This is a genomic window from Flavobacterium sp. HTF, from assembly GCF_003105115.1.
Classification (GTDB): domain Bacteria; phylum Bacteroidota; class Bacteroidia; order Flavobacteriales; family Flavobacteriaceae; genus Flavobacterium.
Genome location: NZ_QETH01000009.1, coordinates 1 through 57,671 on the forward strand (window position 1 = coordinate 1; position 57,671 = coordinate 57,671).

52 protein-coding genes and 3 tRNA genes (1 of these 55 running past the window's edge) are annotated in these 57,671 nt (G+C 34.2%); 21 read left to right on the plus strand and 34 right to left on the minus strand.

The genetic code is table 11. The features are described 5' to 3' along the window. Positions 1-274: 274 nt before the first annotated feature. Complete coding sequence (locus DCO46_RS04325) at positions 275-1,345, plus strand: outer membrane beta-barrel protein (protein ID WP_116751355.1); 1,071 nt, start codon at positions 275-277, stop codon at positions 1,343-1,345. Positions 1,346-1,704: 359 nt separating this feature from the next. Here DCO46_RS04325 and DCO46_RS04330 read toward each other — a convergent pair whose 3' ends face one another. The 5 genes from DCO46_RS04330 to DCO46_RS04350 form a co-directional block, all read right to left on the minus strand. Continuing rightward, positions 1,705-2,610 carry an N-acetylmuramoyl-L-alanine amidase gene (locus DCO46_RS04330; protein WP_116751356.1) on the minus strand — a complete coding sequence of 302 codons (906 nt, stop codon included), beginning with the start codon at positions 2,608-2,610 and terminating at the stop codon, positions 1,705-1,707. Positions 2,611-2,643: 33 nt separating this feature from the next. Then, the gene (locus DCO46_RS04335) at positions 2,644-3,192 is read right to left on the minus strand and encodes a hypothetical protein (RefSeq protein WP_116751357.1); all 549 of its coding nucleotides are present in this window, start codon (positions 3,190-3,192) and stop codon (positions 2,644-2,646) included. 39 nt (positions 3,193-3,231) lie between these two features. Then, on the minus strand, positions 3,232-4,545 hold the full coding sequence (gene rimO / locus DCO46_RS04340) for a 30S ribosomal protein S12 methylthiotransferase RimO (RefSeq protein WP_116751358.1): 1,314 nt from the start codon (positions 4,543-4,545) through the stop codon (positions 3,232-3,234). A 165-nt stretch (positions 4,546-4,710) separates the two neighbouring features. Further along, positions 4,711-6,213, minus strand: coding sequence for an OmpP1/FadL family transporter (locus tag DCO46_RS04345; RefSeq protein ID WP_116751359.1), 1,503 nt, complete (start codon positions 6,211-6,213; stop codon positions 4,711-4,713). A gap of 50 nt (positions 6,214-6,263) precedes the next feature. After that, positions 6,264-7,286, minus strand: coding sequence for a hypothetical protein (locus tag DCO46_RS04350; protein WP_116751360.1), 1,023 nt, complete (start codon positions 7,284-7,286; stop codon positions 6,264-6,266). A gap of 101 nt (positions 7,287-7,387) precedes the next feature. Here DCO46_RS04350 and proS point away from each other — a divergent pair, with 101 nt between their 5' ends. The 5 genes from proS (at position 7,388) to rpsT (ending at position 9,646) form a co-directional block, all read left to right on the plus strand. Further along, on the plus strand, positions 7,388-8,866 hold the full coding sequence (gene proS, locus DCO46_RS04355) for a proline--tRNA ligase (RefSeq protein ID WP_116751361.1): 1,479 nt from the start codon (positions 7,388-7,390) through the stop codon (positions 8,864-8,866). A gap of 78 nt (positions 8,867-8,944) precedes the next feature. Beyond that, positions 8,945-9,016 (plus strand) — tRNA-Glu (locus tag DCO46_RS04360). A 40-nt stretch (positions 9,017-9,056) separates the two neighbouring features. Further along, positions 9,057-9,128, plus strand: a tRNA-Glu gene (locus tag DCO46_RS04365). Between the two features lie 41 nt (positions 9,129-9,169). Continuing rightward, positions 9,170-9,241: transfer RNA gene (locus tag DCO46_RS04370), tRNA-Glu, on the plus strand. Positions 9,242-9,394: 153 nt separating this feature from the next. Beyond that, positions 9,395-9,646: a 30S ribosomal protein S20 gene (gene rpsT / locus DCO46_RS04375; RefSeq protein ID WP_089052957.1), complete on the plus strand. Its 252-nt coding sequence runs from the start codon at positions 9,395-9,397 to the stop codon at positions 9,644-9,646. Positions 9,647-9,854: 208 nt separating this feature from the next. Here rpsT and DCO46_RS04380 read toward each other — a convergent pair whose 3' ends face one another. Next, the gene (locus DCO46_RS04380; RefSeq protein ID WP_116751362.1) at positions 9,855-10,271 is read right to left on the minus strand and encodes a response regulator; all 417 of its coding nucleotides are present in this window, start codon (positions 10,269-10,271) and stop codon (positions 9,855-9,857) included. Positions 10,272-10,276: 5 nt separating this feature from the next. After that, positions 10,277-11,989 (minus strand): PAS domain-containing protein, encoded by a 1,713-nt coding sequence (locus DCO46_RS04385; protein WP_116751363.1) that lies wholly within the window; start codon positions 11,987-11,989, stop codon positions 10,277-10,279. A gap of 168 nt (positions 11,990-12,157) precedes the next feature. Between DCO46_RS04385 and typA the strand changes: the two genes are divergently transcribed. Continuing rightward, the gene (gene typA / locus DCO46_RS04390; protein WP_116751364.1) at positions 12,158-13,954 is read left to right on the plus strand and encodes a translational GTPase TypA; all 1,797 of its coding nucleotides are present in this window, start codon (positions 12,158-12,160) and stop codon (positions 13,952-13,954) included. 123 nt (positions 13,955-14,077) lie between these two features. Here the strand turns inward: typA and DCO46_RS04395 are convergent, their stop codons facing one another. From DCO46_RS04395 to DCO46_RS04405, 3 genes are read right to left on the minus strand one after another with little or no spacing between them, the layout of a single operon-like run. Next, on the minus strand, positions 14,078-16,423 hold the full coding sequence (locus DCO46_RS04395; protein WP_116751365.1) for a T9SS type B sorting domain-containing protein: 2,346 nt from the start codon (positions 16,421-16,423) through the stop codon (positions 14,078-14,080). 15 nt (positions 16,424-16,438) lie between these two features. Continuing rightward, positions 16,439-17,275: an ABC transporter permease gene (locus tag DCO46_RS04400; RefSeq protein WP_116751366.1), complete on the minus strand. Its 837-nt coding sequence runs from the start codon at positions 17,273-17,275 to the stop codon at positions 16,439-16,441. A gap of 3 nt (positions 17,276-17,278) precedes the next feature. Beyond that, positions 17,279-18,190 (minus strand): ABC transporter ATP-binding protein, encoded by a 912-nt coding sequence (locus DCO46_RS04405; protein WP_116751442.1) that lies wholly within the window; start codon positions 18,188-18,190, stop codon positions 17,279-17,281. A 116-nt stretch (positions 18,191-18,306) separates the two neighbouring features. Between DCO46_RS04405 and DCO46_RS04410 the strand changes: the two genes are divergently transcribed. Together DCO46_RS04410 and DCO46_RS04415 are read left to right on the plus strand one after the other, a co-directional pair. Next, positions 18,307-19,359: a hypothetical protein gene (locus DCO46_RS04410; protein WP_116751367.1), complete on the plus strand. Its 1,053-nt coding sequence runs from the start codon at positions 18,307-18,309 to the stop codon at positions 19,357-19,359. A gap of 16 nt (positions 19,360-19,375) precedes the next feature. Then, a complete protein-coding gene (locus DCO46_RS04415; protein WP_116751443.1) occupies positions 19,376-20,233 on the plus strand; it encodes a hypothetical protein in 858 nt (285 codons plus the stop codon). A gap of 165 nt (positions 20,234-20,398) precedes the next feature. On the opposite strand, the gene DCO46_RS04420 is transcribed toward DCO46_RS04415, so the two are convergent. Beyond that, positions 20,399-24,133 (minus strand): metallophosphoesterase, encoded by a 3,735-nt coding sequence (locus DCO46_RS04420; protein ID WP_116751368.1) that lies wholly within the window; start codon positions 24,131-24,133, stop codon positions 20,399-20,401. Between the two features lie 26 nt (positions 24,134-24,159). On the opposite strand from DCO46_RS04420, the gene DCO46_RS04425 reads away from it, so the two are divergent. Next, positions 24,160-25,338: a Pycsar system effector family protein gene (locus tag DCO46_RS04425; RefSeq protein ID WP_116751369.1), complete on the plus strand. Its 1,179-nt coding sequence runs from the start codon at positions 24,160-24,162 to the stop codon at positions 25,336-25,338. Positions 25,339-25,352: 14 nt separating this feature from the next. On the opposite strand, the gene DCO46_RS04430 is transcribed toward DCO46_RS04425, so the two are convergent. Then, positions 25,353-27,722, minus strand: a complete 2,370-nt coding sequence (locus DCO46_RS04430) for a GAF domain-containing protein (protein WP_116751370.1) — start codon at positions 27,720-27,722, stop codon at positions 25,353-25,355. Between the two features lie 227 nt (positions 27,723-27,949). Here DCO46_RS04430 and DCO46_RS04435 point away from each other — a divergent pair, with 227 nt between their 5' ends. After that, entirely contained in the window at positions 27,950-28,702 is a 753-nt protein-coding gene (locus DCO46_RS04435; protein ID WP_116751371.1) for an SDR family oxidoreductase, read from the plus strand. Between the two features lie 72 nt (positions 28,703-28,774). Continuing rightward, positions 28,775-29,356, plus strand: coding sequence for a TetR/AcrR family transcriptional regulator (locus DCO46_RS04440; RefSeq protein ID WP_116751372.1), 582 nt, complete (start codon positions 28,775-28,777; stop codon positions 29,354-29,356). A 140-nt stretch (positions 29,357-29,496) separates the two neighbouring features. Here DCO46_RS04440 and DCO46_RS04445 read toward each other — a convergent pair whose 3' ends face one another. The 10 genes from DCO46_RS04445 to DCO46_RS04495 all read right to left on the minus strand — a co-directional run bounded on the left by DCO46_RS04445 (position 29,497) and on the right by DCO46_RS04495 (position 36,438). After that, the gene (locus tag DCO46_RS04445; RefSeq protein ID WP_116751373.1) at positions 29,497-29,721 is read right to left on the minus strand and encodes a hypothetical protein; all 225 of its coding nucleotides are present in this window, start codon (positions 29,719-29,721) and stop codon (positions 29,497-29,499) included. 194 nt (positions 29,722-29,915) lie between these two features. After that, positions 29,916-30,974, minus strand: coding sequence for a nucleoid-associated protein (locus DCO46_RS04450; RefSeq protein WP_116751374.1), 1,059 nt, complete (start codon positions 30,972-30,974; stop codon positions 29,916-29,918). 42 nt (positions 30,975-31,016) lie between these two features. Further along, complete coding sequence (locus DCO46_RS04455) at positions 31,017-31,376, minus strand: four helix bundle protein (protein WP_116751375.1); 360 nt, start codon at positions 31,374-31,376, stop codon at positions 31,017-31,019. A 94-nt stretch (positions 31,377-31,470) separates the two neighbouring features. After that, on the minus strand, positions 31,471-32,010 hold the full coding sequence (locus tag DCO46_RS04460; protein ID WP_116751376.1) for an IS1096 element passenger TnpR family protein: 540 nt from the start codon (positions 32,008-32,010) through the stop codon (positions 31,471-31,473). Between the two features lie 211 nt (positions 32,011-32,221). Then, positions 32,222-32,824, minus strand: coding sequence for an HPP family protein (locus tag DCO46_RS04465; RefSeq protein ID WP_116751377.1), 603 nt, complete (start codon positions 32,822-32,824; stop codon positions 32,222-32,224). Positions 32,825-32,896: 72 nt separating this feature from the next. Further along, positions 32,897-34,177: a chloride channel protein gene (locus tag DCO46_RS04470; protein WP_116751378.1), complete on the minus strand. Its 1,281-nt coding sequence runs from the start codon at positions 34,175-34,177 to the stop codon at positions 32,897-32,899. Between the two features lie 359 nt (positions 34,178-34,536). Then, positions 34,537-34,926 carry a VOC family protein gene (locus DCO46_RS04480; RefSeq protein WP_116751380.1) on the minus strand — a complete coding sequence of 130 codons (390 nt, stop codon included), beginning with the start codon at positions 34,924-34,926 and terminating at the stop codon, positions 34,537-34,539. Then, entirely contained in the window at positions 34,926-35,501 is a 576-nt protein-coding gene (locus tag DCO46_RS04485) for a sugar O-acetyltransferase (protein WP_116751381.1), read from the minus strand. The genes DCO46_RS04480 and DCO46_RS04485 overlap by 1 nt, the downstream gene beginning before the upstream one ends. Positions 35,502-35,504: 3 nt before the next feature. Then, positions 35,505-35,963 (minus strand): YciI family protein, encoded by a 459-nt coding sequence (locus DCO46_RS04490; protein WP_116751382.1) that lies wholly within the window; start codon positions 35,961-35,963, stop codon positions 35,505-35,507. Positions 35,964-35,979: 16 nt separating this feature from the next. Next, positions 35,980-36,438, minus strand: a complete 459-nt coding sequence (locus DCO46_RS04495) for a DinB family protein (RefSeq protein ID WP_116751383.1) — start codon at positions 36,436-36,438, stop codon at positions 35,980-35,982. A gap of 139 nt (positions 36,439-36,577) precedes the next feature. Between DCO46_RS04495 and DCO46_RS04500 the strand changes: the two genes are divergently transcribed. From DCO46_RS04500 to DCO46_RS04535, 8 genes are all read left to right on the plus strand, one after another. Next, on the plus strand, positions 36,578-38,743 hold the full coding sequence (locus DCO46_RS04500; protein WP_116751384.1) for a TonB-dependent receptor: 2,166 nt from the start codon (positions 36,578-36,580) through the stop codon (positions 38,741-38,743). A 325-nt stretch (positions 38,744-39,068) separates the two neighbouring features. Beyond that, complete coding sequence (locus DCO46_RS04505; RefSeq protein WP_116751385.1) at positions 39,069-39,476, plus strand: DUF2141 domain-containing protein; 408 nt, start codon at positions 39,069-39,071, stop codon at positions 39,474-39,476. Positions 39,477-39,525: 49 nt separating this feature from the next. Next, positions 39,526-40,149 (plus strand): hypothetical protein, encoded by a 624-nt coding sequence (locus DCO46_RS04510; RefSeq protein WP_116751386.1) that lies wholly within the window; start codon positions 39,526-39,528, stop codon positions 40,147-40,149. Between the two features lie 20 nt (positions 40,150-40,169). Next, positions 40,170-41,528 carry a histidine kinase gene (locus DCO46_RS04515; protein ID WP_116751387.1) on the plus strand — a complete coding sequence of 453 codons (1,359 nt, stop codon included), beginning with the start codon at positions 40,170-40,172 and terminating at the stop codon, positions 41,526-41,528. After that, on the plus strand, positions 41,528-41,833 hold the full coding sequence (locus tag DCO46_RS04520; RefSeq protein WP_116751388.1) for a 2TM domain-containing protein: 306 nt from the start codon (positions 41,528-41,530) through the stop codon (positions 41,831-41,833). The genes DCO46_RS04515 and DCO46_RS04520 overlap by 1 nt, the downstream gene beginning before the upstream one ends. Before the next feature lie 33 nt (positions 41,834-41,866). Further along, positions 41,867-42,184, plus strand: coding sequence for a 2TM domain-containing protein (locus DCO46_RS04525; RefSeq protein ID WP_116751389.1), 318 nt, complete (start codon positions 41,867-41,869; stop codon positions 42,182-42,184). Positions 42,185-42,199: 15 nt separating this feature from the next. Continuing rightward, positions 42,200-42,571, plus strand: a complete 372-nt coding sequence (locus DCO46_RS04530; protein WP_116751390.1) for a 2TM domain-containing protein — start codon at positions 42,200-42,202, stop codon at positions 42,569-42,571. A gap of 23 nt (positions 42,572-42,594) precedes the next feature. Next, positions 42,595-43,362 carry a LytR/AlgR family response regulator transcription factor gene (locus DCO46_RS04535; RefSeq protein ID WP_116751391.1) on the plus strand — a complete coding sequence of 256 codons (768 nt, stop codon included), beginning with the start codon at positions 42,595-42,597 and terminating at the stop codon, positions 43,360-43,362. A gap of 425 nt (positions 43,363-43,787) precedes the next feature. On the opposite strand, the gene DCO46_RS04540 is transcribed toward DCO46_RS04535, so the two are convergent. Continuing rightward, a complete protein-coding gene (locus DCO46_RS04540) occupies positions 43,788-44,813 on the minus strand; it encodes a COX15/CtaA family protein (protein ID WP_116751392.1) in 1,026 nt (341 codons plus the stop codon). Positions 44,814-45,177: 364 nt separating this feature from the next. Next, the gene (locus DCO46_RS04550) at positions 45,178-46,608 is read right to left on the minus strand and encodes a CCA tRNA nucleotidyltransferase (protein WP_165828832.1); all 1,431 of its coding nucleotides are present in this window, start codon (positions 46,606-46,608) and stop codon (positions 45,178-45,180) included. 444 nt (positions 46,609-47,052) lie between these two features. Here DCO46_RS04550 and yaaA point away from each other — a divergent pair, with 444 nt between their 5' ends. Next, a complete protein-coding gene (gene yaaA / locus DCO46_RS04555) occupies positions 47,053-47,811 on the plus strand; it encodes a peroxide stress protein YaaA (protein WP_116751394.1) in 759 nt (252 codons plus the stop codon). 145 nt (positions 47,812-47,956) lie between these two features. On the opposite strand, the gene DCO46_RS04560 is transcribed toward yaaA, so the two are convergent. From DCO46_RS04560 to trpC, 10 genes are all read right to left on the minus strand, one after another. Then, complete coding sequence (locus tag DCO46_RS04560) at positions 47,957-49,546, minus strand: MDR family MFS transporter (RefSeq protein ID WP_116751395.1); 1,590 nt, start codon at positions 49,544-49,546, stop codon at positions 47,957-47,959. 3 nt (positions 49,547-49,549) lie between these two features. After that, the gene (locus tag DCO46_RS04565) at positions 49,550-50,629 is read right to left on the minus strand and encodes an HlyD family secretion protein (protein WP_116751396.1); all 1,080 of its coding nucleotides are present in this window, start codon (positions 50,627-50,629) and stop codon (positions 49,550-49,552) included. A 12-nt stretch (positions 50,630-50,641) separates the two neighbouring features. Further along, positions 50,642-51,964 (minus strand): TolC family protein, encoded by a 1,323-nt coding sequence (locus tag DCO46_RS04570; RefSeq protein ID WP_116751397.1) that lies wholly within the window; start codon positions 51,962-51,964, stop codon positions 50,642-50,644. Further along, positions 51,954-52,583 carry a TetR/AcrR family transcriptional regulator gene (locus DCO46_RS04575; RefSeq protein WP_116751398.1) on the minus strand — a complete coding sequence of 210 codons (630 nt, stop codon included), beginning with the start codon at positions 52,581-52,583 and terminating at the stop codon, positions 51,954-51,956. The genes DCO46_RS04570 and DCO46_RS04575 overlap by 11 nt, the downstream gene beginning before the upstream one ends. Positions 52,584-52,904: 321 nt before the next feature. After that, on the minus strand, positions 52,905-53,666 hold the full coding sequence (trpA, locus tag DCO46_RS04580) for a tryptophan synthase subunit alpha (RefSeq protein WP_116751399.1): 762 nt from the start codon (positions 53,664-53,666) through the stop codon (positions 52,905-52,907). Between the two features lie 123 nt (positions 53,667-53,789). Then, complete coding sequence (locus DCO46_RS04585; RefSeq protein WP_116751400.1) at positions 53,790-54,527, minus strand: carbon-nitrogen hydrolase family protein; 738 nt, start codon at positions 54,525-54,527, stop codon at positions 53,790-53,792. 13 nt (positions 54,528-54,540) lie between these two features. Next, a complete protein-coding gene (locus tag DCO46_RS04590) occupies positions 54,541-54,861 on the minus strand; it encodes a gamma-glutamylcyclotransferase family protein (protein ID WP_116751445.1) in 321 nt (106 codons plus the stop codon). A 129-nt stretch (positions 54,862-54,990) separates the two neighbouring features. Next, positions 54,991-56,172, minus strand: coding sequence for a tryptophan synthase subunit beta (gene trpB / locus DCO46_RS04595; RefSeq protein WP_116751401.1), 1,182 nt, complete (start codon positions 56,170-56,172; stop codon positions 54,991-54,993). A gap of 11 nt (positions 56,173-56,183) precedes the next feature. Next, a complete protein-coding gene (locus DCO46_RS04600) occupies positions 56,184-56,816 on the minus strand; it encodes a phosphoribosylanthranilate isomerase (protein ID WP_116751402.1) in 633 nt (210 codons plus the stop codon). A 147-nt stretch (positions 56,817-56,963) separates the two neighbouring features. Next, positions 56,964-57,671 carry the 3' portion of an indole-3-glycerol phosphate synthase TrpC gene (trpC, locus tag DCO46_RS04605; protein ID WP_116751403.1) on the minus strand. The gene runs 72 nt beyond the window's last position, so only the last 708 of its 780 coding nucleotides appear in the window; its start codon lies off the right edge, out of view; it ends in the stop codon at positions 56,964-56,966.

Genomic DNA, 57,671 nt, shown 5'->3' on the forward strand with positions numbered 1-57,671 from the left:
AATTAGTGTTATTGAATTTTCAAAAATAAAATAGTATAAATGTCAAATAGTGATTATTAAGAAGTTAATTTTTGTAATCCGTAATTCTTGCCTTAAATCTTTAAAAAAGCAGTTTTCAATTCTTCTACTCACACAAAAGTTAATAAATTCGCTAATGAAAATGAAGAGGAAAAAGGGGTGAATTTGAGGTTTTAGAAATGACTTATACTATTAAATAGATATATAAAAGATTAACTAACCAGAATCAATTAATAACTAAAAACCAATTTAAAACATGAAAAAAGTATTTCACATTTTAGCCGCGATGTTAACCAGTTCTTTTGTATTTGCCCAGGAAGATAGTGAAACGACTACAGCCCCAGCAACCACATTCGCAGGATCTGCTGATGCGTATTATAAATATGATTTTTCAAAACAACTGAATGGATTAACGAGCTTTACCAACTCACAAGATTCATTCGAATTAGGAATGGCGTCCATAGAAGCTTCTCATTCATTCAAAAAAGGATCTGTTTTTGTAGACTTAGGTTTCGGAAAAAGAGCAGGAGAATTTTCATATAATGAAACAACAGATAAAGATATTACAGCAAAATTTTTAATTAAACAATTGTATTTCACGTATGATATTACAGACAAGTTTAAAGTAGTTGCCGGTAGTTTCAGTACTCACATAGGGTATGAATTACTAGATGCGGTAGATAATAAAAACTACAGCATGTCATATGCTTTTTCATACGGACCATTTTTTAATACTGGTGTAAAGGCGCAATATACATCAGGAAAATTTACAGCTATGCTTGGTATAACAAACCCGACTGATTTTAAATCAGCTATGGATGCCGGTACTAATCAAAAAACCTATATAGGACAATTGGGATATATAGGTGAAACAGGAAGTGCTTATTTGAATTTCACATCAGGAAGTGCTAATCCGGTATCTGACGAAAATAAAACGCAGTTCGATTTTGTAGCTTCAAAATCAATAAGTGATAGTTTCGGGCTTGGATTTAATGCTACTTATGCTAAATCAAAAAATGATTTTGACAGCGAATTAGATGGTGAATGGTTTTCTGTGGTAGGATATGCTAATTATTCCTTCAAAGAAACTTTAAGTCTGGCTTACAGAATTGAATATTTTGATGCTAAAGATGCTCTAAATCTTGGAACTTTAAACGGATCAAGTGTATTTGCTAATACAGTTTCATTAAATTATAAAGTTGGTAATTTGACAATTATTCCTGAGTTAAGATATGACGCCGCTTCTGAAGATATTTTTGCAGACAGTGATGCTCTTCCGACAGGCGGATCGTTTTTTGCCCTACTTGCTACAACATACTCTTTCTAGAGATAAAGATTGATATTTTTTTTTTTTTTTGGAGCTGTCGGAACACATCAAATGTTCTGGCAGCTTTTTTATTTTTAGAAGTTAAGAGTAAGAGGTAAGAGTTGAGTGTTATAAGTTATAATTTAAGATTTAAGATTTAACGAGGGAAGTCGTCATGAATAATTTGGCAAAGCAAACACAATCTTGTCATTCTGAGGAACGAAGAATGCTCACAAGTAATTCGATAAAGCAAACACAATCTACGAGTAATTTGAAAAAATCAATACCATAATCTATTTCGCCCACCCACGTGATCTGTATAAAAAAAAACGCATTTCTAAAGTTAGAAATGCGTTTTTATATTAATGTTTTGAATAATACTATTGAAGCTGCTTTTTATAAATAGAATAAATAGTATCTATAGTTTTTCTGTCTAAAACAGAAGTGGCATCAGTTTGTATATAATGTAATTTAAAAGCCTGTATCGCTGCTGTTAAGTTCTTGGTGTTATAGCCAATAATACGTAAAGCAGGTTCTATTTTAAAATCAAAAGGAGCTTCTTCTAAAACTTCATCCGGCCATATTCCGAATCCTTTTTCAGCTAATGTCTTCCATGGAAATAACGCGCTTGGATCTTGTTTTCTGCCCGGAGCTATATCAGCATGTCCTAAAAAGTTTTGAGTAGGGATGTTGTAATCTTTTTTCAATTTTGTCAGAAGAGCAACCAAGCTGCTAATTTGCGCTTCCGTAAAAGGTTTAAAACCGTTATTATCCAGTTCAATACCGATAGAACTCGAATTTATATCAGTATTTTTCCCCCACGTAGATGCTCCGGCATGCCACGCTCTCAAATAATCATTAAGCATCTGAACCACTTTTCCGTTTTCCGAAATCACATAATGAGCACTCACCTGTGTTTTTGTTTTTGTAAAAGTATTTATTGTTTGCTGGATAGAATCTTGTGCAGTATGATGAATAACAACAAAGCTTGGTTTTCTCAAATTGAAATTCACGGTACCAACCCATTCTGTGTTAATACCATTTAATAAAGCTGTTGAACCTGTCTTTGATAAAGTATCTTTTACAATTCCTAATTGTCGTGCATACGTTGTGTCAATAACTAACGGACTCACAGAAGGAATTGGCTGGGCTTCTTTACTGGTAATTTGATTTTCTAAGGTTTTAAGCTGTTGGTCGTAAACTTTCTCAGTCTTTTTATAAGGATTGGTAGAGCAGGAAGTTATAATAATTGCCAAAAGCAGATAACAAAAATGTTTTTTAATCATAATCAATTACATTTTGGAATTAAGTTTAGACAATTATTCAGCAACTTTTCCTGTTTCTGTGTCTTCTTTTATTTCCTTATTTTCTTTAGTGTCTTTTTTCTTTTTAGACTTTGATTTAGTTTTTTTGATCTCTTTGAAATTATCCATAAAGTTGGTATATTTTTCAATCTGATCCGGATTAAGGAAAGCTGTAATTTTTTTATTAGTACTTTCTCTTAAAGCTTTCATTTGCTCAATTTTTTCATCCTGGCTGCTGCTTTCGTTTTTCAACAGCACACCTTGTTCTCTCATACTGTCAGCCAAAACATTCGTAATTGCAATAGCCTGAAGTTCATCAAGTTTTACTTCCGGTTTCATTTGCTCAACAATTTTTGCGGCAGTTTCTTCAGCAGGAACTTCTTTAGGTTTACTTGGTGAGCTTTGCGGACCCTGCATCATGCTTCTGTCCATTCCCATTCCGCCGCCTCTTCCGTAACCGCCTCCGCCATAACCATTGTTATATCCGTTTCCGTATTGAGCAGAAACAGTGTTCATGCATAATAAGGTAAAAACCAAAAGAATAAAAGATTGAATAGACTTCATAAAAGTATGTATCAAAAGTTAGCAATATATATTGTAAATTTAAGCAGGTTCTCCGTATAAATCAAATTCTGTTGCTTCAATTATCTTAATGTTAACAAAATCACCTGTTTTTAAATAATATTTTGATGCATCAATCAGGACTTCATTGTCAACATCAGGGCTGTCAAACTCTGTTCTTCCCACAAAATGAGCACCTTCTTTTCTGTCAATAATACATTTGAAAACTTTTCCAACTTTTTCCTGATTCAGGTCCCATGAAATTTGAGATTGTAATTCCATAATTTCATTTGCTCTTGCTTGCTTTACATCATCCGGTACATTATCTTCAAGTAAATAAGCATGAGTATTTTCTTCATGAGAATAAGCAAAACATCCCATACGGTCAAATTTCATTTCCTGAACAAAATCTTTTAAGATTTCAAAATCTTCCTGAGTTTCGCCAGGATAGCCAACAATTAATGTTGTTCTGATCGCCATTCCGGGAACGGCTGCACGGAAATCTTTTAATAACTGTGTTGTTTTAGCCTGAGTTGTTCCGCGACGCATTGATTTCAAAATTGAATCTGAAATATGCTGTAATGGAATGTCAATATAATTACAAATCTTAGGCTCACGTTTCATGATTTCCAAAACATCCATTGGGAAACCTGTAGGGAAAGCATAATGCAAACGAATCCACTCAATACCTTCTACTTTTACCAAAGCTTCCAGTAATTCGCCAAGATTTCTCTTTTTATAAAGATCAAGACCATAATAAGTTAAGTCCTGTGCAATTAAAATTAATTCCTTAACACCATTTTTGGCTAGACCTTGTGCTTCTTTTACTAATTTTTCAATTGGTTGTGAAACATGAGAACCACGCATCAATGGAATCGCGCAGAAACTGCAGGGTCTGTCGCAGCCTTCGGCAATTTTAAGGTAAGCATAATTTTTTGGAGTTGTCGTTAATCGCTCTCCAAGTAGTTCATGTTTATAATCGGCTCCTAAAGCTTTCAACAATTGTGGTAATTCAGTTGTACCAAAATATTGATCTACGTTCGGAATTTCTTTTTCTAAATCTGGTCTGTAACGCTCAGATAAACATCCTGTCACAAAAACTTTATCAACAATTCCTTTGTCTTTTTTATCTGCGTACTCCAAAATCATGTTAACCGACTCTGCTTTGGCATTATCAATAAAACCACAAGTGTTTATTACAATAATGTTTCCTTCTCTTTCTGCAGGAGCCTCGTGTTCAACCTCTTTTCCATTTGCACGAAGCTGTCCCATAAGGACTTCGCTATCATATACATTCTTTGAACACCCAAGAGTGATTACGTTAATTTTGTTCTTTTTTAAAGACTTGGTTCTCATACTTTTATAAATTGGAGTGCAAAATTACACTTTTTTATTCAAACACCGCTTGTTTCCTTTTCTTTTAGATGTTTTTTATGAAGGAAATCTGACTGGTTAGGGTTAAAAAAAATCCGCCAGGTTATAATACCTGACGGAAATTTTCATTCATCTATTTATTCTTAATTACAATTCAAATAATAAGGTCAAAGAAATATTATTCAGTTTCGATGAAATGTTTGCTCCGTCTGTAAATCCGCGTTCAAAAAATCCCTGATTTGATTTTCTTTCTAAATAAGAATAAGCCAAATCTAATTTTGTAGAGCCAAAATTATAACCCAAACCACCTGAATAGCTGTTTAAATCGCCAATTGTAGTTCCATTTTTATAAGGACTTCCTTCAAAACGATATCCGCCACGTAAGCTTAATTGTTTGATTTTGTATTCTGCACCAATTCTCAATTCTCCTGCAGTGGTAAGATTATCGCTCATGTCGCTATTTAATCTTCTGAATACTTCATCATTTGTAGGCTTGAATTTTGTATTGCTATAATCTTTAATCGAGTAGTCAATGCTAATCAAACCGGATTTTCCAAATACATATGCTCCGCTAAAAGTAAATTTCCCCGGAGTTTGTAGCTTATAAGGATCGTAAATATTTATAGTGTCTGGATTTACTGAGTAATTTGTTGGTGGTCCTGTAGAAGCCTCCAGTGTAGTATATAAACTTTGTGAAATTTCATCATACAGCTCGTACCATGTATTTGATTCATAAGCTAAACCAAGACGGAAAGATTCTGTAACTTTAGCGATTGCTCCAAGCTGAAAAGAAAATCCATTTCCGTAAGTATATTGTTCGTTGTTAAAACGCAAACTTGATATAGTGTAACCAGGTAGAAGATCGTTAAAGTTGTCTTCGTAAAAACTGCTGGATCTTCTGTAATCAGTAACGTGAAAATTAAGGTTTGCTCCTAAATAAATACGGTCCTGGTATGAAGTAGCGATGTTAAAGCTTACTTTGCTGTTGTATCCTCTTTCATTAACTTCGTTTTCGTGATAGTAATCGCCTCCGGCAGGAACGTTTGTCGTGTACCCTGTATTATTGTCGTTTTCAGAGTTAGGATTAATTACATGCCCATAATACCCAAAATAGGCTTGCTGCTCATCGTAAAACTGATCTCTGTAGTCAATTCCTGTTACATTGCCTAATGGAATTCCATTGGCATAATCTAAAAAATAAGCATCTATAGAATGTGTTGGGTTTGTTCCAAAAGAAACAGTGTTGTTGTCGAAATTGTTTGTAGTTTCATAAGTTGCTCCAATAGCGATTTTTTTCCAATTGCTATTCGGGCTTCTGTCGTGGAAAACAAAAACACCACCTGCCTGGTTTAAAATAAAAGAATTCTCTTTTTCGCTTGTCTTAGTTCCAAAATAATCAGAGTTGTTTTTGATATTTTGATTGCTTAAAGTTATTCCAACCTGATTGTTAGAAAAGACAGCAGATCCTGCAGGGTTGACGCTTAGTGCAGACAAGTCACCACCCACGGCTCCAAAGGCACCACCCATTGCCCTGAATCTTGCGGTTCCTGTTAAATTGTCCTGTGCATAACGCATAGCATCAGAAACTTCCTGAGAATGTGAGACGCTAAAAGATAGTCCTGTTATAAAAAGGAATAATATTTTTTTCATTTTGATTGAATTTTAGATGATTTAAGGATTGGATTGGCTGAAAAAGAAAATTATCTTCTTCCTCCACCGCCTCCGCCGCCGTAAGATCTTCCTCCGCCGCCACCGCCGCCTGATGATCTCACGCTTCCTCCGCCGCTGTTGCCTGATGAGCGTGATGGGCTAGGAGAGTAGCTTCTTGATGAATTGTTATTTGCGCCGTTATTATAGTTGTAACTTCTGTTTGTGGTCGTGGTAGAGCTATTGCTTGATCTTCTGTTAGAATAATCATAACCGCTGTTTCCTTGTGTAGTGCTTCTTCTGTTAGTAAAGCTTGGATTTGTTGCTCTGCCATTTACAGAAGAACCTCTTCTAAAATCAGTATATTCACTTCTTCTGTTTGTGTTATAGCTGTTTCTGTTTGTATAGCTTCTGTTGGTATAATTTCTGTTTGTGAAATTTCTATCACTGTAGCTTCTGTTTGAGGCATAACTTCTGTTTGAGGTATAATTTCTTCCTCCATAATAAGCCGCAGAACCTCTTCTTCCATAACTGTAAGAATAGTTATTGTATCCATAATAACCACCGCCCCAGTATCCTGGATATCCCCATCCGTAACCAGGTCCCCAGTAGCCGGAATAACCCCATCCATATCCAGGGTATCCCCAATAGCCACCATAACCACCGTATCCATAACCCCATCCGTAATAAGGATATCCAAATCCAAATCCGAATGACCATGTTGGGTCTGAGTAAAGATTTACGGAAACTTCAGAATTGCTGCTTCCCCATGCAGGATAAGCAACTGCTGCTGTTTGTGTACTGTCGTTTTCAGGATAATTACTGTAATTATCTACATCTGTAAAAATTTCAGTTGGCTGATCGTCATCTTGTAAAGATTTAAAGTAATCTTTATATTGATTATTAGTGTTTGAGGTATTTGTTTGTGCGTACGTGTTTGGTCTGCTACCATAAACTCCGTCATTATCATAATATGATGTATTTTGGTAAGAACCACACGATACTGCTAGAAAACTCAGTAATCCAGTAAAGTAAAAAAGACTTGAGTTTCGGCGAAGAGAAATAGAAGTTTTCATATCTGTGGTGTTTTTTATTGTTGCACATTACAAAAATAGTTAGTTTTGTCAAACTATTTAGTTAAAATTATTAAAACAAAATTTGTGCCAAACTATTCAATATGAGTAAGAACCTCACTACAAGATCAGAAGATTATTCAAAGTGGTATAACGAGCTGGTTGTTAAAGCAGATCTAGCTGAAAATTCAGGAGTTAGAGGATGTATGGTTATTAAACCATACGGATATGCGATTTGGGAAAAAATGCAGGCTGAGCTTGACAGAATGTTTAAAGAAACAGGACATCAGAATGCTTACTTTCCTCTATTCGTGCCAAAAAGCATGTTCGAGGCTGAGGAGAAGAATGCAGAAGGATTTGCGAAAGAATGTGCTATTGTGACACATTACAGATTAAAAAATGATCCGGATAAACCTGGAAAATTAATGGTTGACCCGAATGCAAAACTGGAGGAAGAACTTATCGTTCGGCCAACTAGTGAGGCTATCATATGGTCTACATATAAAGGATGGGTGCAATCTTACAGGGATTTACCTCTGTTGATCAATCAATGGGCTAATGTGGTGCGTTGGGAAATGCGTACCCGTTTGTTTTTGAGAACTGCGGAATTTTTATGGCAAGAAGGGCACACGGCGCATGCTACAAAGGCAGAAGCTTTAGAGGAGTCTGAAAAAATGATGAACGTTTATGCCGATTTTGTTGAGAATTTCATGGCTATTCCGGTTGTTAAAGGTATAAAGACTGAGACGGAACGTTTTGCCGGTGCTGATGAAACCTATTGCATTGAAGCATTGATGCAGGACGGAAAAGCGCTTCAGGCTGGAACATCGCACTTCTTAGGTCAAAATTTCGCAAAAGCATTTGATGTAAAGTTTGCTAATGCTGAAGGGAAACAGGAACACGTATGGGGAACTTCATGGGGAGTTTCAACTCGTTTGATGGGGGCTTTGGTAATGACACATTCTGATGATCAGGGATTGGTCCTTCCTCCAAATTTAGCGCCTATACAAGTGGTAATAGTTCCTATTCATAAAACGGATGAGCAATTAGGTGAAATCACAACAGCAGTGAATGAATTAGTAGCGAAACTAAGAAAACTGAAAATTTCGGTTAAATATGATGACAGAACAACTCAGAAACCAGGATTCAAGTTTGCTGAATGGGAATTAAAAGGAGTTCCTGTCCGAATTGCTGTAGGTCCTAAAGATTTAGAAAACGGAACTTTTGAAGTTGCAAGGCGTGATACTTTGACAAAAGAAGTTGTTTCTGGTGAAGGAATCGTAAATTATATAAATGACTTGTTAGAACAGATCCAAAACGATTTATTTAATAAAGCATTAGATTATCGTAATACACATATTACGGAAGTAAATAGTTTTGAGGAGTTTAAAGAAATATTAGATGGAAAAGGTGGTTTTGTATCGGCTCATTGGGACGGTACTGCTGCTACTGAAGAAAAAATAAAAGACTTAACAAAAGCAACAATTCGTTGTATTCCTTTGGATGCAGTAGAAGAGGCGGGAACCTGCGTATTTACTGGGAATCCTTCTGCGAAAAGAGTGTTGTTTGCAAAGGCATATTAATTTTTTTTAATTTTTTTTGCATCAGCTATTGTACATCTTAAAAATAGTTGTATTTTTGCATCCGCATTAGAGAAACACGGTCCGTTCGTCTATCGGTTAGGACGCCAGGTTTTCATCCTGGTAAGGGGGGTTCGATTCCCCCACGGACTACTTTTTTTTCTGCGAATTAAGTTATTTAGCTTGATGTTTTGGTCCGTTCGTCTATCGGTTAGGACGCCAGGTTTTCATCCTGGTAAGGGGGGTTCGATTCCCCCACGGACTACAATTTTGATCATTTAGATTGAAGAGAACTTAGAAGACGCTGGTCTGTTCGTCTAGGGGTTAGGACTCCAGGCTTTCGTCCTGGTAACAGGGGTTCGATTCCCTTACAGACTACAAAAATTAGTTGTGAATAAGTTTTATAAAATAAAAACTGGTGTCTCGGTCTTTATTTTATTAGTTAAAACCAAAGTGATTGTTTTGCAATTGTGGGAGGTTTTTCTTTTTTAACTAGTATTATAACAATTATTACATCTAAAATTAAAAAAAATGGCAAATCATAAGTCAGCATTAAAAAGAATCAGAAGTAACGAAAAAAGAAGAGTTCTTAACAGATATCAGCATAAAACTACTCGTAATGCTATTAAAGCGTTAAGATTAGCTACTGATAAATCTGATGCTACTGCAAAATTATCAACTGTAATTTCTATGATTGATAAATTAGCTAAAAAGAACATCATTCATGATAATAAAGCTTCTAACCTGAAGTCTAAATTAACTAAGCACGTTGCTAAATTGTAATTAACAACAATTGAATAGATATATAAAAGTCCTCTTTTGAGGACTTTTTTTGTTTATAATGGAATTAGATTCCTGTAAAAGAAAAGAAACTTTGTTGTTAAAATAAAAACCAAATTTCAATAAAAAATAAATATTGAAATCTGGTTTTTTTTATATTTGGAATTACCTGAAGCCGGAGTTTTGTTATGATCTCAAAAAGAAAAAACGATTACTTAAGATCTATTTTCTTTTTAAGATATTCAAGCATAGCCTGGGTAATTGGTTTAGAAAGGAAATCTATAATAATTGGATATCTTTTTGCTTTAGCTAAATCATCGGGGTCTATTGTAGAGGATAATACGATTACGCTTGCTGTGTTGAATTCTGAATAGTCAGATGAAGTAAAATGATCCAGAAACTCCCAGCCGCCCATAACAGGCATATTTAGGTCTAGAAAAACCAATTCCGGTTTTTTATTTGCTGTGTTTTTATTGTTGTTGTATTTAAGAGTATTAAAATAATGCAATGCTTCTTCGCCATTTTGCGCCGTAATAATTTCTTTTGAAAATGATGATTTTGAAATTACTTTTTTGCAGAGCATTAACGTGATAGGATCATCGTCAACGCATAAAATTTGCTCAAGCATATTAATTAATTTTTAAATGTTATTGTAAATGTTGTTCCCTTATTGACTTCGCTGTCTATGCTTATTGTTCCGCCCATTGTTTCTACCTGTGATTTTACCAGATACAGCCCCAGTCCTTTACTGTCAGGATAGTTGTGAAACCTTTGATAAAGCCCAAAAACCTTATCACGGTTTCTCTCTAAGTCAATTCCGATTCCATTATCTTTAAAAGTAAGAATTGCTGTGTGGTCAATTTGTTCAGCAGTAATCGAAATTTTTAATTTTCTGTTTTCAGATTTGTACTTGATTGAATTAGTCAGCAAATTAAGCAAGATGCTTTCTATATAGGCTTTATTAATGTTTAAAGACGGAACTCTTTCAAATTTGAGTTTGATAATTGGTTTATGTAATTCTATTTGAAATGATAACTGGCTAAAGACATTTTCAAAAACTTCTTTTAAAGAAACTTCTTCTTTTTGCATTGAAGGGTTGTCTTTGATTATAATCACTTTTACCAAATCATTAATTGTTTCGTTTAGTAAATGTGTTGATTTGCTAAAACCGGTCAGAATTTCTTGCAGTTCCGGATTTTCAATCGGAATATCTTCTATAAGATTGAGCAGTCCAATAAGATTAGATAAAGGAGCGCGCAAATTATGTGATGTTATATAAGAAAACTGCTTTAAGTCTTTATTGTTTTGTGTTAATTCACGAATAAGATGTTCTTTTTCTGTTTCTAGTTTTTTCTCATCAGTAATGTCTCTCTGAATAGAAATCCAGTGCGAAATTACTCCTTCATTATTAAAAATAGGAATCATTGAAAATCGAACCCAGTACTCTTCTTTTTGTTTGGTGTAACTAATCGCTTCTATAAGGCATTCTTCTTCGTTTTTGATTGCTCTTAATAATTTTTTTAATTCCTCTGAGTCAGAATTTGGGCCTTTGTTAAAAATATTAGTTGATTTACCAATAATTTCGTTTGGCTGATAGCCTGACATTTGTGAGAAAGCAGGATTTATATAAACTATTTTAGGAATTCTTCCGTTTGCAGAATTTGCTTCTGTAATTAATATCGAATCTTTAGATTGTGTGATTACGGTTTCTAAAAGTTTCAATCTTTGCTCTTCTTCTTTTTGTTTGGTAATATCCTGAATAGCCCCAATCATTCTTATTGCTCTTCCATTTTCATCTTTCAGCAGAAAACCTCTGTCCAAAACATATTTATACGATCCGTCGGCGCATCTAAAGCGATATTGATCCTGCCATTTTTCTGTTTTTTGCTCAATAAATGAATAAAGTTTGATGGACATTCTAATACTGTCTTCAGGATGAATTTTATCAAACCACCATTTTGACGTATTTCCAACCTCTTCCTGTTTGTATCCAAAAACACTTTCAATTCCTTTATTCCATCCGATGCTGTCTTCTTGTATTTTCCAGTCCCAAATCGTGTCACTTGTCGCTTTGGCTACAATGTCATATTTTTCGTTAGATTCTTTAATGTCTTCATTGGTTTGTCTCAGTTTTTCAAAAACTACAACATTTTTGTTTTCATTTTTTGACAATATGTATCTAAAAATCAATCCTGTAATTGATATAAATGTAATGTCTTTTATGAAAAACAAATAAAAATTTTCTTTGGAAGTGATGAAGATGGTGAGTAACTTATGACAGACTATAGCCATAAATAACGAAATGATAATGTAAATTAGAGTAATTTGGACAGTTTTACTTTTCATTACTCAAATATAGTTAAATTAACCATAATTAAACAATATTTAAAACTGAATTTGATGGTCAAATTTACATTGATTTAATCAACTAATTACTTGTCTATACGCAAACTATCACAGAAACGTTTTTTATATCAAAATAAAGTGTACCTTTGCACCCATTAAAAATCACAGATGGAATCTATTAGAAACATTGCAATTATTGCCCACGTCGATCACGGTAAAACCACTTTGGTTGATAAAATTATGTATCACTGTCAATTATTTCGTGACAACGAAAACACAGGTGATTTAATTCTTGATAATAACGATTTAGAGCGTGAGAGAGGTATTACTATTACTTCTAAGAACGTATCAGTTCAATATAAAGGAACAAAAATCAATATTATTGACACTCCTGGCCACGCGGATTTTGGAGGTGAAGTAGAACGTGTATTGAACATGGCCGATGGTGTATGTTTGCTAGTGGATGCTTTTGAAGGTCCAATGCCACAAACTCGTTTTGTATTACAAAAAGCTATTGATTTAGGTCTTAAGCCATGTGTAGTTATCAATAAAGTTGATAAAGAAAACTGTACTCCTGAAGAAGTTCACGAAAAAGTTTTTGACTTAATGTTTGAATTAGGTGCTGAAGAATGGCAGTTGGATTTCCCAACAGTTTATGGTTCTGCTAAAAATAACTGGATGTCTGATCATTGGGAAAACGTAACTGATAATGTTGAAGCATTATTGGATATGGTTGTTGACAATGTACCTGCTCCTAAAGTTTCTGAAGGAACACCACAAATGTTGATTACTTCTTTAGATTTCTCTGCTTTTACAGGTCGTATCGCTATTGGTCGTCTTGAAAGAGGTGTTCTTAACGAAGGTATGCCAATCTCATTAGTAAAAAGAGATGGTACTGTATCTAAATCGCGTATCAAAGAACTTCATACTTTTGAAGGTCTTGGACGTAAAAAAGTAGCTCAAGTTATTGCCGGAGATATTTGTGCAATCATTGGGGTTGAAGGTTTTGAAATTGGTGATACTATTGCTGATTTTGAAAACCCTGAAGGTCTAAAAACGATTGATATCGACGAACCTACAATGAGTATGTTGTTTACAATTAATGACTCTCCTTTCTTTGGTAAAGAGGGTAAATTTGTAACTTCTCGTCATATTAGAGAAAGATTGACAAAAGAATTAGAGAAAAACTTAGCGATGAAGTTAGGTGAAACTGATTCTGCTGATAAATTCATGGTTTTTGGCCGTGGAGTACTTCACTTATCTGTTCTTATTGAAACAATGAGAAGAGAAGGTTACGAATTGCAAATTGGTCAGCCACAAGTTATCATCAAAGAAATTGACGGTAAAAAATGTGAGCCAATTGAGGAATTGACAATCGATTTACCAGAATCACTTTCAGGTAGAGCGGTAGAGTTTGTTACTATGCGTAAAGGTGAAATGTTGAGTATGGAAACTAAAGGTGACCGTATGATCGTGAAATTTAATATTCCATCTCGTGGAATTATTGGATTGCGTAACCAATTGCTTACTGCAACAGCTGGTGAAGCTATTATGGCACACCGTTTTATTGGATATGAGCCTTACAAAGGAGAAATTGCCGGACGTAACAAAGGTTCATTGATTTCTATGGAAAAAGGAAAAGCTATTCCTTATTCTATCGATAAATTACAGGATCGTGGTAAGTTTTTTGTTGAACCAAATGCCGAAATTTACGAAGGTCAGGTAATTGGAGAAAACTCTCGTGGTGATGATATGTGTGTAAACGTAACGAAAGAGAAAAAACAATCTAACGTTCGTTCTTCCGGAAATGATGAAAAAGCGAGAATTATTCCTCCGATTATTTTCTCATTAGAGGAAGCTTTAGAATACATCCAAAAAGATGAATATGTAGAGGTTACTCCAAAATCTATTCGTTTAAGAAAGATTTATCTAACGGAAACTGATAGAAAAAGATTTAAATTCTAAGTATATTTAAATTTCAATATAAAAATCCCAAATTCCTCCCGAAGCCTCGGAAATGGAGTTTGGGATTTTTTTTGCTTAGATTTTTTACCGGAATTTGAGATTTAAATAGTGGATATTTTTAATTTACCTTTTTAAACTGAAATGACCTTTAACAATTCTTCCATTGTTGAAAATTAAATTAAACCAATAATCGTCAGAAGGCAGTTGTTGTCCATTAAATTGCCCATTCCAGCCAGGACTTTTTTGATTCATTTGTTTTAATAATTTGCCGTAACGGTCAAAAATAGAAATGGTATAATCAGGCAGCATATCTAAATTTCGGATATACCAAACATCATTAAAACCATCTGCATTTGGAGTGAAATACCTCGGATAATCCAAAACATATATTGTAAATGAATTGGATACACCACAACCATTTTTGTCTCTGGCAATGACATTATAAATTCCCGGATTTATATTGGTAAACAGAGGTTCGCCCTGAAAAACAATCCCGTCTATTGAAAATTCATAATTTCCTACTCCGGTATATTTTATCAGGACAGAGTTTTCATTGGCAGAAAAATCTTTTATAACTACTTCTGTGATAAAAGCAGGTTCTGAAAGAATAACATTGAACGTTTTTGTTTTTTCACAACCTTTTGCATCGGTAACCGTTATTGCATAAACTCCCGCGGAAGAAACAGTAATAGTAGTATCTGTAGATCCTGTTGTCCATAAATATTTGGTAAAACCAGAAGCTACTGCTAATTCAATTTGGGTGTCTTTGCATAAAATTTTGGTTTCATCTTCAAAATTTGGTGGATCAAAAGTATTTATAACAAGTGTTATTGGGGTAATTCCATAACAATCCGCTCCATTTGTGGCACGGACATAAATAGTCTGAGAAAAAGCGGTTGTGTTTTTGAAAATATTAGGCAGCGGATTTATTTCTGTCAATGCATCATTTTCAGTTGAATAATAACTTACAATGATACCATTTGGGATTCCGGCTATTTTTGGAGTGATTTCAGAGTCTAAATCAAATTCATTTATTCCATCCTGAATATTATCAGAGTCACATGTTGCTATTGAGTTTTGAGAAGGTAGTGTTGTGCTTGAAGTTTGCAATGTAATTTGGGCAATTTTAAAACAGCCATACTTATTTTCTATTCTGGCAAAAACAATCTGGCCGGTATTCTTGTTGGTATATTTTTGAGGAGTTGAAATTTTATTGGTTTTGGCTTCAGCATCTGCCAAAGATTCGTAATAACCTTGGTTGGTAATTTCTGCAGCATTATTTTTTACTATTGCTGCAACTTTGGTCAAATTAAAAATTGAAATTCCATCGGTATCACCATCACATTGTAATAATGTTGTATTTGTTGATAAAATTTGCTGAGCATATTCAATTCGAATTTCACCTTCAGCAGTGCAGCTGGTTCCGGAAAGTGTAGCCACTACTTTATAGTCTCCGGGAGTCTTTGCAGTATAAAATGAGCCTGTTTCAGAAGGAATTTCTACATAGTTGTCTGATGCATTTTTTTTAAACCATTTAAAACTGTTCACAACAGGATCTAGTTTGGTATCTAAAACTACGTTCTCTCTATAACAAGCCGGATTGTTAGTGGCGATAGTTCTGTCTTCTCCAAAACTGACTTTAGAAAGAAAACTTCCGGCTTCTATAAATACGGCAGAATTGTACTGTCTTGTTAAATCATCGGCTATTACCAGTTTAAGATGGTATTTTTTATTAGGTATTACTTCGGTTTGAGCATTCATTACAATGGTTTGTCCTGCATAGTTTATCGGACTTACTTCAGTATTATAACCATTAAAATAATTTTCATTTGAAGCTTCACACGAATGTGTTTCTCCTTTTACGGTAACAGGATCAATTTTTGGATGAACGGTTGTGGAAGAAACAGGAGTTGTTGTATTGGGTAATACAGCCAGATTTTTATATTCACTGCTGCTGCCAGATTCTTTTATTAAAAAAGCAAAACCATCTGAAAATTCGCAGGGATAATACCACTGGTATTCATTTGAAGCAAAAATATAATTAAAGCTGATTGCATTAGTCAGTGAGACAAAATCAAATTCTAAAACGGTTGCCTGAGTACTTCCGGAATTGCCTAATGCTTTATTTAAATCATTATCGCCGTTCCAGTTACGATTTGATGAGCCAATAGAGGTCGACTCTACAAATGGACCCTCAGCATTTTTAGCTGGTGATGTGCATAAGATTAAACCATTTTTGAAAGGAAAATTTGCCGCTCCTGAACTGAAAGAAGCGTAACTCGCTTTATTGGCTATCGGATTTCCTGAAGCACTGACATTTTCTATGCTAATACAGGAGCTATTAATTAACACATTTTGAACCAATTCTGATGCTGATTTTTTATCGTCAACAGCAATATTTTGCCCGTTCATCTGTGTAAAAGAACAACAGATGAACAGCAGAATTGTAATGTATTTTAAATAATTCATAGTATAGCAAATATACTATAAATCTCTATTTTTTAATAATTTGTAAGAAAAGTAAACAAATAAAAATGTCCAGGCCATAACGATCAGTATAGAAAGATAATGAACACTAAAATCGTAATTTGTATCGACTCCCATTTGTGTTCCGATATTTTTAACTACAGATAATCTTTGAGCAGGGTTAACAATTAGATTTGACATCGCTTCTAAAGGCAGAAATTGCGTAATATAATCGCCAGTATTGCTGTCAGGGAATATTTGAAAAGCCAGGAGCCCTCTGATGATCGCTTCTAAAATGCTCCAAACCAAAAGAAAACCTAAAGCAAATGCGGATCGTTTTACTAAAATTCCTAAGAACAAGCACAAAGAAAAGAACCCTGTTAATTTTACAAAAAAAGCTAAAAGGTAATCTAAATCAGAGAAAATAATACCAAATTCGGTGTATGAGGAGAAGCTCAATCCTAAAAGTAAACTCATGACAAACACAAAAATGGTAGAACAAAAAGCAAAAACTACGACTGTTAGAAATTTAGAAAGTATAAATTCTTTTTTGCTTAAGCCATCAATTAAATTTTGTTTCAAAGTTCCGTAACTGTATTCATTTGCCATCATGGAAACAATAACGATAGCCAGAAAAAATTTCAGCCATGCTGCAACATAGGTATTAAAATGCCATATAAAAGGGAAGTTAAAAATTCCCATATCGGCCAGATGAAACTTGAACGGTCCTATGTCAAATTTTATTGAAGCGATTAAGGCAATAAAAGAAAGTAAAATAAAATAGGTTAAAGTGAGGATACGGCTGGCTTTGTTTTTCCAGATTTTTTGTAGTTCTATAGATATCAGTCTTTTCATGGCTTAATTGTTTTGGATAGTGGCGTTTTTGGTTAGTTCTAAAAATTGTGCTTCTAAACTGTTTTTGCGTTTTACTAAATGGCTTAGTGCAATATTTTTAGAAAACAGATACAGATTCAGTTCAGATGCTGATAATTCAGATTTTAAATGCACCAGAATTTTTCCGTCTTCTTCGACCATTTTATCGACAGACGGATGTTCTTTTAAAGCATTTCTTAAAGCTTCATTATCATTAGACTGAACTTCAAAAAAACCTTCATTTGCAGACATTCCGTCAACAGAGCCAGAATATAAAATTTCCCCTTTTCTCAAAACAATTACATCCGAACATACTTTTTCGACTTCATCCAATAAGTGTGAAGCCAGCAAAATAGTAGTTCCCTGTGAGGCGATTTGTTTTATTATATCTCTAATCTGATGAATTCCCTGTGGGTCTAAACCGTTGGTTGGTTCATCAAGAATTAAAATTTCCGGGTCATTCAAAAGTGCCGAAGCAATCGCCAGACGCTGTTTCATCCCTAAAGAAAAAGTACTGAACTTGCTGTTTTTTCTTTCTGTTAAGCCAACCAAATCAAGCTTTTCGTCTATTTTAGAATACTTGATACTTTTTATTTTGCAAACCAGTTTCAGGTTTTCTTCAGCGGTCATGTACGGGTAGAAATTTGGTCTTTCTATAATGGCGCCCACTTTTTTTAAGGCTTCGTGCGTTTGCAATTGCCCATTAAACCAGCGGTAGTTGCCGGAAGTATGATTGACAACATTGAGGACAATACCTAATGTAGTTGATTTTCCACTTCCGTTAGGACCCAGAATGCCATATACGCGGCCTTTTTTTATTTCAAAAGATACATTTTTTAACGCCTGAATGCGGCCGTATCTTTTATGAAGATTTTCGATTGTAAGAATGGTTTCCAAATTTTTCGGTTTTAGTTTTTTAGTATGACGAATCAAATAGTGTATTGTTACGTTAAATTTTTATTTAGGTGTCTAAAATTATAATTTACTGTAAATTTGTATTAAAGATATTCAAAATGAGCGAACCTTTAATGGTTTTAAAAAAACCATCTTATCCATTAACGCAGCCACTTTTAAGTTATTTAGAGCGATACGAACGAATTTCGAAAGTATCGGTGTTCTATGATGACTTATTGCGGTTTACGGGTTCTATAAATGTCTATGACAAAAATGAAACAGATACTTTATGGATTCGGGTTTACTATAATGAATTTGAAAGAAATGAAATTGATTTAAACCTAAAAAAGATTTATTCGCTGTTGCATTCTGATGGAAATAGTGAAATTATCCAGTTTCTGAATGTAGACGCCATTGATTATTGTACTTTCGGAAATTCGAAACCTTTCCGTATTAAAGTCCGAAACATTCTCAACGACAATTATGTTCATTTTTATATAAAAAAAGCAGATGCTTCAAGAATTTACGGATTAGAATTAGAAGACATTCTTTCGCCCGATAAAATCAATTTTCTGGTTTATAAAAATACGTTGATAGAAGAACACATTATCGGAATTCCGGGTGATGTTTTTATGCATACTTTACTGAATTCCTGTACAGAAACTGAGAAAGCCCAAATTGCAAAAGAGTTTGTTAAATTCAACGAACGCTGTATGATCAGGCTTTTGGGAGATATGAGAGCATATAATTATGTAATTGTTCCAATTCATGATTTTGACCAGGTAGTGTATAAAATACGTCCGATAGATTTTGACCAGCAATGTTATGAAGGGAATTTTAAAGTATATCGTCCTCAGTTTTTTAAGGAAAATTTCCCGATGATTCAATTGATTAAAGAAAAACTGGAAGAACGTTCGATTTTACAGTATAAAGATGAAGAAAGAGCCATTTTGGCAAAACGTATTCATTCGGCCGAAAACAGGATTAAAAAATTATTGAATATAATGTGCCACGATACTATTTCAACACAGGAACACCTGGACCAGTTGAAAATGGAATTGTACCGATATACAAATGATATGAAGTTTAAAAATGCCAAATCAATGGGACACATCATGCATGCGGCATTTGAGTTTATTACCCGTAATTTTAAAAATACCAATTTGGTTTAAATTAAAACAGAATTTTATGAAAAAGCCTTTTTTATTAGCCCTTTCAATTGTTTTATTAGCTTGTCAACAGCAATCCGGTTCTGATTTAAAAGAGCTTTATTCGCTGCCGAAAAAATTAAAAGAAGTTTCCGGAATAACTTATTTTCCAGAGACAAATACGATTTATACTTTGGAAGACAGCGGAAATAAAAATGCTGTTTATGCAATAAATTCAAAGGGAAAACTGGAAAAAACAATTACAATCTCAAATGCGACGAATGTTGACTGGGAAGATATTACCAAAGACAAAAAAGGCAATATTTATATTGGGGATTTTGGAAACAATGATAATGAAAGAAGGGATTTATGTATTTATAAAGTTGCCAAAAATCAATTGAATCAGGAAAATGCAAAAGCAGAGTATAAAATCTCATTTTCGTATCCGGAGCAAACCGAATTTCCTCCCAAGAAAAAAGAAATGTTTTATGATGTTGAAGGGTTTTTTGAGAAAGACGGCTATTTTTATCTTTTTACAAAAAACAGAAGTAAAGGTTTTGACGGAACCGCTTTTATCTACAAAATCAAAAATGCTTCAGGAAACCAGAAAGCAGTCAAAATAGGAGAGTTTAAAACCTGCAATAATTACAATCACTGTGTTTTAACAAGTGCCACGATAAGCCCTGACGGGAGAAAAGTAGCATTATTAAGTCACGACAAGGTTGTTGTGTTTAAAGGTTTTAAAGGAGATTTGTTTCACAAAGGGACACAAACAGAAATAAGCCTGGATCACTTTTCTCAAAAAGAGGCTGTTGTTTTTAAAGACAACAATACACTCTTAATTTCCGATGAAAAAACGAATAAAATAGGAGGAAAGGTTTATGAGTTTAAGTTGTGAGACTAAGGTTCTGAGATACTAAGAGGTTAAGGTTTTCTTCTTAGGTTCAAAGAGGCAGAGGCTCAGAGGTACAAAGGTTTTTAACCAAAAATTCACGAATTATTTACTGTAAAATTCGTGAATTTTTGGCTATTTAAAAAAACTTAGAACCTTAGCATCTCAAAATTAAAAGCTATAGGCCGCTCCAAAAATAACTCTTCCTACTTCATCAGGAGATTTAAAATAAGAAATTCTTGCTGTGATTACATTTATTGCATTCAGCCAAAGTCCACCTCCGTAATCCTGATGCCATTTTCTGGAATTTTCGCCATCAAGCCAGATTCTTCCATAATCAAAACCACCTAAGATTCCGTATGTAAAAGGTACAATAGTCCTTCTGATTTTACCAAGGCTTAAACGCAAATCAGAACTTTGAGAAAAATAAGAATCCCCTAAAAAGCGTTCGTTTCTATAACCTCTCAAATCAGTATCACCACCCAGGGTTGCACCCTGATAAAATTCGTAGTTATTATTTAAAATGGCTTTTCCTTTAATGAAAGTGGCTAAAACCAATTTTCCGTTATGGTCTATTTTATGCGTAAATCCTAAAACGCTTTCAAGCATTGGGAAATTTTGTTTGGTTACATCTAAATTAGTTGTCCAGGTTCCGGCAATCATAAAATAAATTCCTAAGGTTGGTTTAGCAACAAAATCAGAGTTTTTAAACAGGTATTTTACCTTTAATCCGCCATAATTATGACTCTCAAATATATTTGGGTTCACAATTCCGGGAGTGTCAATAAATCTGTTATCCGTTTCTTCAACCGTCATTCTCTGAAAAATAGGTTGTACGCTAAATTCACTGCCATATCTGCCTACATGTCTGATCGCTCCGGAAGCATTAAATTTTCGGATGCGGACACGGTTATAATCCATTCCAACTTCTTGATCATCGTATACCGTTTCATTTCCATAGCCAAAATAATTCATGGCAAAATTTGGAGTCGTATATAACGATTCCACATCTATAACCCATTTACCTAATAACCCGGGGAAATGTGCGGCATAATTAAATTCTAAACCGCCAGTGGCAAAATAATAAAAGGCATTTAAAACATGTCTTTGCGTGTATGGGTTTTGTTTGAAATTATTAACTGTATAATTTAAATTAACACCCACTTTTACGCCATCATCCGGATTAAAGCCAATATTTGGCAGACCTGAAATTACATTGTATTTTGGTCTTTCATAATTATATAAATTAACATCATAATCGTCTGTCAATTGTTTCTGAGTCTTAGAATCTACGTTATAGGTGTTTTCTTTTGATTTAAAATCGTAAACAATAACTTTTCTTCCGTTTTCGATATTATAAGTGTCATTGTTCTGACCACCGATCAAACGAATTTTAATTTTCGATTTTTCTTCACCTTTTACTTCAAAAATGTCATTATCATCTAAACCATAAATCCATAGATTTCGGGTTTTTGCATCTGTTACGTTTTTAGTATACAACAATTCATCGCCTTCTTTTTTCATTCTGAAAACCTGAATTTCGATACCATTTTTGGTATTATGATTCAAAACAAATTTGTCTTTTTTGTCTGTTCCGGCAATCATAATGGTTTTACTTAAAACTTCGGAATAACGTATCGCATATTTCTGAAGATCTTTCTTTCTGTTTTTTAATTTTCGTTTGATTTCATCAATGGTTTCATCCTGAACCTCTTTAGGTAAATTTTTGAAAGCATTGTCAATATCACTGTCAGATAAGTTTTCCTGAATAAATTTTGCCTGTTCAACCCAGTCTTTTTCATCAGCAGTTTTCAAAAATGCCAAATCCATTGGGTAAGGTTCCCTGCTGAGCCATTTTACATTGTCAATTTTATTTTTGAAAGTTCGCATATGACGCAATGCCGGAATATTCATTAGAATAGAAAGCAATGCTCCGTCGTATTTTACAAATGCCTGGTCACGGTCACGCGGAATTGGTTTGTAGATAACTTTACCATCCTCTTTATATTCGGCCCAGCGCCATTGGTCGCTGTGCCTGTCCCAATCACCAAGCAGCATATCAAACAAACGGGCTTTGATATATTCTTTTTCGTCGACACTGTATTTTTCATCTTTATGAAGATTCAGCATCATATCATCTGTTCCAATTATATTGCCTGGTTTTCCAAAATTTTTACCATCAAGATGATTATCTGCCGGTCTTTCTTCTACCATATATAGCTGGTCGCCAAAACTGGCATTAAATTCTCTTAAACCATTTTGTTTTGGTATATAATATAAAACGGGATTGGTATGTCGAAGACCAATTTTATCAGACATACTTCCAATAGCAAAAGAGGAGTATGGATGTGAGGTAGTATAGAAATCAAATAAAAAATCCTCAGCATAGGTATTTTCAAAATCATTGACGATATACTGATCTTTAAAGGCAACAGATTGTAAAAAGACTGTGGCACTTTTTTTCATGGCACGCATTACATATTCCCGGCCTTTAGCATCAGACATTCTTAAAGAAACTGACTGATGCCCACCGCCTTCGCGAATAGGTTTCAGTCCGCCCATCAAAGTGTCTATAGTTGCCGTTCTGGCATTAATTGGCAGACTGTAATATTTTCTGTAATGCTGACCGAATAAGAACTTGTGAAATAAGCTTTTATCAGTCATTTTTTTAGAATAAATCGAAGTTGTTACATTCGAAGGAAATGTATTGGAAATATCTTCAGCCCAATTGATTTCTTTCGCTTTTATAATTTCCTTCTCAAAAAGCAGTTTTTCTTTGTTATTTACATTTCCAAAAAAAGAAACTTTTGCATCTCCGCTTTTAAACAAAGTCAGCGTTGCATAACCATTTCCTCCATACGAGAAATCAAACGGGTTTATAGCACGGGCTGCCTCAGATTTCGATCCGGCTCCACTAATAATCTGCTGGATATTTTCTTTACTGATGTATTGTAAATTATGATCGTGACCCGATACTACAATTACGTTTTTCTGTTTTTGTAAAAGAGTTTTAATTCTTTTAGCATAGATTGTGTATTGTTTGTTTTGGATATCCTGTGGGCTGACGCCGGATGTTTTTCGTAATAAATTAATAAAAGAACCAATTATCGGCAATGGTATTTTTTTCTCTAATGGAAACAATTGTTTTTCCAGCGAAAATTGTCCGCCATGTGTTCCGTTACTTAACAGCGGGTGATGTATAGCTAAAACAACTGTTTTCTCCTGATTTTTGTTTAAGATATTTTCCAGTTCATCAAAAAAACCTTCACGTGTTTTAATTTCGCAGTTATCATTAATTGTCGGATGATTGTCCCAGTCCTCCAGAAACCATTCACTGTCAATAGTTATTAACGTTGCCGTGCTGTCAATCTTTACGTCTTCAATAGGACAGCTTTTTCGGGGTAAAAATGCTTTCTTATCATTTAGCTGTTTGGTAACAAAATCAGCCTGAAGCTCAAGGCCTTTGATACCATTGTACCAATCATGATTTCCCGGAATAAAGACTGTTTTTCCTTTAAAACCTTTTGCCAGTTTTAGCTGATTGTTCAGTTTTGTTTCTGCCAAAGCTTTATCTCCGCTATTTTTATCAGCAGGAAAACCTTTAGGGTAAATATTATCTCCCAAAAACAAAAGAGTAGATTTTTTGTTTGCTTTTTTTAGTTTCTGATGCAATAATTCAAGCGTTTGCTGAGACTGTTCTTCATCGGCATTTCCTGCATCACCTACTAAAAATAAGGTGTGGGCAATTTTTATCGTATCAGTTGCGTTTTCAGTCTCATTACTGCTAACGTTTTTTCCGTATTGTGCCTTATGTGTTGCACAGGCAGTAAGTAAAAATATAAGGGTTATAACCAAAGAATTGGTTTTAATCTTAGTAATAAAATGATTATCCAAAAACAATTTCATAATTTAGTGGTATAAAAATATTCTTTATGAATCTAGTAGAACAATCCGAAGATTTCGTCAGTAATTTACTCAAAGATAAACTTTCTAATTTATATTCTTACCATAATTTTAACCATACTTTTAATGTAGTAAATGCGGTTAAAAAGCTTTGTAGTAAAGAAGATGTCGATGGTGCCGAAAAAGAGATGCTTTTAGTAGCCGCCTGGTTTCATGACGCAGGTTACATAAACGGATTTGAAGATCATGAAAATGAAAGTATAAAAATTGCTTCAAAGTTCTTAAAAGAGAAAGGACAATCTGATGAATTTATATCGCAGGTGGCAAAACTTATTATGGCAACTTCAAAAACGTATGTACCGCAAAATAAGCTGGAAAACATTATAAAAGATGCTGATTTTGTTCATATTACAAGTTTAGAATATGAATCTACCGGTGAATTGCTTCGATATGAGCTAAAAAACACCATGAATATTTCCATGTCTTCCTTAGACTGGGCACAGGAAAATTTGAATTTTTTAGTAAATAAACATCGTTTTTACACCGATTATGCTTTAAGAAAATGGCAGCCTTTAAAAGAAAAAACTATTGCGCTTGTTCAAAAAAGAATCAATAAGGAAGAAATAAAAAAAGCTAAAGATCTGGAAGACGACGAAAAAAAGAAAGACAAAGCCGAAAAGCCGGATCGTGGTATAGATACTTTATTTCGCGTGACATTAGGAAATCATACCCGTCTAAGCGGAATTGCTGACAGTAAAGCCAATATTCTTTTGTCTGTAAATGCCATTATTATTTCTATTGCACTTTCGTCAATCATTCCAAAATTAGACAGCCCAAAAAATGCACATTTAGTAATTCCAACCTTCATCATGCTGATGTCCAGTGTGGTTACTATAATCTTTGCAATCCTTTCAACAAGACCAAAAGTAACTTCGGGTTTTTTTACACGTGATGATGTAGAAGCAAAAAAAGTAAATCTGATGTTTTTTGGAAATTTCTACAAAATGCCACTCGAAGACTATGACTGGGCCATGAACGAAATGATGAAAGACCGTGATTATCTGTATTCTACCATGATCAAAGATTTATATTATCTGGGATTAGTGCTTCAGCGAAAATATAATTTGCTTCGAATTGCCTATAACTTTTTTATGGTCGGCATAATTATAACTGTGATCTCGTTTGTGATTGCTTTTAAAAGTATATAAAGAAAGAGCTCAACTTAGTTGAGCTCATCTAATAAATCCTGATAGGTAATTTTCTTTGCAGTTGCGTTTGCGATATTATTTATCACTTTTACACGAATTGCTCTTAATCCAGAAACACCCTGTAAATCTTCAACTTCAAACTGTTCGATAGAAGGTTCCAGGATTTTCTTATGCTGTAAATATTTGATGTATTTTAAATACTCGGCTTCTTCACTATTTTGAGAATAAACGATTGTGATTTTTTCTTTTTCGGTAATCCTTTCGCGGCTGCCTTTTATATTCGCTTTATCAATACGTTTTTTAACAACTTCATATCTGGCATTATAAGTTCCGTCAACATCAAAACGTTTTTCATCCATTCTAAAACGGATTGAAAGTGCAGAGCTGAATACCAAAATCAGTGATGTCACATCCAATTCATATGGAAGAGATTCTTTAAGCTGATGATGTTCCAGTTCCATTTCACATAAAGTCTGCAATTGCCACAAACGCAGGTTGTGCAGGTACATGATGTCAAAAGGTTTCGTTGGCGCTATTGATGCTCCTATATACAAATTATGTTCAACACCGTCAGTTTTAAAACGCTCGTAATAATGAGGATAAATTTGTTGAGCCTCCACTTGTTTTTTATCCAGAACAGAAGCCAGTTTTTTATTGATAATAGACATAGCATTATCAAATTTCTTTCTTTCCTGATAAAACATTCCAGTTTTTTCGTCCAGGCTTGCAAAGTATTCTTCTTCTAATTTCTGATTTATAGCAGTGTCCTTTGTGTTTTTTAAAATCGGGTGAATTTCTTCTTCAATATAACGTTGAATGTATTGCTCAGTATCTGCTTTTAAAGGCTGATCCAATTCATCACGAAGCGACTCTAATTCAAATTTACGCTGCTCCAAAAGCATTAGGTTACTATTCGGTTTCTGATTTTCGAAAATTTCCAAAATCGTACTCAGCTGATTTTTCAAATCTCTTCTTACCGTATCATTTCTATGCTCAGAAGAACCTTTAATGTCGATTTGCCCGTATAGTGGGAATACATTTTTAAATACAATTTCCTTAAAAATATAATCTTTGGTAGGATTCGTATTTTGAAAATAATTCTGCGATTCTTTTTTAAACTTCCAATAGACGCTTGGGTGAATAGTAGTATACTCACGCTGAATAATCGCTTCAACCTGATTTTGCATATCAGTATTATAGCGGTCAATTGTATCTATAAGGTATGGTAAAACCAAATCCAGTTTTGTTGCATTTACCGTATTTAAAGCTCTTGGAGCTTCTGAAACCAATTCCATAACGCCTAATAAATGCCCGTCTTTAATAACCGGAGCAAAAACACAGCTTTGTATATTTTGTTTTAATAGATGCTCCCCAAGTCTTTTATTTGGTGATTCTTCTGTAAATTTAATTACATTCGAAATTACAAATGGTTCTTTATTGTCCAATAAATTTTCAAAAGAACATCCAAAAAAAGCATTTTTGCACTCAACTTCCTGATCTGTCGAAAGCAGGAAACTCTGCAGCTGATTATCAAATTTAACCGGTCTGATAAACTTTTCTTCCTCAGGGTTATAGATGATGAAACCAACTTTTAAATCAGGAATTTTAAAGATTGATTTAAAAATATTTTCGATAATATCATTTGATGCTACCGTTTTGGTATCCGGTTTTAAAAGATTGCTTTTTAGGTTTGAAATGGCACTTTCGGTTGTTGCATCAAACAAAGAAACAATTCCGAAACCTTTTAAGATCCAGCTTCCTGGAGGAAATTTAGATTTCCAAAGATCAATATCGTTATAATTATCAATTAACTGATCAATATCGTCCTGTGTAAGTGAAACTGAATTTTCAGATGGAGTAATTTCCATGAAATCAGCATTATACATGATACGATAATGTTTCTCAATTCCATTTTCATCCGGAATGTCATAGAAAAAGATTTTATTAAAATCGATATTTTGTTTGTAATAACTGCTCAAAATCAGGCAACAGTTATTAATATAGAACTGGTGATCATCAAAATCACGGATTTCCATATAAAATTCATCGCCGGCATTTCTTAATATTTTCTTGAAACGTTCTGTATAATTAAAAGAGATATTCTGAAATGGAATTGTAATTGCTTTTATTTCGTTGTGAGTCAAAGCTGTAGGGAATAAATCTGCAGCAATATTTTTAATTAAAGCTTCATTCTTCTTTATAAAGGCTAAATCACGAATCCCGGTTCTAAATTCCGGGAATGCTTCGATTTCTTTTAATATAGCTTTTGCGTAGTTTGAGCGGTAATCAACATCTGATAAGGCAATTTGCTCAAAAGATTCAATTAATTTATGAAATGAGATTATCGTTTCGAAAGGACTTTCTTTTGGTACATGACGATCCATCGTGGTATTTTTTAGAGTACAAAATTAAGCATAAATTAAGAATGTCCGACATTTTGCTATTTCTTTCGTTTATGGCTGCATAGTTATTTCCTCTATAAATAAAGGGCCTGCAACGAGGGTTAAATATTTTAACTAAAAATTAACATTAATAATAACGGAACGATCGTTCCGTTATTATATCTTTGTACCATAATAATTGAATAATCAATAACTTAATAACAAATAAAATGAAAAATTTAGAAAACAAAGTTGCAATTGTAACAGGAGGAAACAGTGGAATTGGATATGCAGCAGCAGCTGATTTAGTATCAAAAGGTGCGAAAGTAATCGTAACAGGAAGAAACAAAGAAGCTTTGGCAAAAGCGGAAACAGAATTGAATGTTACCGGAATTGTTGCAGACCAATCTGATTTAAAATCAATTGATAATTTAGTGGCTCAGGTAAAAGAACAATTCGGAAAAGTAGATATTCTATTTTTAAATGCCGGAATCGCAGCTTTTGCTCCTGTAGACTCAGCTTCAGAAGAGCATTATGACAGTATTATGAATGTGAATGTAAAAGGAGTTTATTTTACAGTTCAAAAAGTATTACCAATTTTAAACGACGGTGGCTCTATTATTTTTAATACTTCAGTTAATGCCCAATTAGGAATGCCGGGTTCAAGTGTATACGGAGCAAGTAAAGCAGCCGTTTTATCATTAAACAGAATCTTTGCTGCAGAATTGGCACCAAGAAAAATCAGAGTAAACGCAGTTTCTCCTGGTCCAATTGAAACACCTTTGTATGGAAAAGTAGGTTTAGAAAAAGAAGAAGTAGAAGGTTTAGGAGCTGCTTTGGGAAATAAAATTTTATTGAAACGTTTTGGACAAGCTTCTGAAGTTGCAAAAACAATTACATTCCTTGCTTCAGATGATGCTTCCTTCATTACAGGGACAGAAATCGTTATTGACGGTGGACTTACTGTAAACACAGTTTTATAATTTTTTTGACTAATTCAGGAACGATTGTTCCGTATTTTTAGTACCTTTGTAAATGAATTTAATTTTGAAGCTATGGCTAGAACAAAAGAATTTAATGAAGATCAGGCTTTAGATAAAGCAATTGAAATTTTCTGGCACAAAGGGTATAACGGAACTTCTGCACAGGATTTGGTAACACATTTGGGTTTGAGCCGTTCCAGTTTATACGATACTTTTGGAGATAAGCAAAAACTCTTTGTAAAGTCACTCCAACGATACCAGCAACAGAATGAAAAGAGTCTTAAAGAACTTTTAGAAAATTCTGAAAACATAAGAACGGCCTTAACTGAAATTTTCAAACAGGCCGTTTTAGAAAGTCTTCAGGACAAAATAACAAAAGGTTGTTTTATGGTAAACTCAGCAGTTGAGCTTGCTATGCACGATCCTGAAATTGGAAAAATCGTTCATGACAACCAGAAAGCGGTTGAAGACATTTTTTGTAATGCAGTAAAGAAAGGGCAGGAGTCGGGGCAGATTTCTAAAAACCAGGAAGCCAGATCACTCGCACGTTTTATCTTTAACAATTATTCCGGAATTCGTGTTTTGGCCCGTGCGGGCGAGAAAGACAAACAGGTTTATGATGATATTTTAAAAGCGATTTTCTCTTTATTTTAAAGCGAATTACAGCAATAAAAAAAGGCAATTACTACTGTAACTGCCTTTTTTTGTTTTAAGTGAATTATAGAAATTATAACTCCATAGCTTTTTTATTCTTAAAAAAGTAATCAACTGTACGATTTTATCATTCAGAAGAATTATCTGTTTTCGTCAAGTAGTTTCATTTCATCTATGATTGACAGAATTTTTAATTGTTCTTCCATATCTAATTTTTCAGTGTATAAAAGAGTAATTAGAATAGTATACGAATCCTCTAAATCTGAATTTTCTTCGAGTTTGAGATCATTTGGATTTTGATATTTTTCCAGCAATATTTTTGCAGTCTCAAAAGCCCGTTCCTGTAATGTAAGTAAAGCTGACATTTTTTTTGTGTTAGACATTAGTATTGTAAAATTTAAAGTTTTTGGCTTTACTCATTTACCTTAGTATCAAATCTACTAAATTTTGAATTGCTTTTCATTTTTTGATTTTGTAAAAAAATGGTCATAAAAAAACGGCAATTACTACTGTAGTTGCCGTTTTTTGTTTTTAAGTAAGTAATAGAAATGAAAACTTCTTAGCTCTTTTCTTCTTTGTTGAAGTAAACTAAGTAGTAATACATTTGTTTTTCTTCATCCCAGCCTTTTTCAACAAATTTTTCTGCACTTTCAGGATTGATAAAATCCATTTTAATCTGAATATGAGTATCTAAATTAATCACATTTTTGATCGATTTTCTGGCGTCAGAAACTGCTGCATTGGCAATTGGGAATGAGGTAACATCTTCGATGCTGTATTTTTCTCCTTTATCAACTTTGTAGTTTTTAAATTCAGGAATTAAATCAGGGTTGTCCAATACTTCATTCAGGAAATTTTGTTCTTCAAACTGATCATTTTTTGCGAAATAATTCACAGATCGGTTCATAAACATTACTTCTTCTTTTTTGTCTTCTGCCGGCAAAACAACATCTTTTGCGAAGTTCTGGCAGAATTTTAAGTATTTTTTAGTGATGAAGTTTTCATCTTCAAAAGCATCAACAGATAAAAAGTGCTCTAACCAGTAACGCGCATCATAACGGTTGCTGTCTACAGTCAGAATTTTATATCCTTCTTCTTTTTTATAATTGAAAATCAAACATCCTTTGTCCAGTTTGCTCAGGTTGATTCCTTGTTGCAGGATCATTTCAAGATTGCTGTCTTTTTCTTCAAACTGTAAAAAGTCAGCTTGTAATTCGCTTTTAAAAATTCCGATTGCATCAACTACATTGTTATCAATGCTTAAGTTTGTCAGATACGTTACATAAACCTCCCCGTTTTTAATATGCGGGTGATTTGACTGCTCAAATAAATGCGTTGTGATTTTTTTTGAAATCTCCTGTAAATTAGAAGGATTGGTAAAAATCTCAGTAGCATATTTAAACATGTCATTATAATCCAAATCGACTTCGTGCGCAAACTGATAATAGTTTTCTTCTTTTTCTCTAAAAGGCTTAAAAAAGTACTCTTTTATCAAAGGAACAATTTCATCATTTAAGTTAAATGGCTGCTCTGATAAAAAAATAGCTTCGTTACGGCTTTTGTTTCCTACGCGGTGTATCGCAAGCGTCTCGATGTGGGTGTTGAAAAGGTTTATCATTTTTTAAGGTGCTGAGGTTCTGAGATGCTAAGGTACTAAGGTTTAGTTTCTGTCTTTTATTTTTTTTATAAAAGAAACTAACATCCTTTCTACTTCGCGACTATCCTCATATAAGTTATTAAAATCGTTTTCTTTTAAGTAATATATATTTTTTGCAATTTCTAATTGAGTTTGCATTTCGAATAAAGAGCCAACAGAGATATTTAAAAAGCGTAAAAGATCTTTATCGCTTTCTCTTCCAAATCCTTCTGCAATATTACTAGGGATAGAAACCGAACTACGTCTAATCTGTGAAGTTAATCCGAAGATTTCTTCTTTTGGAAAATTGTTTGTGGAAAAATAAATTTTGGTTGTCAAAGCCATTGATTTCTGCCAGATAAGGAGGCTTCTAAAATTACTCATATTTTAATATTTTTAATTAAAAAATAAAAATAAGAAAAAACTTTCAAAATAAAACCTTAGAATCTTAGAGTCTCAGAACCTTAGCAACTTTAAATTAATTCCAATTCTCCTCAAATCCATAATCTTCGAAGCTGTCGTCTCCTTCGAACATATCAAGATCATCTTCGTCTAAATCATCTTCAAACTCTCCGTAGATATCGTCATGCATATCGGCTTCAAAGGTTTTTTCAGTTGCTTCATCAGGCATTTCGCCGTGCGCGAATAAAGTTTCCGGATAGATTGCTCCGGCAGATGCTTCTTCGATAGCAGCTAATTCAACTAAGAAAGTCCACATGCTGATGAAATCGTAAACATAGATGATTTTAGTATTTTCATTGTCTAAAATACTAGATAATGGATAATCATTCATAGTCCTCATTTCGCCAGAAACATCGCCGGTATCGAAAAGCGGAATTTCATCTTCCTGATTCCAGGTATCGTCACAAGTGTAAAACGAAGCTACTTCTGATCCGTCAAAACCGAAAGCGTTGAAGATCGCATTATGTAAATCTTCCAGAGTATCATCTTCAAGAATTGCAATGTCTCTAAAAATATCTTCTTCGGCGTCTAGAATTACTCTAAATTTATAAACCATAATCTTTGTTTTTATTGAGAGGTCAAAGGTAAAATATAAAAAATGAAATACGAATTATGAATTACGATTTGTTGAAAAGATTTTAATTTTTGATTAACTGTAGTTATTGGGCTTGGCAGTCCTGCAAGGTTTTTTAAAACCTTGCAGGTTTGTATTTATACTTAAAGTTATATCTACAGGGTTAAAAACCTTACAGGAATAGGGAATAGAATTATAATTTCCCGGAAAATCTTTTTCTAATCTTATGATAATGTTTGTGGTAAGTACTGTGACTTGGATAACTTCTGCTTGAAGTCATATTATTAAAAACCAAAGCGGTTAAAAGTAAAATTAAAACTCCCACTAAAACCGGAGAAAGCACATACATGTAACCTAATGATTTTACTTTTTCTGTTCCGATAACGGCAATTAAAGCCGTTGCACCTCCGGGAGGATGAAGTGTCTTGGTAATCTGCATTAAAATTATGGCAATTGAAACGGCCAATGGAGCCGCAATATACATAATGTCAGGAACCAGTTTATGAACTGTTACGCCAACAATAGCAGAAACCAAATGTCCCCCAACCAAATTTCGGGGCTGAGAAAACGGGCTCTGAATAATTCCGTAAACCAAAACGCTTGATGCTCCAAAAGAACCAATTAAATAAACGGCATCACTTCCGGAAAAATGCATAGACTGAACGTAAGCCAGAATTCCGATTCCGATAAAAGACCCTAAAAAGGACCAAAAATGTTCTTTATAGTCGATTAAAGTTTCTTTATAAAGAATGTAACGTGTCTTGCGGTAGCTTCTTTTTATTTTTTCAGTTGGCATAAGTCACTAAAATATCAGTTGTGGTATTTTTTTGCCATAGATTTTAATCATTTCAATCCGTGGCCATATAATTTATTTTGTCAGGCCTGGGGCGTAACTATATACAGTATAAGGATAAATTGTTTTTGCAGTGTACTTGGAAATTAAACAAACCACAAGAATCGGGAAAAATAAAGTATAGTCGTTCGTTAGTCCGCAAACGAGGAAAATTGCTGTAAAAGGAGCATGAATGCTGGCACTCAAAACCGCAGCCATTCCGATGATCATAAAGTTAACCGGAATTACATTTACATGAAAAAAGCTGTTTAAGATTGAAGAGAGTAATAATCCTAAAAAAGCCCCAATAAATAAACTCGGTGCAAAAACACCGCCGTCACCGCCGGATGCCAGGGTTATGGAAGTTACAATTGGTTTTAAAATTAAAATCCCAATAAATGTTAGTGCCAAAGTTAGAGTTAACTGAGCCTGAACGGCATTTCCGAAAATCCCTTTTATAGCATGATAACCTTCACCATATAATTGAGGAAAAATGAATAAAGAAACACTCAGGACAACTGAACCAATAATTATTTTATAATAGTGCGTATCAATTTTACCAAATTGTGATTTAAAAAATAACACACAACGTGTCAGATAAACAGAATTCATTCCTGCCAAAATTCCTAAAAGAATAAAATACGGAATCGCTTTTAAATTCCATGTTGCAATAGAAACCGCAAACAAAGGCTCTTCTTTTAAAATACTCAGTAAAGCAAAAGCGACTGAAACCGAAATTACATTTGAAATAATAAAAGCACGGGTTACTTTTCTGGAAATCACTTCAAAAGCAAATAAAACCCCTGCAATCGGACTGCTGAAAAGGGCTGTAACACCTGCGGCAACACCTGCACAGATCAATTCGGTTTTGTATTGGCGAAAAACATTTTCTTTTTCGTGTGCAACAGAACCTATCGTGGCCGTGGCTACAACTGTAGAAACTTCGATTCCTGTTGAACCTCCGAAAATAACAGTTAATAATCCATTAATAAAGTGAGAAGGGATTTTATAAGAAGGAAGATTTTTGGAATTTTTGCCTGTACTTTCAAAAACCTCCTTAATTCCTTTATTTTCTTTTTTCTTAAAAAGATATTGTCTCAGGAAATAAATTACCGATAATCCGAAAACCGGAAATACGATGTAAAATATGGGATGAACCGATACTTCATGAAAGAAGATTTCTTCGTAATATTCCGTTATTTTTTTTAGTGAAATTCCTAAAAAGGCCGAAAGAAAGCCAATTAAAACAGAAACAATAACTAATTTTCGGAGTTTGATTAATTGATGATTTTTTTTGATTTGCGCCGTTTTGTTCATCAGAAGTGATTTTATAATCGCAGAATTTTATTTGCGATTTCACAAAATTAGACAATCAAATCTGTTTTTTAATAATATTCGTTGCTTATTATATGTTAAAATTATTAAAATAAGAAAATTCTTTCAGTGTGTTTTTGTAAATATTGCGGTGAAAATGAATCTCGCAAAGACGCAGAGTCGCAAAGTTTTTCTCGTTTTATGTCATTTCGACGAAGGAGAAATCTCCGCGAGAATCTTTGCAAAGATTAGCGATTGATTGCGAAGATTTCTCATTCGTCGAATGATAAACTGTATCTTTATTCATTGACTTAAAGAAAAACTTAGCGACTCCGCGTCTTTGCGAGATTTAATCGGACAACTTATCTCTCATAAAACTCAATAGGCAATAAATCCGGATCAGCAATGAATGTAAAACGTTTTTCAGTAGTTTCATCAATTCTGATAGGTTCAGATTCTATGTTTCTAGAGTTTAAGAATTCGATAGTTTCTTCCAGATTAATCACCTCAAAAGCCAAATGGCGTAAACCAACAGCCTCAGGTCTTGAAGGGCGTTGCGGTGGATTTGGAAATGAAAATAATTCGACAACATACAAGCCATTCAAAGCCAAATCTAATTTATACGACTGACGTTCTTCACGATAAATTTCCCTGATAATTGTAAGCCCTAAAATTTGGGTGTAAAAATATTTAGACTTCTCGTAATCAGAACATAAAATGGCGATGTGGTGAATTTTATTTAGGGTAAGCATTACTTTTTTGATTCAGGTTCCTGATTTAATTTACGAATGATTTTTGCCGGATTCCCAACTGCTAATGAATTGTCGGGAATGTCTTTTGTAACTACCGATCCGGCTCCAATAACACAGCCTTTTCCGATGGTTACTCCAGGACAGATAACAGAATTTCCTCCAATCCAGCAATCGTCTCCAATAGTAACCGGATACGCATTTTCCAGTGATTTTCTCAGTTCAGCGTCAAGCGGATGCGATGCAGTATAAATCTGGACATTGGGTGCAATAAAAACATTTGATCCAATATTTACATGTGCACAGTCCAGAACAACACAGTTAACATTAAAATAAACGTTATCTCCGCAGAAAATATTATATCCGTAATCGCAATGAAAAGGAGGTTCTATATAAAACCCGGTTCCCGTATTGGGAATTAATTCCTTTAAAATTTCTTTTGCTTTTTTGGTAACGCGATATTCCTTCACATTCAGGCTATGCAAAAGATTTTTTGCAGCTCGGCGGCCTTTTAGCAATTCCGGATCCATGGCATTGTAGTATTCACCGGAAATCATTTTTTCTTTTTCTGTTTTCATTATTTACATTTTCGTCCTGGCAATTTTCTCGTGTATTTTTACGGTTTCCTGCAAAGCTGCGGTGCAATACCAGGGAGTTAATTCGGCTTCCAGTAATTTTGCCTTAATTGCAGGATCTGTTGCAACAAGTGTTTCAGCTTCGGCTACCGTTTCAACATTAAAAATATAAATGCCACGATAGTTTCTGTCATTTTTCATAAAAGGTCCGGCAACAACTAGTTTGCCTTCTTTTGCCAGTTTGTTGATATTGGCCATATGGCCTTCAAATAATTTACTGGTCTCTTCTTTTGAAGCCGTTGTATTGGTTCCTGATTTTAAAAGGCAAAACACATATTTCTTCATACCATATTCATCGGCATTTAGAGATTTTGCCAGTTTTTCATCAAACTTAATTTCAGCTTCCTGTGCAAAAGCAGTAAAGCTTATTAATAAGAATGCGAATGGAAATATGGCTTTTTTCATAAAATTATTTTTAAGACTAAAGTAGTTTCTTTAAAATAACAATCTGTCCCAAATGATAAACATCATGCTGGATAATCCCGTGTATATGTTCATAATAGGTATGATTATTACTGGCATAAATTTTTGCAAAATCGGCATCATCAAAATTTTCAAAAAACGCGTTCCACAACTCCTGTGATTTTGCAAGACTTTGCAAGGATTGTTCCCATGCGGCTTCAGAAGAATCCAGGACCGGAACAAAATAGTTATGATCAGGAGCATTAACGATTTCCCCCTGAACACGGCTCAAAATGGTTCGTCTCCATTGTATAAGATGGTTTACAATTTCCCAAATCGTATTTAAATTGGGATTGATTTTTTTATAAGCCTGACTGGCAGTTATATTTTCCAGAGTATCCGCCAGGGTTACTTCCAGCCATGGATTTCCATTATAAATGGATTGATATAAATTCGAAATTCTTTTGCTTTCTGACATAATTGTTCATTTTTAATACGCAAAAGCTAAGATACAAATAAGTAATTTACAACTCATCCTCAAAATTCTACAATTGGGTTATTTATTATTTATTTTTGATAATTGTCAGAATACATTTGTCTCAACAAAACCAGATGTTATGAAAACCAAAATTATTTTTACGATTACTTTTTTATTTTTTACTGCAATTATTTTTGCCCAAAATACGATTTCAGGAAAAGTGCTGGATCAGAAAGGGAAACCGGTTCCGGGAGCCAACATTTATATTGACGGAACTTATGATGGAGCAACAAGTTCTGAAACCGGTGAGTTTTCTTTTGAAACGACTGCAACAGGAAATCAGTTTTTGATTGTTAGTTTTTTAATGTACGAAACATTCAGACAGGAAATTGATGTAACGAATTATAAAGACCAGATTGTAAAACTAAGAGAAAGTGTAAACACATTGGACGCTGTTGTGATTACTGCCGGAACATTAGAATCGGGAGACAAAGCAAGGGTTTCTGTTCTTAAACCTTTAGATATTGTCACAACTGCAGGTTCTGCCGGAAATATTATCGCCGCTTTGCAGACTTTGCCGGGAACTCAGACGGTTGGAGAAGACGGGCGTTTGTTCGTTCGTGGAGGTGAGGCCAGCGAAACACAAACTTTTGTTGACGGACTTCGTGTTGCGCAGCCTTATGGCTCCACAACTAATAATTTACCAACCAGAAGCAGGTTTTCGCCATTTTTATTTAGCGGAATTGCTTTTTCAACGGGAGGATATTCTGCAGAATATGGCGAGGCCTTGTCAAGTGTTTTACTTTTAAATACTCAGGATGAACCGGATCAGAACAAAACAGATATTGCTTTAATGACAGTAGGTCTTGGAGTAGGGAATACGCAGAAATGGGAAAAAAGTTCCTTTAGTATTAATACCAATTATATCAATCTGGCACCTTATCAGGCAGTGATTCCTCAAAATGTTGACTGGAACAATCCTTATCAGTCTTTGGGTGGTGAAGCGGTTTATCGTTATCATTTCGCAAACGGTATTTTAAAATTATACGGTGCTTTTGATTCTGAAAAATTCGATTTGAATCAGAAAAATGTAAACTTTGCTGATCCTATCAGGACAGATTTAAACAATAATAATTTTTATCTGAATGGTTCTTATAAAGGTGATTTTGGAACAGGATGGCAAATTACAACCGGAATTAGTTATGGTTACAGCAAAAACAAAATCAAATACGATATCAATAATGTTGACACTGACGAAAATGCGGCACAGCTGAAATTTAAATTAAGAAAAAATATTTCTAATTATTTTAAATTGTCTTTTGGAGCAGATTATTTCATTACCAAATTCAATGAAAATTTTAATGACAATATTTCTATTGATGTTGCAAATGGTTACGATTCTAATATTGCCGCTTTTTATACAGAAGGAGATATTTTGTTCTCCAAAAAACTGGCAATGAAAGTGGGAGTCAGACTTTCTAACAATAATCTGCTTGACGAAACCAATCTGGCACCAAGAGCTTCAATTGCTTACAAAGTTTCTAAAACAAGTCAGTTCTCTTTTGCCTATGGGGATTTTTCTCAGACTCCTGTTGTTGATTATATCAAATATTCAAAATACCATCAGTTTGAAAGTGAAAAAGCGCAGCATTATATCCTGAATTATCAGTTTACAAAACCGGGTCAGACTTTTAGAGCAGAAGCTTATTACAAAGATTACAGTAATTTGGTTCAGTACGATACAAAAGATATTCAGTACAATTCGATTTTCAATAATAATGGTTCGGGTTATGCAAAAGGGCTTGATTTATTTTGGAGAGACAGCAATTTGTACAAAAACTTAGAATACTGGATTTCTTATTCTTATATCGATTCAGAGCGACAATATAAAAATTTTCCAACTATGGCGACACCCAATTTTGTAGCTAATCATAGTTTGTCAATCGTAACAAAATATTTTATTACCGACTGGAAATCACAAATTGGATTCACAAACAGCTACAGTTCAGGACGTCCGTACAATGATCCAAATCAGACGCAATTCATGAACGGAAAAACAAAATCATACAATAGTCTGAGTTTTAACTGGGCTTACTTATTAACAACACAAAAAATTCTTTATTTCTCCGTTTCAAATATTTTAGGAAGCCAAAATGTTTTCGGATACGATTACGCCAAATTACCAGACGCAAACGGAGTATACAACAGACAAGCCGTAACACCAACCGCAGACCGATTTTTCTTCGTTGGTTTCTTCTGGACAATCAGCAAGAATAAAAATGATAATCAGTTGAAGAATTTATAGTCTGAGGGGCTAAGTTGCTAAGGTTCTAAGAGGCTAAGATTTTGAGAAAAGGAAAGAATAAAATTCTTTCCTCAGGCCTAGAAGAAGAAAAACCTAAGAACCTTAGCCTCTTAGAACCTTAGCAACTTTTAAAAAAAAAACAATTCAGTCACCAAATTCGACAACTCAGTATCATTTAATTTTAAAAGAATAAAAACCAACATACTTTTGAAGTATAAATTAACAAACAGAGTTTTAATCATCAATAAAAAAGAACTAAGGAGCTAACCTCAGAACCTCAGAACCTCAGAATCTTAGCATCTCAGAAACTTAAAAAAAAGAAATCATGACCAAAATTATCACCGCAATTATGTTATTTGTCTGCAGCTTAATGTCTGCACAAAAAGTAAACCTTACTGTAGCTGTTACAGGATTAAAAAACAATACGGGAATTGTAAAAGTGGGCTTGTACAATTCAGATGATACGTTTCTTAAAACCACTTACAAAAGCATCGTTTCTGAAATAAAAAACAATCAGGTAACCGTTACCTTTATGGATATTCCGGCAGGGCAATACGGAGTGTCTACTTTTCATGATGAAAACAGTAATGGAATCCTGGATAAAAATATGATGGGGATTCCTTCTGAAGATTATGCCGCTTCAAATAATGCTAAAGGATTTATGGGGCCGCCTTCTTATAAAGATGCTAAATTTACGGTCGACAAAGACTCAAAAATCGAAATTATATACTAATAAGATTTAACTGATAAATTAAAAAAACAACCATTTAAAAAATAACAAAATGAAAAACATTATCACCGCAATCGCATTATTTGTAGTAGCAATAACTTCAGCACAAACACAATTTGAACAAGGTATGGGAAAAGCTTTCGGACTTTGGAAAGAAGGAAAAAATACAGAAGCTTCTGCTTTATTTGAAAGAATTGCATCGGCAGAAAAAAACAGTTGGTTACCCAATTATTATGTGGCTTTAGTGAATACAACTTCTGCTTTTTCAGAAAAAGATAAATCAAAAGTAGAGTTGTTACTGACAAAAGCGCAAGATGCACTGGATGTTGAGTTTATCAAAGATCAGAACAATGCAGAATTATATGTTTTACAATCTTTGGTTTATACAGCCTGGGTAGTGCAGGACCCGATGACCAATGCCCAAAAATATTCAGGAAAGATAATGGAGAATTATGCTAAAGCAAAAGCAATAGATCCAAACAATCCAAGAGCTGTTTTTGGAGAAGCTGATTACCAGTTAGGCGGAGCAAAATGGACAGGGGTGGATACAAAACCATTATGCGCTCAGGTTGATAAAGCTGTCGAACTTTTTGGTACTTTTAAACCAGAAACTCCATTCTCACCAAAATGGGGATTAGAAAGAGCTTTGGAAACACAAAAAGGCTGCAAGAAATAATAGTAAAACTCAGGTTATAAATGAAAGAATATAAAAATACATTTGGAGATTTGAAAAGCGGAACAATCATGTGTTTCAAAATCTCTATGGTCTTTACCGTTATATTTTCGGCTTTTTTAGGAGCAGATTTAACAGTAAAAAATGTAGCACTCACATTCTTCTTAAGTTGTTTATATTCTTTCGGACTGGGGTTTGGAAATGGTTTTTTAAATGTTCTTCTGGACAAAAAATGGGACTGGCTAGAACAAACGAACCTCAGGGTTTATTACGGAATTTTAGTTACTATTTTGTATACGGTTCCGGTTGTCTTAGGGATAAATTATATTGTTTTTGTAGTTGTACAAGGCCGGCCTTTAGATACGTTTTTTAGCGAGCAGATGCTTTTGGTAAACCTTTTCTATATCATTTTATCGTTGGGAGTTTCGACTTTTATGCAGGCCAGAAGTTTTATGATAAAATGGAAACAAGCCTCAAGATTTGAAGTAACACAACAAAAGATTATTGCAGGAACGGCAAATGCAAAATTTGAAAGTTTAAAAAATCAGATCGATCCGCATTTTCTTTTTAACAGTTTAAATGTTTTAAGTTCTCTGATTGAAGAAAATCCGGATAATGCCCAGCGTTTTACCACTTCTTTATCTAAAATTTACCGCTATGTTTTAGAACAAAAAGACAAAGAGCTGGTTTCTGTAGAAGATGAATTGTCGTTTGCCAAAACCTATATGAACCTGCTTAAAATGCGTTTTGAAAACAGTTTGTTTTACGAAATGCAGATAACAGAAATAAACCCGGATGCAAGAGTAGTTCCCTTGTCTTTGCAGCTTTTGCTGGAGAACACGGTAAAACATAATATAGTAAGTGAGCAAAAGCCGCTTCACATCAGGATTTTTATCGATGGAGATTATCTGGCCATTCAGAATGATTTCCAGAAAAAAGAAGTTTTGCAGGATCGCCAGGGAGTTGGTTTGCAAAACATTGTAAACAGATACGGAATCATAACAGACAGAAAAGTCGTAATCGAACAAAACGAACAGACTTTTACCGTTAAAATTCCAATTTTAACCAAACAAATTACAGCTATGGATGCTAATGCAGATTATAATGACGAAAACAGATCTTATTTCAGAGCAAAAAAGAGAGTAGAAGAACTAAAAGGTTTTTACGGAAATGTAATCTCTTATTGCTGTATAATTCCATTTCTAATTTTTATAAATTTAAAGTTCTCTCCTGGTTTTCAGTGGTTTTGGTTTTCAGCTTTGGGCTGGGGATTTGGAGTTGTAATGCATGCTTTTAAAGTTTTTGGTTACAGTTCAGACTGGGAAGAAAGAAAAATCAGAGAAATTTTAGAAAAGGGTAACAACAAAAAGACCTGGAAATAATGGAGAAAAATTACACAGAAGCAGAACGTTATTATCAGGCTCATAAAAGAGTAAAAGAAATTAAGGATTTTTATGCGCACCTGGTTATGTATGTTCTTTTCAATCCAATTGTAATTGTGGTCAATCTTATGACTTCTCCAGAATATTTATGGTGTTTATATAGTGTATTTGGATGGGCAATACCGATTGCTTTGCATGGAATGAAAGTTTTTAATTACGGACCGTTTTTCAATAAAGACTGGGAAGAAAGAAAAATCAGGGAAATCATGGAAAAAGATTCCCACATGAATAAAAATGAATTTTGAACTGAAAGTATTTTAGATAAATAATAAAGCAAAATGAGAGAAATCATGGAAGTAAATTATAATGAAGAAGACAAATATCTCTTGGCAAAAAAGAAAGTTGAAGGGATCAAAGGATTTTATGGAAACTTAATCGTTTTTATCGCAGTAAATTTGGTTTTGATTTTCATCAATTTATACACATCACCTGAATATTTATGGTTTTTTTGGCCATTATTCTGGTGGGGATTAGGAGTCGTTTTTCATGGATTAAAAGTTTTTGAAGTATTTCCGTCTTTTGGGAAAGAGTGGGAAGAAAGAAAAATCAAGGAATTGATGGAAAAAGAAAAAGAGAATAGAAATAAGTGGCAATAATTAAATAAAATAAAGATGGGAAGATATAGAAGACGCATGTATGAAGATTATGCACAGGAATTTAGCACTGATGAAAATTTTAATATAGCATACAAAAAAGTAAAAAGAATTAAAGGATTTTATTCGCATTTAAGAATTTATGTAATTATAAATATTCTGATTATTATTGCAAGTGTAAACGGGGAAATCTTCGGAGATCATATCCGCATTCGCGACGGAGGATTATTGAGCTGGCATACTTATTCGACAGCAGTTTTTTGGGGAATTGGTTTACTGGCACACGCATTTTCTGTATTTGGACGCGATATATTTTTTAGTGATGACTGGGAAGAAAGAAAAATCCAGGAATACATGAAAAAGGAAGAGGCCAAAAATAAATGGGAATAACTTTAAATTTTGCATTTTAATAAATGACTACATTAATTATAGAAGACGAAAAGCCTGCGGCAAGACTGCTTCAGAGAAAGTTAGAGAAACTGAATATTGCAGTAGCAACCATGTTACATTCTGTAGAAGAATCAATTGACTGGTTTTCGAATAACGAACATCCGGATTTAATTTTTCTGGATATTCAGTTGTCTGATGGTTTATCGTTTGAAATTTTTGAAAAAATAGACATTAAAAGCGCCATTATTTTCACAACAGCTTATGACGAATATGCGTTAAAAGCTTTTAAGCTCAATAGTATTGATTATCTTCTAAAACCTATTGATGAAGATGACCTGGATGTTGCAGTGACAAAATTCAAGTCCCGTTTACCAAAACCGGAATCGGCAAACAGCAACCTTCAGCTAGATTTTGAGCAGATCAGAAAAATGCTTTCAAATCCTTTTGAGAAGAATTACAAAAAAAGATTTACTGTCAAAATCGGCCAGCATTTAAAAGTAATTACGACTGATGAAATCGAATGTTTTTTTAGTGAAAACAAAGGAACCTATATTCATACTTTCGACAACAGAAATTATCTGATTGATTCTACTTTAGAAATTCTGGAGCAGGAATTAGACAACAAAGATTTTTTTCGTGTAAGCAGGAAATTTATTATTCCGCTTCAGGCTATTAAAGAGATTCAGGTGTATACCAATTCTCGATTAAAAGTTATTTTACCGTCATACAAAGAAGATGAGGTTATTGTAAGCCGCGAAAAAGTACAGGATTTTAAAACCTGGCTTGGATAAATTAAATATTTATCGTTCCTACGGAACTTTGTGTAATGTTGAATTATCATGTCAACGGATTGAAATCCGTTGCTACAATATATTTTTCATTCCTTCGGAATTTATTAGAATTCGGTTTATTTTATAAAATGATTATATATGAAGTTTCTAATGAAGTTTAATTGGAATCTGCAAATTATCATGTAACGTATTAATTTTTAAAACTATATGAATTTCTACAGTTTTTAATATTTGATGAAACTGGGTAAATTATCTAAAGAAAGAGCCATTGGCTCGGCCCATTTTGTAGGGCCGGATTTTAATCCGGTCAAAAAATAATCCGCACCAATTTTGAGAGCTGTAGGCTCGGTTCATATTTCAGCATAAAATATTTATATAAAAAAAGAGCTTCAATTTGAAGCTCTTTTGTGTTTTTTAGATATTTTTTATTTGCTCAATCTATGCAAGGTATACGTCATGGCGCTCAAAAGGAAAAATGCCATAATCTGGTGAATTAATCCTAAAGCCAATGGCACACTGTATAATAGAGTGAAAACTCCCAATAAAAACTGAATGAAAACAAAAAGTACTAAAGTTTTGATTCCGTTTGCCTGAGTACTCGTAAGTGTATATTTTTTACTTTTAAAGAAAAGAAAAAGAATAATCGCCACAACTACATAAGCAAAAGTCCGGTGTACAAACTGAACACCGCTTTTCCCTTCAATTAAATTTTTAACCAAAGAAGATTGCTCAATAAAAACCGATTCATGAATAAATTCCCCGTCGCTCATTAAAGGCCAGTGATTGTGGATTAATCCGGCATTTAAGCCTGCCACAAATCCACCATAAATAATCTGGATTAACAAAGCTACTAGTGCATAACGCGCGATAGTGCGAAGTGGTAATATTTTGTTGATATTTCTTTCAGGATAAATCAAATCCAGTGCTACCCAAAGCGTATAAGCGAAAGTAATAAACGCAAAAGTCAGGTGAAGTGACAGTCTGAAGTGGCTTACATCAGGATTATCAATTAATCCGCTGCGAACCATAAACCAGCCAAGAAAACCCTGAAAACCTCCCATTGCCAAAAGGACGATACATTTTTTGATAGTATCTGTATCCAGTTTCTTTTTGATTAAAAAGTAAACAAACGGAACAAAGAAAACCAATCCGATAATACGGCCGATGAAACGGTGAAACCATTCCCAGAAATAAATAAATTTATAATCTGATAGCTGAAAATCGTTGTGAATATTAATTTTTTGATACTCCGGGAATTTTTTATACTGCTCAAAAGCCTCATTCCATTTTGCTTCTGTAAGAGGTGGAAATGTATCGGTTACCAAATGCCAGTCGGTCATTGATAAACCTGAATTGGTTAAGCGGGTAATTCCGCCCACGACAACCATTAAAAATAATAAAACACAGCCGGATAGTAACCAAATGATTACTGATTTGTTCTCTTTTTTCATTCTTTTCCGATTAATTCAATTTCGTTTTTGTTTTTTGTTTTGGAAATTCTTTTTAAATAAATTCTTGCGAAATATATATTCACCAGGATACTAGGAGGGAATATTATACAGCCAATAATTATTCTGTATATGATACTTGCATAATCAATATTCCAATTAAATAATTTCAATAATGAAGAACTTGAAAGTAGTACTGCCAAAAGAAATATTATAATGGAAGGAAAAACAAGAGACATTAAAAAGTAAAATAATTTATGGCCTAAATGTTTTTTTTCAATATTTCTGATTCCTTTAAAAAAAATAAAATTGGAATAAAAAATTATTACCAATAGTATAATTATATAAGAAACACCTAGAAAATCCATTACTTCTTAAGTGTTAGATTTAACTTTGCAGCCCTTTTAATAACAAAATCATAAGCCGCCTGATATTCATTTGGAATATCGCCTTCTAAAATGGCTTCTTTTACCGCTTCTTTTAAAACTCCAATTTCTCGTGAAGGTTTTAAATCGAACATTTGCATAATTTCTTCTCCTGAAATTGGCGGCTGAAAAATACGAACATGATCACGTTCTTCAACTTCAACAATCTTTTTGCGTACAATTTCAAAGTTTTTATGGTATTTCTTAAACTTCGACGGATTTTTCGTTGTGATATCAGCCTCACATAAAGTCATTAAATTTTCTACATCTTCACCTGCATCAAAAACCAAACGACGAACAGCGCTGTCAGTTACAATATCCTGTGCCAGAACAATTGGACGCGAACTCATAATCACCATTTTTTGCACAAATTTCATTTTGTGGTTTAATGGCATGTGCAAGCGTTCGAATATTTTTTTAGCCATTTTTCCGCCCAGGAATTCATGCCCGTGAAAAGTCCATCCTTGTTTTTTGTTGAAACGTTTTGTTGGCGCTTTTCCAATGTCGTGCAATAAAGCCGACCAGCGTAACCAAACGTCATCCGTATACGGACAAATATTATCGACCACTTCCAATGTATGGTAGAAGTTGTTTTTATGTGTATGCCCTTCAATTTCTTCCACCTGATTCAACGCTGTTAATTCAGGTAAAATGATGTCCAGAAGTCCGGTTTTGTACAATAGCAAAAAACCAACAGAAGGTTTGTCAGTAGAAAGGATCTTATTTAATTCATCAACTATACGTTCACCTGAAATGATGTTTATACGATCTGCATTTTTTGTGATCGCATTCAGTGAGTTTTCTTCGATTTCAAAATTCAGCTGTGTGGCAAAACGAATAGCACGAAGCATTCGCAAAGGATCATCAGAATAAGTGATATCCGGATCCAAAGGCGTTTTTATCGTTTTGTGTTCTAAATCGGCTAAACCATTAAACGGATCTAAAAGTTCACCAAAATTATTTTCGTTTAAAGATAGAGCTAACGCATTTATAGTAAAATCACGGCGGTTCTGATCGTCCTGAAGAGTTCCGTTTTCAACAATCGGATTTCGGCTGTCGCGGTTATAAGATTCTTTTCGTGCGCCAACAAATTCAATATCAGTATCTTCAAAACGCAACATTGCCGTTCCATAGGTTTTGAAAACCTGAACTTTAGGCTTTTTAGGCAGTAACTCAGATACCTTTAAGGCTAGTTCAATTCCGCTTCCGACAGCAACAATATCAATATCCTTTTTAGAACCACGGTTTAAAAGTAAATCGCGAACGAAACCGCCAATTACATAACTATCAACATTTAGTTCTTTTGATGCCTCCGAAATGATTTCGAAGATTTTATTTTGTAAAGCTGTTTTGTAATTTGTTTGTATAGCCACGAATTCACGAATTTTTGAATAAAAGTCGATTTCAGATTTCTAAGAAATGAAATGCATGCAAATTTACAACATAGAAAATGCCTATTATAATCTATCGCCCACTTTTTTGAACAATTTCACATTTTGATACACTGATTTTTGTGAATTGAGAAAGCGTTGCCACGAATTACACCAATTTCCACGAATTTTCCTGAAATTCTCTACTGGTGATTTGTATTGATTCGTAGCGAAAAATATAATGACAGATTAAAAGAATTAAAAAATCCGTGTAAATCTTTTTAATCTGTATCAAAAAAATCTTCAATTGGTATGAAATAATAATTAGTGGAAATTCATGTAATTAGTGGCGAAAAAAACTATTTATAATACCATCAAACAAATCAATTGCAATAACAGATTTTTAGAAATTCAATTTGTATTTTTGAATCAATTAAAAATGCACAAATGAAAATCGTTATATCGCCTGCAAAGTCATTAAATTTCGAAAAAGAATTACCAACCACTCAACATACAGAACCGTCTTTTCTAAAAGAAGCGCGTCAGGTTCATAAAGTTTTAAAACCTAAAAAACCGGCAGAATTATCTGAATTAATGTCAATTTCTGAAAAGCTTGCTGATTTAAACTGGCAGCGAAATCAGGAATGGAAAACTCCTTTTACACCTGAAAATGCGCGTCCGGCAGTTTATACTTTTGATGGTGATGTCTATACCGGTTTAGATGCTTATACAATTCCGCTGGAAAAATTAGATGCTTTACAAGATAAACTTAGGATTTTATCCGGACTTTACGGCGTTCTAAAACCGTTGGACTTAATGCAGGCGTATCGTCTGGAAATGGGAACCAAATTACCAATTGGTGAACATAAAAATTTGCATGATTTCTGGAAAGCCCCGGTTACAAAAGCCTTAAATAAAGAATTGACAAAAGGTGAATTATTCGTGAATTTAGCCAGTAACGAATACTTTTCGGCAGTTGATGTAAAAGCGTTAAAAGTTCCTGTAATCACACCCGATTTTAAAGATTACAAAGACGGAAAATTAAAAATGATCAGCTTTTTTGCCAAGAAGGCGAGAGGCATGATGGTGCGTTATATCATTGATACCAATGCAGAAACTATTGATGACCTGAAAGGTTTTAATTATGAAGGATATCAGTTTGATGCGAATCTTTCTAAAGGGAATCATTTGGTTTTTACGAGATAGTTTTTTTGAGGTTCTAAGGTTCTGAGGCTTCGGAATCAATGCCTTGCAGATTTATAAAATTTATTTAATAAAAATAACAGCAAAAAATAAACGCCGAATTCAATATTAGAATTCGGCGTTTTATATGCGTATTATAAAATTATTATTAGTGCATTGCGTCGGCTGCGCTAATCTTGTTCTTCCCTTTTTTAATAAAGAGAATAATCGGTATACAGCATAAAAACATAATTCCCAGATACATGAAAATATCTATGTAGGCCATTACGGTACTTTGCTTAAGAACAGCATACTCTAATGCCTGATAAGATTTTTTAAGAGCAACGTCAGCACTGTATCCTTTAGACATAAATGCCTGTTGCATACCTGTAACACGTTGACTTACTTCATGTTTTGCAGGATCCAGATTATTAATCAGATTAACTCTGTGTTCCTGACTAAAACGGGTAATAAAAGTGGTAATAATTGCGATTCCAAATGATCCGCCAAGCTGACGCATCATTCCGGTAAAAGCGGCTCCCTCACCAATTTGTTTTCCTTTTAATGTTGACAGAGAAAGAGTTGTTATCGGTACAAAAAGTAATCCTAAACCAATTCCTCTAAGGATTAATGGCCAATACATATGTTCTACACCGGTATCTGGTGTCATACGGGTCTGCATCATAAAGGTAAAAAAGAAGAAAACTAAAAATCCAACTCCCACCATATATCCCTGAGGCACACCTTTCTGAATCATATTACCCACAAAAGGCATCATAATGGCAGTGGTAATCGAACCCGGAATCAATAATAATCCGGCGTCAGTTGCGGTCCATCCTAAGATTGACTGCGTATAAATCGGAATAATCAACGTTGATCCATATAAACCGAAACCAAGAATAAAACACATTATGGTTCCGATTCTTAAATTCCCGTCTTTTAAAACACTTAAGTTTACAATTGGATGTTTGTAAGTCAGCTCTCTCCAGATAAAAAGAACTAATCCTAGAACAGTCACTACACTTAAAGTAACAATAAGTGAATCATTAAACCAGTCGTCCTGTTGTCCATGCTCCAAAACGAATTGTAAAGATCCGATGAAGGCACTCAATAAAAATATTCCCCACCAGTCAACCTGGTTTGCTTTTAATTTCTCTCCGTATTTTGGACTTCTAACAAATGTTAGAGCTAAAATGGTAGCAATAATTCCCAACGGAATATTGATATAAAAGATATAAGGCCAGGAGTAATTATCTACTAAATACCCCCCCAAAGGCGGTCCAAGAGTTGGTCCCACAATTACACCCATTCCGTAAATAGCCTGCGCCATACCACGTTTTGCTACAGGGTAACTTTCGGTAATAATAGTTTGGGCCGTTACAAGAAGGGCACCTCCACCCATTCCCTGAACAAACCTAAAAGCTACCAGTTCCCATATATTACTGGCATTTCCACATAAAAAAGAACAGACCGTAAATATTATAATCGAGGCTACAAAGTAATTACGTCTTCCAAATTGCTGTGAAAGCCAGCTCGTCATCGGGATTACAATAACATTCGCAATTGCATATGCTGTAATCACCCAGGCCACATCAGTCAAAGTAGCACCAAGGCTACCTCGCATGTCTGTTAGTGCTACGTTTACAATCGTGGTATCAACAATTTCCAGCAAAGCACACAGTACTGCTGTAATCGTGATAATGACACGTCTGTAACCGTATTCAACTAAATCGTCTTCTCCTTGTACTGCTTTTGTCATTTTTTATTTCAAATGTACGTCTACATCAACATTCATTCCCGGACGCAATAATTTTACTTTCTCAGGATCGTTTGATTCATCTAAACTAATTTTTACTGGTAATCTCTGAATTGTTTTTACGAAGTTTCCTGTTGCATTATCAGGAGGTAAAAGTGAAAAACGAGATCCTGTAGCAGGAGAAAAAGAAGTCAAAGTTCCTTTAAACTCATAGTTAGGATAAGCATCTACTTTTAAGCTTACTTTTTGCCCCACAACCATTTTATTTAATTGGGTTTCTTTGAAGTTAGCTACAACCCATGCTTCGTTATTATTGATAATATAAAATAAAGATTGTCCTGGCTGAACCAATTGTCCCGGCTGAATATCAACTTTAGAAACCTGTCCGTCAATAGCAGCAGTTACTACCGTATAAGTAAGATTTAATTTAGCAACATCAAGCATTGTTTTCGCTTTTTTGATGTTTGCAGAAGCTACTTCAGTTTGTTTGTCAGAAACTTTAGATTTAGATTCAATTACCGATTTTTGGTAAGAACTTGCTCTTTGTTGTTGTTCTAAAACACGAACCTGATTTTCAGCTTCGTCTTTTGCAGTCTGAGCCTGTTCAAATTGTTGTTTTGTAATAGTATGTGTTTTGTACAGATTGTTGTAACGGTTAAAATCGTTTGTCAGTTGTCTCAATCTGATTTTGGCACTTTCGATAGAACCACCGGCAGATTTCATATTGGCATCAGAAACCGAAATACTTGCATATGCACTTCCGATATCAGCTTTTGCAGCTTCGTATTGACCTTCAGCTCCTAATAAAGCAGCATTTGCTTCGTCAATTTTTAGCTGATAATCTCTTTTATCGATTGTAAATAAAGTATCTCCTTTTTTTACAAAATCATTATCTTTTACATAAACCTTACTAATATATCCTGAAACTCTTGGGATAATTGGATTCATTTTTTTCTCGATTTGAGCATCATCCGTTTCTTCGTGAGCCTGAGAATGTAAATATTTTGATATTCCGTAAGTTCCGCCCACTAAAACCAAAACGGTTAGTATAATGATGAATTTTTTATTTGTCTTTTTCTTTTCCATGAGAGCTGTCGATTATATTTTAGAAAGATTGAATGATTGTGATAATTGTCCTGATACTGAAAGTAATTCGTAATATTTTTGAATAATGGCTGCTTTAGACAAAGCGGTGTTAATTTTTGCATTAAGATGTTCTACATCAGCTTCAACTAAATCATTGGTATCAGATAAACCATTGTCGAATTTATCTTTTACCAGCCTGTAGTTTTCTGCTGCCTGCTGAAGAGCTTCGTCATAAACCACACTTTGGTTGATTGCCAGATCATAATCTTCAATAGATTTCTGAACTTCAACTTTAATACGGTCTGTCATAATCGCTTCTGTATTTTTTACTTCTAAAGCTCTGCTTTCTGCCTCACGAACATGAGCATTGTTTTTTATAATTCCCGATAAATCATAAGTAAGGCCTACACCAAAATTCATTGCATACTTTACGGTAATAAAATCTTTAAGATCTAACGCTGTGTAGCCACCCAACAAAGCAAGAGTTGGATAATAACCCGCTTTTGCAACTTTGATATTGGCTTCACTGGCTTTTTGCTGGAAACGAAGAGCCTCTAAGTCTTTTCGGTTTTCAAGTGCAATGGCATCAGATGTCGGAGCATTACTTGTTTTTAAACTAAAGAAATCATTTTCATTAACGTCAATTTTTACACCCGGATCTAATTTTAATAAAGTTACGAGATAAAAATTAATGTTGTTGATGTTATTATTCGCTTCATCAATAGATAATTGTGTTTTTGAAACCAATAACTGCGCTTTCAATAAGTCATTTCTCGGAATGATTCCGTTTTTTTCTAATTCAGTAAAATCAGTAACACGCTGTTTAGCCTGTTTTTGATTTTCGTTTAAAAGATCAAGTGTTTTTTGGGCTTTGTATAAAGCAGTGTAATAAGTAATTACACGCAAAGCAACATCTTCTTTAGTTTTAGCTGCATTGGCAGTTTCTGCTTCATAAAGATTGTCATAAGCATCAATACTGCTCTGGATTTTAAACCCCGAAAAAATCGGAAGGCTTAAATTTGCCATACCAAACATCGCACGGTCCGGAGAAGCCATTGACTCACCATTTGCCTCGTCATTGTGCATATCGATTGAAGCTTTACCTAAACGTTGATATTGCCCCTGAATTTTAAGATCTGGATATTGGTTATTCTTAACCGTTTGCAGTTCGTATTTTTTTGAGTTTACCTTAGTATTGGCAAGCGTAACTTCGTTACTCTTTTCCCAGGCCATTTTAACGGCTTCGTCTAAAGTTAAACTTGTTTTTTCTTGTGCTTCTATTGAAGATATTCCGATAAAGAAAACCCCAAAGAGCATTAATTGACTAATTTTCATAAACAAGTAGCGCTTTTATAGTTTGTTGAATGTGCTTTGTAAGACTGTTTTTAATATAATCGTTATATAACGTTTCTGTTTTTAAATTCAGGAGTTCCTGAAAAAAAGGCTTATTCATGTGAAAATGAAAATAAGTACCCATAATCGTCGGAGTGATAAGCGGAATAATGATATCTTTTCTAAAAATCCCTTTCGATTGGCCCTCATTGATAATGGTTTCCAGTGATTTTAGATTTCCTTTTTTCAGTTCGGTGAAAACGGCAAGACTCTGCTCTCTTTTTTTTGAAGTAAGTTCAAAGTGTAAAACCCTGAAAATCCCTCTGTTGCAATTGATTCGGTTAATGTAAATTTCAACTAATTTATTTACTTTATCAAGAGGTTCGAGATTTTCATGCTGTAAACTTTCGATTTGTAATTTTAAATCGGCTGTTTTGTAGATAATCAAAGATTCAAGCAGTTTTTCTTTAGAACCAAAATAATACGAAACCATGGCAATATTAATTTTGGCCTCTTTTGAAATGTCCCGTATAGACGTTCCTTCAAATCCTTTGTCCGAAAAAAGCTTTTCTGCAACTTCCAGGATTTGAATTTTTTTATCGTTTAATTCGATCTGTGACATGATGTTGTTTTGAAATCGGATACAAAATTAAACACTTGTTTAATTTAAACACTTGTTTAATTTTATTTTAACATAATATTAACATAAAACGGTGTAGTCGGTTTTTAAATATAATTACTTGAAATATGCATTTAAAGCAACAAAAAAGCTGAAACAATATTAGTAATAATATTGTTTCAGCTTTGAAATTAACGCAATTTTGTCATTTCGACGAAGGAGAAATCTTCCTTGCTGGATCGACAAAGAATGGCTTTTTGATTGCGGAGCTTCTTACGAAGATTTCTCCTTCGAAGGACAAAGTAGACTTTCTATTGCATTTATTTATAGAATCTCTCCAACAAATTCTTCAATTTTCCCGCTTCCGTTTTCACTTAAATGTTTAATAAAAGCACTTCCAATAATAGCGCCTTTTGCATATTTTGTCGCCTGAGTGAAAGTCTCTTTATTTGAAATTCCGAAACCAATAATCTGAGGATTTTTTAAATTCATGTTTGAAATTCTTTCGAAATAATCTTCCTGTACATTTCCAAAACCAGATTGAGAACCCGTAACACTTGCAGAACTTACCATATAAATAAATCCGCTTGAAACGCTGTCGATAAAACGAATGCGCTCATCAGAAGTCTGAGGTGTAATCAGGAAAACATTGATTAATCCGTATTTTTCGAAAATGGCTTTGTACTCTTCAGCATAAACATCAACCGGAAGATCCGGAATAATTAATCCGTCGATACCAATTTCTGCACATTTTTTACAAAAAGCTTCAAAACCGTATTGTAACATCGGGTTGAAATATCCCATTATAATCAACGGAATTTTTACGCTTTCGCGGATGTTTTTCAGCTGATCGAAAAGAAGTTGAGTCGTCATACCGTTTTTCAAAGCCTGGGTCGAACTTGCCTGAATGGTCGGGCCATCGGCCAATGGATCACTAAACGGAAGTCCGATTTCTATTAAATCAACGCCATTTTTTTCTAAATCCTGAATAATCTGCACGGTATCATTTAAGTTAGGATATCCCGCAGAAAAATAGATAGAAAGTATCTTTTTATCTTCTTGTAATTTTTGAGTTATTCTGTTCATTTTTAATATCTTTTTTCTCCTGCAAGTCCCGAAGTTTCGGGAAAACCTTGTAGGAATGTTTGATTTTTTATTTTACAACTGATTTAAAAATATTTTTTGAAATCGTTTATTCAGATATTCTTTTTAAAGATTAATAATCTTACTTGTCCAGTTATCATTTTGGCTTTCTGCCAATAATAATCCGGAATCTGAATCATTCATCTGAGCAACTAATTCTCCTTTGTTATTCCAGAAAGCGCTTTTTCCACCAGATGGATATCCCCAGGATTCTCCGCTAAAATTGGACATCAAAACATTCATTTTATGTTTCTCCGCATAACTTTGCAAATCCCTGTACGCATTTGGAATTCCGTTTGGTGAAAAGAAAATACTGGCAATATAAATTGAAGTTTCTTTTTCGGAAGCATTTTTCGGATGAAGCGGATTGTCAATATCGGCACAAATGGCAAATGAAATTTTCTGGTTTTCAATCGTAATTACCGGATTGTAATCAAAAGAAGACTGGAAAAATTCATCTTCACCTTCATGCAAAAACTGCTTTGTATATATAGAAACCGAGTTATCCGGAAAAATTATAAATTCACCAATAAACAATTCTGATGCAGTCTGAACAGGAGCGCCCGCAACAATAATGATGTTGTGCTCAACAGCCAGTTCTTTTAAATGTTCTATTCTGGAATCGTCTTTAGCAAAAGCCAGTTCTGCCGCATTTTCTCTTTCATAACCTGTAATGGATAATTCCGGAAAAACAATTAAATCAGCTCCTTCTTGCGCAGCTAATTTTATAAGTTCATAATGATCTGATAAATTAGATTCAATATCCCCGCGTTTTGGTTTTGTCTGTGCTGCTGCTAAAATCATTTTCTTTGGTTAATTATAAATTTTCAATATAAATCCAGGCAATGATTCCCGATTTAAGTGTTACCTGAACTCTTTTGTAAGAGTTAGATTCGAATAAATCTGCTTTTGCCAGATCCGAGCTGGAAATATCGAAAACAATACCTTTTATAGCATCAGATAGATTATCGCTTGCAACTGCCACAAAATAATCTGTCATTCCAAATTCTTCTTCGATCTGAAGGTCCTTTAGTTTGTAGCCTGAAAGCTGATCTCTTGTTCCGGTTAGTATTTTATTAAAAACCTGCATTTGAATTTCTCTTGATTGTAATGTCCCGTATGAGAATATCTTTTCCATAATACTATTTTTATTCTTATTTGTTTGCGTTAGGGATGGGAGCGGCATCCTTTTTTGTGGCTTTTTCTGCCACAAAAAAGATATAGCGGACAGCCCGACCCTTGGGTAACGCCAAAATTATACTTTTTCCTATAATTTAAAATAATCTATGTAAGTATTTAAGTCTTTATCTCCTCTTCCGGAAAGACTTATTACAACAATATCGTCCGGTTTGAATTTTTTATCGTTTAAAACGGCCAAAGCGTGAGAAGATTCTATCGCAGGAATAATTCCTTCCAGCTTGCAAAGTTCCATTCCGGCTATCATCGCATCATCATCAGTAACAGAGAAAAATTCGCCTCTTCCGGTCTGCGCCAAATGAGCGTGCATTGGGCCAACACCAGGATAATCCAGACCTGCAGAAATAGAATACGGTTCTGTAATCTGTCCGTCTGTTGTTTGCATCAAAAGTGTTTTGCATCCGTGAATAATTCCCATTTTTCCCAGTTTACTGGTTGCGGCGCTATGACCGCTGTTTACTCCCAGTCCGGCAGCTTCAACGGCAATAATTCCCACCGCAGGTTCGTGCAAAAAGTGATAAAAAGTTCCGGCTGCGTTACTTCCTCCGCCAATACAGGCCACAACATAATCAGGGTTTTCGCGCCCTTCTTTTTCTTTTAGCTGTGATTTGATTTCTTCTGAAATAATACTCTGAAAACGGGTCACCATATCCGGATAAGGATGCGGGCCAATTGCCGAACCAATGATATAATGCGTATCAACAGGATTATTAATCCAGTCGCGGATAGCTTCATTAGTGGCATCTTTTAGGGTTCTTGATCCTGAAAGAGCCGGACGAACTTCTGCGCCGAGCATTTTCATTCGGGCAACATTTGGAGCCTGACGCGCAATGTCGATTTCGCCCATATATACAATACATTCCAGGCCCATTAAAGCACAGACTGTAGCAGTTGCAACACCATGCTGACCCGCTCCGGTTTCGGCAATAATACGTTTTTTACCCAAGCGTTTTGCAACCAGAATCTGACCGATTGTATTGTTTATTTTATGTGCTCCGGTATGATTTAAATCTTCTCTTTTTAAGTAAATTTTGGTGTTGTATTTTTCGGATAAGCGGTTGGCATAATAAAGCGGACTTGGCCTCCCGACATAATCCCGAAGCAATTGATTGAACTCGGACTGAAAATCCGGCTCGGCCATAATTTTTAAATAATTCTGGCGTAATTCTTCTACATTTGGATATAGCATTTCGGGAATATAAGCTCCTCCAAATTCTCCGTAATATCCTTTTTCGTCTACGTTAAAATTCATTTTTTTAAATTTTAAAAGTTTGCAACTTCAAATTTTCGTTTGAAATTGGTTAATAGATTTTTGTTTTTCAGCCCCGGTTCGATTTCAAATTTACTATTTACATCAACAGCATAAATAGGCAAGTTGCTTTTTGAAATTTCCTCTATGGCTTTTAATTCATTAATTCCGATTCCGCCGCTCAAAAAGAAGGGTTTGTCCGAATTGTATTTTTTCAATATTGTCCAGTCAAAAGTGGTTCCGTTACCGCCCGGTAATTTTCCTTTGGTGTCAAATAAAAAATAATCACACACTGGTTCAAAAGGTTTTATGACTTCAAAATCAAAATTGTCATCGGCAGAAAAGGCTTTTATGATTTCGACTTTTTTTGGCAATTGTTTCTTTAATTCTGATATAAATTCAACCGATTCGTTTCCGTGTAACTGAACGGCTTGTAAATTATGTTTTTTGACCTTTTCTAAAATTTCTTCCTGGCTCTGATTTACAAAAACGCCTACTTTTTTAATTGTTTTTATAAGTTCAGGAATGTCTTGGGTAATGTATCGTGCGGATTTGTCCCAGAAAATAAATCCCATATAATCGGGCAGGAGCGAACCTACTTCGATTATATTTTCGGGATATTTCATACCGCATATTTTGAGTTTCATTTTTTTTATGCTTTAGGCAATAAGCTTTAAGCTTTAGGCTTTGTACTTTATGCTGATTCTTTTTTATGCTTTAAGCAATACGCTTAGACTTTAATGTTTAATTTTTTTTCGATGTTTGTTAAAAGCTTACAGCCTATAGCTTACGGCTTACAGCTGACTTATAAAGTCAATAGCTGCCTGGCCGGCGTTATCGGTTTTCATGAAGTTTTCTCCAATTAAGAAACCTTTGTAGCCGTATGGTTTTAGTTCCTGAATGGCTTCGATTGATGAAATACCGCTTTCTGAAACTTTTACAAAATCATCCGGAATTTGCGATGCTAATTCTTTGCTGAAATCCAGACTTACTTTGAATGTTTTTAAATTTCGGTTGTTTACCCCAATCATATCTAAAGTTGGCATAATCGATTTTTCTAATTCTTCCTGATTGTGAACTTCCAGTAAAACTTCTAAACCTAATTTTTGAGCAAATTCAGATAATGATTTGATTTCGTCACGGGTCAAAACGGCTGCAATCAGTAAAATCAAATCGGCTCCGTGAGCTTTGGCTTCCAAAATCTGATATTCATCTACTATAAATTCTTTTCGCAAAAGCGGAATATTTACAGACGCTCTTGCTAAAAGCAAATCGTCTAAAGAACCTCCGAAATATTTTCCGTCAGTCAAAACAGAAATTCCGCAGGCACCGGCATTTTCGTATCCTTTTACAACTTCTTCAACCGTAAAATTATTGTTGATGATTGATTTTGAAGGAGAACGACGTTTATGTTCGGCTATAACTCCCGAATTGCTTTCTTTTAATTTATGGCTCAGGGAAATGGTTTTTCTTTCAAAAAAAACAGAACTTTCCAATTGCGA

Bases quoted from the DNA above. Each gene is read 5' to 3' on its own strand.
- DCO46_RS04325 (WP_116751355.1), top strand. From the start codon at position 275: ATGAAAAAAGTATTTCACATTTTAGCCGCGATGTTAACCAGTTCTTTT.
- DCO46_RS04330 (WP_116751356.1), bottom strand. From the start codon at position 2,610: ATGATTAAAAAACATTTTTGTTATCTGCTTTTGGCAATTATTATAACT.
- DCO46_RS04335 (WP_116751357.1), bottom strand. From the start codon at position 3,192: ATGAAGTCTATTCAATCTTTTATTCTTTTGGTTTTTACCTTATTATGC.
- rimO (WP_116751358.1), bottom strand. From the start codon at position 4,545: ATGAGAACCAAGTCTTTAAAAAAGAACAAAATTAACGTAATCACTCTT.
- DCO46_RS04345 (WP_116751359.1), bottom strand. From the start codon at position 6,213: ATGAAAAAAATATTATTCCTTTTTATAACAGGACTATCTTTTAGCGTC.
- DCO46_RS04350 (WP_116751360.1), bottom strand. From the start codon at position 7,286: ATGAAAACTTCTATTTCTCTTCGCCGAAACTCAAGTCTTTTTTACTTT.
- proS (WP_116751361.1), top strand. From the start codon at position 7,388: ATGAGTAAGAACCTCACTACAAGATCAGAAGATTATTCAAAGTGGTAT.
- rpsT (WP_089052957.1), top strand. From the start codon at position 9,395: ATGGCAAATCATAAGTCAGCATTAAAAAGAATCAGAAGTAACGAAAAA.
- DCO46_RS04380 (WP_116751362.1), bottom strand. From the start codon at position 10,271: ATGCTTGAGCAAATTTTATGCGTTGACGATGATCCTATCACGTTAATG.
- DCO46_RS04385 (WP_116751363.1), bottom strand. From the start codon at position 11,989: ATGAAAAGTAAAACTGTCCAAATTACTCTAATTTACATTATCATTTCG.
- typA (WP_116751364.1), top strand. From the start codon at position 12,158: ATGGAATCTATTAGAAACATTGCAATTATTGCCCACGTCGATCACGGT.
- DCO46_RS04395 (WP_116751365.1), bottom strand. From the start codon at position 16,423: ATGAATTATTTAAAATACATTACAATTCTGCTGTTCATCTGTTGTTCT.
- DCO46_RS04400 (WP_116751366.1), bottom strand. From the start codon at position 17,275: ATGAAAAGACTGATATCTATAGAACTACAAAAAATCTGGAAAAACAAA.
- DCO46_RS04410 (WP_116751367.1), top strand. From the start codon at position 18,307: ATGAGCGAACCTTTAATGGTTTTAAAAAAACCATCTTATCCATTAACG.
- DCO46_RS04415 (WP_116751443.1), top strand. From the start codon at position 19,376: ATGAAAAAGCCTTTTTTATTAGCCCTTTCAATTGTTTTATTAGCTTGT.
- DCO46_RS04420 (WP_116751368.1), bottom strand. From the start codon at position 24,133: ATGAAATTGTTTTTGGATAATCATTTTATTACTAAGATTAAAACCAAT.
- DCO46_RS04425 (WP_116751369.1), top strand. From the start codon at position 24,160: ATGAATCTAGTAGAACAATCCGAAGATTTCGTCAGTAATTTACTCAAA.
- DCO46_RS04430 (WP_116751370.1), bottom strand. From the start codon at position 27,722: ATGGATCGTCATGTACCAAAAGAAAGTCCTTTCGAAACGATAATCTCA.
- DCO46_RS04435 (WP_116751371.1), top strand. From the start codon at position 27,950: ATGAAAAATTTAGAAAACAAAGTTGCAATTGTAACAGGAGGAAACAGT.
- DCO46_RS04440 (WP_116751372.1), top strand. From the start codon at position 28,775: ATGGCTAGAACAAAAGAATTTAATGAAGATCAGGCTTTAGATAAAGCA.
- DCO46_RS04445 (WP_116751373.1), bottom strand. From the start codon at position 29,721: ATGTCAGCTTTACTTACATTACAGGAACGGGCTTTTGAGACTGCAAAA.
- DCO46_RS04450 (WP_116751374.1), bottom strand. From the start codon at position 30,974: ATGATAAACCTTTTCAACACCCACATCGAGACGCTTGCGATACACCGC.
- DCO46_RS04455 (WP_116751375.1), bottom strand. From the start codon at position 31,376: ATGAGTAATTTTAGAAGCCTCCTTATCTGGCAGAAATCAATGGCTTTG.
- DCO46_RS04460 (WP_116751376.1), bottom strand. From the start codon at position 32,010: ATGGTTTATAAATTTAGAGTAATTCTAGACGCCGAAGAAGATATTTTT.
- DCO46_RS04465 (WP_116751377.1), bottom strand. From the start codon at position 32,824: ATGCCAACTGAAAAAATAAAAAGAAGCTACCGCAAGACACGTTACATT.
- DCO46_RS04470 (WP_116751378.1), bottom strand. From the start codon at position 34,177: ATGAACAAAACGGCGCAAATCAAAAAAAATCATCAATTAATCAAACTC.
- DCO46_RS04480 (WP_116751380.1), bottom strand. From the start codon at position 34,926: ATGCTTACCCTAAATAAAATTCACCACATCGCCATTTTATGTTCTGAT.
- DCO46_RS04485 (WP_116751381.1), bottom strand. From the start codon at position 35,501: ATGAAAACAGAAAAAGAAAAAATGATTTCCGGTGAATACTACAATGCC.
- DCO46_RS04490 (WP_116751382.1), bottom strand. From the start codon at position 35,963: ATGAAAAAAGCCATATTTCCATTCGCATTCTTATTAATAAGCTTTACT.
- DCO46_RS04495 (WP_116751383.1), bottom strand. From the start codon at position 36,438: ATGTCAGAAAGCAAAAGAATTTCGAATTTATATCAATCCATTTATAAT.
- DCO46_RS04500 (WP_116751384.1), top strand. From the start codon at position 36,578: ATGAAAACCAAAATTATTTTTACGATTACTTTTTTATTTTTTACTGCA.
- DCO46_RS04505 (WP_116751385.1), top strand. From the start codon at position 39,069: ATGACCAAAATTATCACCGCAATTATGTTATTTGTCTGCAGCTTAATG.
- DCO46_RS04510 (WP_116751386.1), top strand. From the start codon at position 39,526: ATGAAAAACATTATCACCGCAATCGCATTATTTGTAGTAGCAATAACT.
- DCO46_RS04515 (WP_116751387.1), top strand. From the start codon at position 40,170: ATGAAAGAATATAAAAATACATTTGGAGATTTGAAAAGCGGAACAATC.
- DCO46_RS04520 (WP_116751388.1), top strand. From the start codon at position 41,528: ATGGAGAAAAATTACACAGAAGCAGAACGTTATTATCAGGCTCATAAA.
- DCO46_RS04525 (WP_116751389.1), top strand. From the start codon at position 41,867: ATGAGAGAAATCATGGAAGTAAATTATAATGAAGAAGACAAATATCTC.
- DCO46_RS04530 (WP_116751390.1), top strand. From the start codon at position 42,200: ATGGGAAGATATAGAAGACGCATGTATGAAGATTATGCACAGGAATTT.
- DCO46_RS04535 (WP_116751391.1), top strand. From the start codon at position 42,595: ATGACTACATTAATTATAGAAGACGAAAAGCCTGCGGCAAGACTGCTT.
- DCO46_RS04540 (WP_116751392.1), bottom strand. From the start codon at position 44,813: ATGAAAAAAGAGAACAAATCAGTAATCATTTGGTTACTATCCGGCTGT.
- yaaA (WP_116751394.1), top strand. From the start codon at position 47,053: ATGAAAATCGTTATATCGCCTGCAAAGTCATTAAATTTCGAAAAAGAA.
- DCO46_RS04560 (WP_116751395.1), bottom strand. From the start codon at position 49,546: ATGACAAAAGCAGTACAAGGAGAAGACGATTTAGTTGAATACGGTTAC.
- DCO46_RS04565 (WP_116751396.1), bottom strand. From the start codon at position 50,629: ATGGAAAAGAAAAAGACAAATAAAAAATTCATCATTATACTAACCGTT.
- DCO46_RS04570 (WP_116751397.1), bottom strand. From the start codon at position 51,964: ATGAAAATTAGTCAATTAATGCTCTTTGGGGTTTTCTTTATCGGAATA.
- DCO46_RS04575 (WP_116751398.1), bottom strand. From the start codon at position 52,583: ATGTCACAGATCGAATTAAACGATAAAAAAATTCAAATCCTGGAAGTT.
- trpA (WP_116751399.1), bottom strand. From the start codon at position 53,666: ATGAACAGAATAACTCAAAAATTACAAGAAGATAAAAAGATACTTTCT.
- DCO46_RS04585 (WP_116751400.1), bottom strand. From the start codon at position 54,527: ATGATTTTAGCAGCAGCACAGACAAAACCAAAACGCGGGGATATTGAA.
- DCO46_RS04590 (WP_116751445.1), bottom strand. From the start codon at position 54,861: ATGGAAAAGATATTCTCATACGGGACATTACAATCAAGAGAAATTCAA.
- trpB (WP_116751401.1), bottom strand. From the start codon at position 56,172: ATGAATTTTAACGTAGACGAAAAAGGATATTACGGAGAATTTGGAGGA.
- DCO46_RS04600 (WP_116751402.1), bottom strand. From the start codon at position 56,816: ATGAAACTCAAAATATGCGGTATGAAATATCCCGAAAATATAATCGAA.